This is a genomic window from Rossellomorea arthrocnemi (assembly GCF_904424705.1).
In the GTDB taxonomy this organism is placed as follows: Bacteria; Bacillota; Bacilli; order Bacillales; family Bacillaceae_B; genus Rossellomorea; species Rossellomorea arthrocnemi.
Window position 1 is genome coordinate 346,030 of record NZ_CAJGBF010000003.1, and the last position, 52,389, is coordinate 398,418.

The following is a 52,389-nucleotide window of genomic DNA, read 5'->3' on the forward strand; positions in this document are numbered from 1 at the left end:
GAAAATTTTTATTGTAATGATCACCTTTTTTCTGTAAAATAAATGAAAATTCTAAATCAAACATGTCATGATAGGACTCAGTAGTGACTTATCTCCCTGTCTTAGAGAACTGATGCTTGGTGAAAATCAGTACACAGATAAGTGTGAATTACCTCCTTGAACATTCTTTGTGAACTAAAAAAGTAGCAGAGAACGGCCGGCCCGTTATCCGAATCGAGTGGAAGAGAGATCTTCAATGAGGGTGGTACCGCGTAAACCACGTCCCTTTATTTAGGGGCGTGGTTTTTTGTTTTAATTTTACCCAGTCGGAGAAGGGATGAGGCTAGATCATGTCATTAATAGTATATTAACTGAAACCTGAGAGGTTTTATTTTTTATTATCAACAGTAAGGAGGAAAAATCATGGATCACCAATGGGAATCATTATCAAAAATTCAGAAGCTCGAAGTAGAAAGGCAGCTCACACTATATAAAAATGGAGTGCATGAGATCATTCCGGAAGCAGAATTGAAACATAAATTGGTGAAATCAATATCGACTGGACGTCCTTTGAAAATCAAGCTGGGGCTGGATCCAACTGCTCCTGATGTTCATATTGGACATACAGTGGTACTGAATAAATTAAAACAGTTTCAGGAAAATGGTCATATCGTACAGCTCATTATTGGGGATTTCACGGGTAAAATCGGTGATCCCACAGGTAAATCTGTTGCTAGAAAACAATTGTCGGAGGAAGAAGTGAAAAGAAATGCCCAAACATATTTTGACCAATTTGGAAAGGTACTGGACAAAGAAAAAGTTGAGCTTCATTACAATTCAAGCTGGCTGTCATCCTTGAATCTTAAAGATGTGATGCGCTTATCTTCAAAGATCACAGTCGCAAGGTTGATTGAACGAAATGATTTCTCCAACCGACTTTTGGAGAAAAAGCCGGTTTCTCTTCACGAGCTGTTCTACCCTTTAATGCAGGGATATGATTCCGTCGCTCTTGAAAGCGACGTGGAGCTTGGGGGCACGGACCAGCAATTCAATGTCCTGATGGGAAGACATCTCCAGGAACATTACAACCAGGAAAAACAAGTGGTCATATTACTTCCATTACTTGAAGGTCTGGACGGCGTTGATAAAATGTCAAAATCGAAGCATAATTACATCGGAATAGATGAAGACCCTAATCAAATGTTTGGGAAGACGATGTCGATACCCGATGAGCTGATAATAAAATACTTCAATTTGATAACCGATTTAACTTTAGAAGAAAAGGAGAAGTTAGCCGTTGATTTGAAGGATGGTTCCCTGCATCCGAGAGATGCCAAACTTCTATTAGGAAAAAGGATCGTCAGGATGTATCACGGTAGAGATGCAGCGGAACAAGCAGAAAACCAATTCAAGGAGGTCTTTCAAAAAGGGGCCATGCTTGAAGATATTCCAGAGGAAGAATGGAAGGGAGAAGAGAAAATATCGGTAGTCGATCTCTTAGTAGCCCTACACATGCAAAGTTCTAAGAGTGAAGCACGCCGGATGATTCAAAATGGTGGCATCAGGATCAATTCAAAAAAGGTTTTGGATGTGAAAACTGAATTGAATATAGTAGATGGAATGATCGTGCAGGTAGGGAAAAGAAAGTTTATCAGGTTAAGATTAAAAAACGAAAGGTCTGATGAACGTTAGAATCAGATCCAGCTGGATCCAGGACCATAGGCAGTCAGGGTGTTAGAGTCTTCATGACCATTTTTTTATGCTATAATTTACCATAAAGACAAATGATAGAGTGGGTGTTTATGATGAAGGAATTACACAACAAGATAAAGATACATGCCGAAAAAGAGCATTTTTCCGGAATGGTTATGGTAAAGAGAGATGATGAGAGCCTCTTTGAATCGGGATTTGGGTATGCCGACCGCAGTGAAGGAAGAGAAAACACGCCAGGTACACGATTTGGTATCGCATCCGGATGTAAGTTGTTCACTGCTGTAGCCATCTGCCAACTGATAGAAAGGGGAATGATGTCTTTTCATACACCATTAAAAGAATGTATAGGAATCCCGTTCCCTCATTTTGATGAGAATGTAACGATCCATCATTTACTTACTCACACCTCTGGAATTCCGGATTATTTTGATGAAGAATTGATGGATGATTTTGAAGATTTATGGAAGGATACACCGATGTATTTAATGAGCAAAGGGGAAGATTTCCTTCCGTTCTTTCAAGATGCCCATATGAAATTTTCTCCTGGTGAGAGGTTTCATTATAACAATGCCGGATACATCATTCTAGGGTTGATGATTGAGAATCTTTCGGAGATGACAGTGCAAGATTACATCCAGAAGCATATTTTCGCCCCTGCGGATATGGACGCTTCGGGGTATTTTCGTCTGGATTGTTTACCTGAGAATACGGCTTACGGATACATTGATGAAGCGGACCACTCATGGAGAACAAATATGTATTCCATTCCTATACAGGGCGGGGCAGACGGCGGGGCTTATGTCACGGGTCCTGATATGCTTTCATTTTGGGAAGCACTTTTGACAAATAAGCTTCTTAATGAAGATAGTACCAAGCTCATTTCAGAACCTCATGTAAGAGTCAAAGATGGGGTAAACTATGGGTACGGAATGTGGTTAAATCTACCTTATAAACATCACATAATGGGGTATGATCCGGGGGTAAGCTTTCATTCTGCATATTATCCCAAAGAAAACATAAAGACAGTCATTCTATCAAACAAGAGTTCTGGAGCTTTCGGTGTGTCGAAACTGATAGAAAGTTATTTCAGTAAGTGAAAAAGGGAACCACAATAAGTACGTTTATAATTGAAAAGACACTTACAATGGAAGGCACTCTAAACCGGAATGAAAATCAATATCATACCAGGGGACGAATTTTATTAAGGCATACGAATCTGTTCAGGTGAATAGGTGAAATAGAACTGCATAGACACTTCTGTCAGCCATCCTAAATCCTTATGAAATGACCACCTGCTTAGGTGGTAGAGATCAACGTACCAGCCATGACTTATCTAAAGGTTTCACATAAGAAAAGAGATGATATTGAGCATACATTCCACCGAATCTATCAATTGTAAAAGAAGTAGAGTACAAACCATATCGTGATCCCAATGATGAATATGTCGATGATCTTCCCATCAAGCATGAAAGGTACCCCCACAATCGGGACCGGGATGATCCTCACTTTGATATTTTGATACCCATAGTGAAGTAGAAGAGATAGATGAGTCACTCATCTATCTCTTCTTTGTGCTTATTTGAAAATCCCGAATGGTTGTCCAACCGGGAGCGTTTCTTTCCCGAAGTGTGTATTCAATACACTTGCAGCTGAACCGTAAAAGCTGAAAAGTGCGATGAACAATTCAGAGACTGCTGCTAATTTGTGCATGGCTTCGGGAGCAATTCCCAAAGTAGACAGGGACAGCCCGATAAATAAGAAATCAATCAGGACAAAAATGATGAATAATACCTTATGGGTCTCCATAGCGCCTATGGTCATGAAGATACTGAATATTAGATAGCCGATATAGGCAATCCCCAGCTGATTGGGATCAATTGCAGCAGCTGCTGTTTCTCCGAACACCCCGAATGAAATCAACCAGGATGTACCTACCCCCAGCCAGAATAATCCGAAAGCACCGAAAGCTGTCATTCCAAATGTATTATTGTGCTTAGCATCTCCAAAGCTTGCCATCAATTGAGCAATGCCTCCAAGGAAAATCGCCCAAGGTAAGACGAACGACACGCCGTCAGTCCATCCGAGTTTTGCAGAAGAAGCTACAAGGGTGACCATAGCCAGCCCGAAAAGACCAAGGGAAGAGGGGTCAGCTGTCGTTATCTGAACCCGTTGAGTGGTTTGTGTGTGATTCATGATGATACCTCCTATTGAACATACTTGACTAATTTACATAAAAAAGTGTGTGTATGCAATAGAAAATATGATGTAAGCGAAACTTTCATAACTATTGCCCGAAATACGACTGAATCAAACCTCTTTGCCCATTCTATTGGAAATTCCTACGATAAATGGAACCCCAAGGCACATCCCTATTCAAACAAAAATCCCGGATAATCTCTAAAAGATCATCCGGGATTGCGATCCCCCTACCAGAACATCCAATTCACAACAAAAAAACGCATGAAATGAGTCAATCTTACATAGATATCAAATGGGGACAAATTTTTCTCAGAAGGAGGTAATCATGATGGAGGAATACTTCATTTTCATGCTCATGTTCCAAGCCGGCAGTTTCATCATTTCATTATTGAACCACATCGATAAGTAGAAAAATTGAAGGACGTTTTCCGGACTATGACTGGTCTCATAGTGCGGATTTTTTTCTGTTTCCTTATATCTTATGTCGCTCATTCCGTTAATATACGTTTCTATTAAAATAGTAATCCTTTCATGATGTTTCTAATTCTCCAATTTGTTGTTATCATTAGAATGTTCAACGCAACTAATCAGTCATTACTATATATATTCATGGAAGGAACCAGATCCTTGAAGTCTATACACCAAAAACTCATAAAAGATCGTTGCGGTACTGTTTCTTTCAGAAGAGGAGAGGCGTATTACCGGGCGAATAAAGTGAAATTATCCGAATATACCAGACAATATTGTCAAGGGATTGTTATGGGGGAAGAAGATTTCCTTGTTACCATTCAAGAGGATTCAAAGGGTGAAATTGAAGCCCGGTGCAGCTGTCCGAAGCTGGCTTCATTTAATAAGGATTGTCAGCATATTGCTGCTGTCCTATTAGCGATACAAAATGATCAGAGAAATGTACAAAGCTATGAAGAAGGAATTACAGGAGAATTCTTCACACTGTTCCAAGAAGAATCCTATCGTTCCCCGGCTAAACTTCGGCACTTTGAGAATAGGAAGATACTCCAGAATGAATTTTTGATTAAACCAGTATCCACAAAAAGCGGGAGAGAAAGGCTTGGAATTGAATTCACGATCCAAGGTGAAAAGGTACCCCGTTTTTATTCCTTTCTGGAAAGCATTCTGGAGGCAAAGCCGTTCCATCTGTCAGACTCCTTTATCTTCAATCCGGAGTTTCATTGCTTTGAAGAAAATACAGCTGTTGTGCTTCAACACCTTATAAAATTATTAACGGATTCCGATAAGGAAAAGAACGATGGTAGTTGTTTGCTAATTCCTCCGTCATTATGGGAGAAGTTGTCTCCAGCACTGATAATTTCCGAAAACGTGATCGTACAGCAAAACGAATCGGTGTTTGAAGGGATGGAACAAAGAAAATTACCTCTTCCAATAAATTTCCATTTTAGTCAGGCGGACCAAGGGGGTTACAGGTTATACATTACCGAATTAAAGGATATGGCTGTCTTGGAAGAGTATCAAACCGTCATTCACGATGGTACATTTACAACACTTGAACGTATGGATTGCAAACGGCTTTCTGAATTAAACAGGCTTCTTGCCCATTCAGGGTCCGATTTCATTCCGATTCCCCAAGACCAGATCGGCTTTTTCCTTGAAAGAGTGGCAGTTGGATTAAAAAGATTAGGGGAAGTGAACATTTCAGAAGACATTGCCCGGAGAGTGGAATCTGCTCCACTTGTTGCAAAGCTTTATCTGGATCGAGTGAAAAATCGCTTATTAGCCGGTCTTGAATTTCATTATGAGCAAGTAGTCATTCATCCACTGGAAAATAGGGAGCCTCCTTCAGGATCTATATTGATTCGTAATGTAGAGAAAGAGGATACCATTTTGGAATGGATGGAGGAGTTTTCTTTCGGGAAAACCGAAGGAGGATACTACTTACACAATGAAGACTTGGAGTATGAGTTTTTAACCTATGGTGTGACGAAGCTTCAAAGGGAGGTTCAAATTTATGCCACTACGGCAGTGAGAAACAGAATTTCCAAGGAAAGTCATCCACCAAAAATCCGGGTCAAAGTGAAAAAAGAAAGAATGAACTGGCTGGAGTTTACATTTGATATGGATGGTATACCCGAACGACAGGTTATGGAAATCCTGGAGTCACTCGAAGAAAAGCGAAAGTATTATCGGATGAGAAACGGTTCACTGCTGTCACTTGAATCAAAAGAATTTCAAGATATCCAGCGTTTCCTCCACACCTCTCAAGCAGAGATGAATGACCTGGTAAAGGGACTTGTGCTTCCATTGCATCAAAGTCTGGACCTTCTAGATTCAGTTGATGGCGGACAGATGTTCATACTCGAGGATTCTTTTAAAGAATTCTTCCAGCAAATCATGGATCCCGACAGCTTGGAGGTTTCAGTTCCATCTAGTTTGGACTCTCTGTTGCGGGATTATCAAAAGACCGGCTTCCGTTGGATGAAGACACTTTCCCATTATGGAATGGGAGGAATCTTGGCTGATGATATGGGGTTGGGAAAAACGATACAGAGTATAACATTCCTTGTGTCGGAACTTGAAGCGATCAGGTCCGGGAAGCTACCAGCTCTGATTGTTTGCCCTTCATCCCTCACATATAATTGGCAAAGCGAATTTGGGAAGTTCTCTCCCGACATAAAGACACTCATCATAGATGGAAGCAAAGCAGAACGAAGGAAGAAACAAAAAAAAATGAAAGATGTAGATGTAATCATTACATCCTACCCTTTACTTCGCAGCGACAGTAAATGGTATGAAATCCAAGAATTTCATTCGGTCTTTTATGATGAGGCACAGGCATTTAAAAACCCACTCACCCAAACGGCAAGATGTGTCAAGAAGATACAGGCACCGATTCGATTTGCATTGACCGGAACGCCGGTGGAAAATTCTCTTGAAGAGCTTTGGTCCATCTTTCATGTTGTATTTCCTGGCTTATTTAGAGGGCTAAAGGATTACAGTCGTTTGACGAAGAAAGATATCGCGAAAAGAATCAGACCATTTGTTCTCCGAAGATTGAAAGAAGATGTATTGTCTGAGCTTCCCGGAAAAGAGGAAATCATAGACTCAGTAGAACTCCTGCCGCAGCAGAAAGAGTTATATGCAGCCTATCTCGCCAAACTAAGGCATGATACAATGAAGCATTTAGATAAAAACACGTTGAGGAAAAATAAAATTAAAATTCTGGCAGGGTTGACCCGGTTAAGACAGATATGTTGTCATCCAGGATTATTTGTTGACGGGTATCATGGTTCCTCTGCGAAATTCAGACAGCTCATGAATATGTTGGAGGAATCCAGGTTGGCAGGAAGAAAGGTCCTGGTATTTTCTCAATTCACGAAAATGCTTGAAATGATCGGGAGAGAATTGACTGATAAAGGAAAAGCGTATTTCTACTTGAATGGAGCCACTCCATCAGATGAGAGGGTTCGTATGTGCAATCGATTTAATGAAGGAGAACGTAATCTTTTTCTTATTTCATTAAAGGCGGGGGGAACGGGTTTAAATCTAACAAGTGCCGACACGGTCATTATGTACGATACATGGTGGAATCCCGCAGTAGAGGAGCAAGCAGCAGACCGGGCTCACCGGATGGGACAGAAAAATACGGTCCAGGTGATCAGGCTTATTGCCAAAGGAACGATTGAAGAGAAGATGAACGAGCTTCAGGATAAAAAGCGTCACCTGATCCACGAGGTCATGAATCCTGATGAAAAGATGGTACAAACTTTAACCGAGGATGAGTTGAAAGAAATCTTATTATTAGATCAACAAACAGTGAAATAGAGTTAAGTTTACACTTGCTTTTAGGAGATACTATCATGGTGGAGATCTGGACTGAGGTATCTCCCACTTTAAGTAAATTTGAACAGAAACACATCATAAGGAGTACGCACTATGAGTTTAGGCATGATGGAAAACGAAATCACTCTTGCTATTATCCAAAGCTTGAAGGACGGAAGGAAAAACGATTTTATAGAGATTATTGAAGAGCTGCAACCTTATGATATAGCTCAGCAATACCTGCATATTCCTTCTAAGCATCGAAATAAATTTTTATTGTATTTACCTTTAGAACAATTAACGGAATTCATTCAGGAGATTGAAAGAGAAGATCAGTTGATTGTTTTAGAAAAACTAGGGATAGAAAAGTCGACGAAAGTCCTTGACCTTATGGAAAATGACAACCTGGCTACATTATTGACAGATTTGGAGCCTGAAAAGATAGAGGAACTCTTATCTGAAATGAGTCAGGCCGAGTCTCAAGTGGTTCAGAATCTCATGACCTATCAACCGGAAACAGCCGGTCGTATCATGAATAACCGGTATGTCTGGATACCTAAACACTATACAGTCCGTGAAGCGGTGGATAAGCTGAAGCATTTCGCAGAATTAGCAGAGTATCTTAATTATCTATATGTCATTGACGAAGATAAAAAATTGATAGGGGTCATTTCCTATAAAGATTTATTACTTAGTGAGTTATTAGATAAAATAGAAGATATCATGTACAGCCGTGTGGTAAAAGTGGATGTCCATACGGATCAGGAAGACGTCGCAAAGTTGATCAGCCGTTATGATTTCATTACAATCCCTGTCATAGAGGGAGATGGAAAGCTGGTTGGGGTCATTACTGTTGATGATATAATTGATGTTGTGATTCAAGAGGCGAATGAGGATATTGAAAAGCTTTCGGCGTCGGGGAAGTCCATCGACTTTACGACAAAGCCATTCGTCGCAGCTTATCGTCGCTTGCCGTGGCTCATACTTTTATTATTCATTGGTCTTGTATCAGGGAGTATCATTGACAGATTCTCTGCGACACTGGAACAGGTGGTGGCACTTGCTTTCTTTATGCCGATGATTGCGGGCATGACCGGGAACACGGGTACGCAATCCTTAGCCGTCGTGGTCAGAGGACTGGTATCGAATGATTTGGATGTGAAACAAGTCATAAAGCTGGTTTTTCGGGAATTATGGGTAGGTATCATCATCGGTGTGACCTGTGCCGTCATGATTGCCCTCATTGCCTTTGTGTGGCAGGGGAATATGGTTCTTGGGTTGGTGGTGGGAAGTTCCTTACTGATTACCTTAATCATCGGGACATTGGCAGGCACTATCATCCCCCTCATTCTATACAAGTTCAATGTAGACCCTGCCGTGGCTTCCGGCCCATTGATCACAACGATCAATGATATTCTCTCTCTTCTCATTTATTTTGGAATTGCCACAATGTTTATTACGAAATTAATGTAGAGGGATAGACAAAAAATTTTCGTGTAGTAAATATTCAGATATCACAAGAGAGTCAAGGCTCCTGTTGATACATTGTATTAGCAGGAGGCTCTTTCATTTAAGAAATAGCATGACTGAGGTGAACATTAATGGTCTATATACTAGTTGGAGCAGCCGGAACGGTGGGGGCTTTACTGCGGTATTATCTTGGAATATTTGCTGGAGGCTGGTGGGATTATACATTTCCTTTGGGTACCTTTCTAGCTAATATGATTGGAAGCTTTACGTTGGGATTGCTCACAACATACATATTTCAAATGAAGAAGATCCATCCAATGGGAGCAACAGCCATCGGGACAGGAATGATTGGATCTTTCACCACTTTTTCCACATTTAGTGTCGAAACTGTAAACCTCCTTACTCATTCTCATCTGTTTATTGCACTTATTTATATATTAGGAAGTGTGTTCGGAGGGTTATTGATGTCATGGGCAGGTTTTGTGATTGGAAATCAGAAAGTTAATCAGTTTAACCGAGAGGGGGCGTAGAGATGATTATGCAAGGCGTAATGGTTGCAATCGGAGGTTTTTTTGGGGCTGTGTCCCGCTTTGGGATCAGCTGTTTATTCAAGAAATATTATACATCTGGTTTTCCATATGCCACCCTATTCGTCAATTTGGTAGGATCATTTCTCCTTGGATATGTAATCGCTTCGGGTATCGGTGAAACAGGTATTCTTCTTCTTGGTACTGGTTTTCTGGGTTCCTTCACCACTTTTTCCACTTTTAAACTTGAAAACATTCAATTTCATGCCGATAAAAAATGGAAGCCCCTGATTTCGTATCTCCTCCTAAGCTATACGTTTGGCATCTTATTTGCGTTTTTAGGAATGGTAATAGGAAGATTGTAAGCCATAAGATTCAGGGAGAAGTTGTACAGCTTTTCATTTAGTTTATATATCAACACTGAATGAAAATCACGAATAGGTTCAGGAACCCCTGAACCTTTTTTCGATATCCGGGGTACATTCATGCAGCCCTGACTGGTGAACCATCATGTCGAAGGAAGAAAGGGGTAAAACCGTCTAGGATTGAAACCCAATTTGTATTTGGATAGGGAACTTTGGAACTGAGACGTTTGTATTTTAAAGGTGGTTCCATCTTAAAAAGGACTGTTTCACTAAGAAACAGATCCTTTTGAATGCGTTTATAATGTTGATTTCAACTCTTGGATCTGTTCTAGATGTCTTTTCTCATGATAACCAATAAAGGGTACCCACTCATCTAAACGGATATGACCGAAGATCGGGTGAGGATACGCTTTTTTCTGTAAAGCTTCCTTGCTTGTTGTATTAAGGAAGGTAAGGAGATCTTTTCTTGAAGCTTCCAATTTTGCTTTCATTTGTTGAAGGGACTGTTTTTCTTCTGTAGGTACCACAAATGGAGGAGCGACTACCTTGGTAGATCGATCTACAGTAAAGTGGATCGGTTTAGACTCCACATCCTTTTCTTCCCCCTTTTCCAACGTCAATTGGAGTGTCTTTGTCAAGGATCGTTCCATTAAATAAAGATGTTCCAAAACTTGCATGATCGTCCAACGACCTTCTTCTGACTCTGTGTTTAATTGATCTGTTGATAAATCTTCAACACTATTCAGTATTTCGGAACGGATATCTTCAATGATAGTAATCTCTTTTTCCATACTATATCCTCCTCGTTTTTGCTTTCAACCCCATTTTACTCTTGAGAAAGAGGGACGTACAGTAATAGCTCTTAAGGGGGGACAGGCAATTTAAAAAGAACGAAAAGCTCTAGTCGGTCTTGAGCTTTTCGTTCTTTTTAGAATGGTTGAATCAATTTTCAGTTCCTTCTGTATCAAAATCGGGAGCAATCGCTTTGCGAATAAATAAAGAAATAAGAAACGCGACTACTGCCAATGCCAGCGCAAACCAATAAGCATGATGAACACCATAGGTCATGGCGTTATGAAGGATTCCTTCAGTTAGTGCGCCAGATTCCTCTTCAATGTATCCTGCCTGACTTTGAGTCATGATGCTGACAAAGATGGATACTCCAAGTGCACCTGCAACGGGCTGTAAAGTATTGGCAATGGCCGTTCCGTGTGGATAGAGGTGCTTTGGAAGCTCATTCAATCCATTCGTCTGTGCAGGCATCATGATGGCTGAAATGGAAAGCATCAAAACCATGTAGACAATCACAAATAGCCAAATGGGTGTAGTTGGATTGATCGTACTAAAGAAAATCATGACTCCAACCAATATTAAAGTACCAGGAATGATAAGTTTTCTTGGTCCGTATTTATCAAATAGTGAGCCCATGGTGGGAGACATCAGGCCATTCAGGAGTGCTCCAGGAAGTAACAAAAGACCAGCCGTTTTAGCAGTATATCCGAGAGGCCCCTGCAAGTACATCGGCATGACAATTTCAGAAGCGAACATAGCCATAATAACGATGACGAAGATTGTAACGCCTCTTGTATAACTCTTGAAGCGAAAGACCCTGACGTCAAGCAACGGTTCTTCCAGCCTTAATTGACGCAGAACAAAGAGAACGATACTAATCACTGATATGGCTAGAATGGCAATGATTTTGACCGAAGTGAAACCAGCTTCTTCTTCACCTGCGGCACTGAACCCGTATACGATCCCGCCGATTCCGATGGAAGAGAGAATGATTGAGAATATATCAACAGCAGGTCGGGAAATCTCACCAACATTTTGTAGGTATTTCACAGCAAACAGGATGGAAAATACAGCAAATGGAATGACAGTTATAAACAACCATCTCCAACCAAGAAAGTCGACGATCACTCCAGACAGTGTCGGTCCGATGGCTGGTGCGAACATGATAACCAATCCGAATGTACCCATGATTTTACCACGGACTTCCGGTCTGTAAATCAATAACAGGGCATTCATAATGACAGGGATCAATAATCCCGTTCCAACTGCCTGAATCATCCGACCGGCCAGTAGCATGGGGAAGTTCACGGCGCATGCTGCAATGATAGTTCCGAGAAGGAATATGCTCATGACCCCGATGAACATCTGTCTGGTAGTGAACCACTGAATCAGAAGGGCGGAAATGGGCATCAGGACACCCATAACGAGCATGAACCCTGTTGCAAGCCACTGAACAGTAGGAGCATCTACATGAAAGACCTCCATTAATTCTGTCAGGGCAATATTTAATAAAGTTTCATTCAATATGGCAAAAAAAGCACCGATCATGAAGGTAATGAGGATGGCTTTGGAATTGATTTTAGTAGTCATGTAGTTCCTCCAAAAATAATAAAATGTAACACTTATCTATAATGCTTGATGCAGGCAAATATCTCAAGGGTAAAATTCAATTCATAAAAAAACCGGCTTTTCGCCAGATTCTTCTCAACTCATCACGCCCTCATATGTAGTATGTTCCATTCGGGGTGGTGATATTTCAAATGATCAAATAAATGAGGGGAGACAACGTCTCCCCTCAGGATATGTCAATTTTCTGCTTTAAGTTTTCTCCTTCTGAAGCGGTTAAAGACCAGGTACATCATCGGTACGATGATTAGTGTTAATACAGCTGAGAACATAATACCAGATATGATTGTAACAGCTAAAGGAGTGAATAAAGCATCACCGCTTACTGCGACTGGAATCAGTGCCACAATCGAGGTAAGGGCGGTGAGAAGGATCGGTCGAAGTCGTGTACGGCCAGATTCAACGACTGCATCTTTCACACTCATTCCACTTTTAAGCCCTTGTTCAATAAATTCAATTAACACGACCGAATTACGCACAACGATTCCGGTTAGAGAAACCATCCCCATTACTGCAAGGAAGCTGATCGGTGTTTGAGTGACGAACAATCCGAGAATCGCACCGGCAATCGCCAGGTACACAGCAACCAGGACCAGGAATGGCAGAGATAAAGAATTGAACTGAATGGCAATTAATAAATACACAAGGAAAATCACGATGGTAAACAAAATGGTGATCTCCGCAAAGAAATCATTTTGGGCTTCATTTTCCCCACCTAATGTAATGGAGTAGTTATTGTCACCAAGCGCTTCCTGTGCTTCTTTCACGATTTCCTGTACATTTTCTTTATAGTTCTCCTCGTCACCAGGGAAAGCACGTATTGTAATGGCACGTTCTCCATCCTTATGAGGTATGAGTTGAAGTTCTTCCTTCTTCTCAGGAGTCACCAGCTCATCAAGTGAAATCAGCTTAGGCGGTCCGGCAGGGTTTACCGCTTCAGCCGGAACTTCCAGGGAAGCAAGGTCGACTTCCTCATCAAAACCTTCTAAAAGGAGAGTCATATCACGTTTTGTGACACCATTATCGAATGCTTTCATTGGAATGCCTTCAGTAGCTATCCGAAGTTGTTGGCTAACATCATTAATGGTGATACCATTTTCTTCGAGTTTCTCACGATTCGGCTCGTATACGACCGAAGGTTCCATTTCACCTATATTGTCAACGACCAAATCGGTATTCAACGTATTTATTTCAGTTGTAATATTATCTCGAAGCTCAATTAATTTATTCATTTCAGGACCTGAAACGGTTACGGTTACAGGTGCTCCTGCGGGAGGACCTTGCTGTATGGTCTCCATGAAGATCTTTGCTTCAGGGTATTCTTTTCGTAATTTATCTGTCCATTCTTCGATCAACCCTTGGGCGGTCTGATTTTCACGATCGACTCTTGCCACTAATTGACCTGTATTTTGACCTGAGTTGGAAAGAGAACTATTGAATAGATTCGGTAGTCCTGTACCGGCAAAAACAGAAGTTTCATAGACTCCTTTATCTGATTTTAAACGTTGCTCTATTTCTTCGAGTGTGTTAGATGTTTCTTCAATCGGTGTACCAATTGGAAGCGTAACATCGACTGTAACTTCTTCACGATCGGCAGAAGGGAAGAATTCGAAAGGTGTCAGAGCAATCAAACCAAAAATAGCGGTCGTAAACACGAGACCAATGGCAGAAACGACGAACGGCCTCTTCGAAAACTTCTTCAAGAGAGTATCGGCATAAAAATCAGCAATCTTATTTAATGGCCTCCCTAACAGCCCTGGAGCATCGGAAACTTTTTTCTTCGTCTTACTATAAAGAAAGTATCTCATGATGGGGACGAAGATCAGAGCAACCAGTGTGGAAGCAATAATGGTTGTAATTAATACTGTCGGTAAAGCCCTGATGAACGCTCCATTTCCACCAGATAAGAATACTAGCGGAAGGAATGTGAACACAATAGCAAGAGAGGAAGTCACAATTGACACCCAAATCTCTTTCACACCTGTGATGGCACCAATAAGCGCACCGTCCCCTAGTTTATACCTGCGTTGGATATTGTCGTTCACAACGATAGAATCATCCACCAGAATACCGAGAGCGATGATGGCACCAATGACGGAAATCTGATTAAGGTCAACACTGGCAAATGGTAATGGAATCAGCCCCATTAACACTGAAATCGGTACAGCAAGTGCTACAACGAAAGCTCCGGAAACCGTCAGTCCAAGGGCGGTGGTAAGGATAACAGCAACTACTGAAATAGCAAGTGACTTAAATAACCCATCGAAAATGTTTGTTACGGTTGTTGCTTGAGAATAGTAAGGGACCAGTTCTACATCCGATGGAAGGGAGTCTGAAAGTTCATCGACTTTGTCACTCACTCTTTCATCGACCGTTGGGATGTCTTCACCGGGCTGTACAAAAGCAGTAAATGATATAGAAGGTTTCCCGTCGAATGTAACAATATCTTTGACTTCCTTTGGTGAAACATTCACATTTGCGATATCTCCAAGTAAAATCGTTTCCCCTTTTGGATTCTTGCCGACAAAGAGTTTCTTCATTTCATCCAGGCTGGAGAAATGATCCACGGATAGTTGTACAACCTCTTGGTCCACTTCCTGTTTTCCAAGAGGAGTGGGATAATATTCGTCATTTATGGCACCCAATACCGAGGAGGGATTGAGTCCCGAAGCTTTGAGTTCTTCCTTTTGTAATTCAACGATAATTTCTTCTTCAGGAAGACCTTTAACTGTCACACCTGAAATCCCGGATAAATCTTCGACTTCTTCCTTCCACCTGTTCACTTCGTCATCCATCTCAAGAAGTGATTCCTTTTTATCACTGATTAAGTGGTAAGATACGATAGGCATTTTTACGGTAGACTCTTTGACTTCAGGATCGAATACCTCTTCAGGGAAAGATGTTGATGCATCTGAAACAGCTTGCCGTACATCTCCGAACACTTCTTTTTTGTCTTCCCCGTCTTCAACCTCTACAATGATAGTAGAGAATCCTGATGCTGAAGAGGAATTGATCTCTTTTATACCACTAATTGACTGAAGGGAAGATTCAATGGGATTGGTAATAGTCCTTTCAACGGAATCAACAGTAGCACCGGGATATACAGTTGTAACCGTCCCGATATTGACACTGGTTTCCGGTATTTCCCTTTGGGGTAATTGTAGAAAGGTGAAAATTCCGATAATCACAAATAATAAAATGAATATCAGGACGATTTTCGAGCGATTTAAAATAGCTTTTAACATGAATGATTCCTCCTTTAATAACGTTTGACTTCCGGGTCAGGATTTCGTTTTTGTAAGTATTTAAACATTGATATAACAGTATATTTATTAGTTGACTCAATAGTCATTTTACCTAAAAAAATGATGTAGTCAAGAAATGATGTTCTTCTCTTTTTTACTGAGTATGGTTAAAATGAAGAAGAAATGTTTTTCTCCGGATATAGAGGTGTAGAAAATGGACAAACGAATCGCAATTCTCGAATCAGCAGTGGAACTTTTTGGAGCGCATGGTTTCAATCAAACGTCCATGCAGCAAATTGCCGAAAGTGTCGGTATATCAAAAGGGTCCCTTTACTCATTTTTTCAATCAAAGGAAGATTTGATCATATCGATTTATGAACACTATCAACAGCTCGTGTTTGAACGGGCATTCGTTGTAGGCTTGGAAGGAAACCTCCCTCCTATGGATCGGTTTGCCAAACAGTTTCAAGTACAATTTGAAGGGATATTGGAGTATAAATCCTATATGAAGATGCATATGAGAGGTGAGTCCGCTAAGAATAGCGAAAAGCTTTCGGCAATGGAGCACCGGATGAGAGGAAGGCTGTTCAGCTGGCTCGAACATAATCTGCTGGAGGTGTATGGTGATGAAATCAACCCATACAAATGGGATCTGATGTGGATGACCCAATCTATCTATTCATCATATATGATGTTGATGATTACACAGGATGACTCCCTCGAACCTGCAAGACTGGGAAAGCATTTAGTCAGGCAGATTTCTCTCCTGGCACATGATTTTCTAAGTGGAAATAGTTCTCCTTTATTGAATGATGACATGATGAAGCCGTTTGCTGTCAATATGGACAAGGAAGGAGCATTCATTTCATTTGAAAAAAGGGAGTATGCATGGAAGTCTCTGTATGAAAAGATCAACGACCTTGGTAAAGCTCAGGTGACGTATTTCATGAACATAGCGAATCGGATTTCAGAGGAATGCCGGAAATCAGATCCGGACGAGTTGGTCATCAAAGGATTATTCCGGTTGTTAATGGAGAATGAGGATGTAAGATTAGAAGCTGAAGAGTTAGAAAAGCAGCTCCTTCCTGGATAATTAGGGAAGGGGTTTTTGATGACATCCACCACCATGAAGGGGAATTTCTATTAATAAAATTTACCATTTCAGTAGTTTACTAGACGTTTGGTAAGACAAAATTCCTATCCTGTAAATAACATGATAAAGAAAATATCATTTAAAGGAGGGTTTTTTGTGGCATTTCCCAGTAATGCACAGTATACCCCAATGTTAGTAGGTGGAACACCATTATTCGATGTCTTAGGAGATGAGAGCCCCGTATCGACAGACATTGTAGGGAATTCTTCCTTTCCTGCAGGATTCTTCGCATACGACGGGACAAACGTTTATTTCCGCTTAAGGCTTAATGGGGACCCCCGGAATAATCAATTAACCGGATTCAGAAATTTCACATGGGGGGTTTTGATCAACACAACAGGCGTAGCAGGAACATACGACTGGTTGTTTAATGTGGATGGGTTAAATAATAGGGTGAACCTGATTCAAAACACGGTGAAATTTGTCAATTCGTGGAATGACCCTGCAGAAGGAACTGGAGGGGGGAACCCAAACTTCTCCCAGCCAATCACCAATTTCAACTTTGCCAGGGTAACGCCAGCAGATTCAAGCATCGGTGGAAATCAAAATTTCTTCCTTGATTGGTTTTTACCAGCAAGTACTGTTTTTTCTTTCTTAGGTATCAATGCCTCAACCGCTATTCGTGCAATATACTTTACTTCTGCCAATGCCAATAACTATAACAAAGATTCATTGAGGACGAGTGAGGGGTTTTCATTCTCCAACGCATTCACGGATCCCATCACTCCAAATCAGGCTGATATCAGGGCAAAACTCGCAACGAATAAAGTATTGAACTCAGGACCCCAAAGCGTTGTCCTCGGTCAGCAGGCGACTTGGACTGGTACTGTCTCTGTGACAAATACCGGCCTCTCCCAAGCCACCTCGGTATTTCTCGATGACATCATTGGGCCGGATCAAGTGAACTCGTTTGTAGTGAATACTACCTCGCAAGGTTTAACCACGTACAATCCAGCAGCTAAATTACTTACCTGGAACATCGGGAATCTGAATCCAGGTGCCGCCGCGACTTTAACATTCACTTTAAACGGTGCTTTTACGACTAGTGGTTCACGTAATTTAGACAGAGTACAGGCCACAGGGTTTGATTCTTCGTCAGGTAATGCCATTCAGTCTAATACGTCCGTCGTCAGCATTACCGTCCAACAGACAGCCACTATCAATGGAACCATAACCGATCAATCAACGGGACTTGTACTCCCGAATACAACAGTGTCTCTCCTTCAAGGGATGAGTACGATTGCAACTACACAATCGAACGCAAGTGGATTTTATACGTTTACGAGTGTAGTACCCGGGAACTATACCGTACAGGCTGCCAGAACGAACTATGTAACAGGAACAGCTAATGTATCAGCCACAGCAGGTACATCAATAAGCGCGAATATTGCTCTCGCTCCTCAACCTAGTACAATATCTGGCAATGTATCGAGTGGCGGCCCCATAAATAATGCAACCGTCCAGCTTTTGAATAATTCTGGTACTTTAGTTGATTCCACAGTCACAAACGCAGGAGGGAATTATTCCTTTTTCAATGTGATACCAGGTATATATAATGTGTCAGTCATGGCTTCAGGTTTCCAATCACAATTAAAATCTGTAACGACAGAACCAAATCAGGCATCCGTCGTTAATTTCACTCTGGTGGCAAACCCAGGCTCTATATCAGGTACTGTGCGTGATACAACCGATAACACCCCTATCCCTATTGCAAATGTAGAGTTGTTGGATACCAATGGCATACCCATCGCCAACACAACGACGAATGGAAGCGGCCAATATTCCTTTGATAATTTAGCCCCTGGAAATTATCAAGTGAGGTCATTTGCCACGAATTATAGTACAACGACGGTATCTGCAGCGGTCACTGCGGGGAATAATACGGTTACGAACATTTTCCTTGAACCTAATCCCGGCTTAATTCAAGGTACGGTAGTTGACGGTGCCACTTTGGGAGCCATAGCGGGAGCTTCAGTTCAAGCAGTAAATAGTCAAAATGTTATTGTGGCAAATACAACGACAAATGGAAGCGGTCAATATTCCTTCGATAGCCTTTTACCTGGATCATATTCGCTTATTTTCACAGCTGATGGGTATGGGACCCAAAACCTCGGTGCATTAGTCGTATCAAATACTACGACAACCGTCAATGTGTTCTTGTCGAGGCTTGCCGGGGCTCTGGTGGGTACTGTTCAGGATCTAAATGCTGTCCCGATTGCTGGTGCAACGGTTACAGTCTTCCAGAACAATATTCAAATTGGTTCAGTCATTACCGATGCTAATGGAAACTACATGGTGTCTGGATTGCCTTCTGGAAGCTATACCGTTGTCGTAAGTGCACCAAATTACACAACCGAAACCGTTGCGGCAGTTATTGAGATTGGTCAAACAACGACCGTTAATGTAACACTAAATGAAAACCCAGGTACCTTGACTGGATTTGTCAGGGACACAAACAATGACCCGATAGCAGGGGGAAGTGTAACGGTACAAATCAGTACAGGAGCTGGAATCATTGTAGCTACAACTGTAACAGCACCTGATGGTTCCTATACGGTACCAAATCTTGCACCGGGGAATTATACCGTAGTCGCAGCGGCTTCTAATTTTCAAGCAGCCGCCCAAGGTGTGACCATTGTATCCAACACAACGTCCATTGTGAACTTTAACCTCGCTGCTGACCCGGGTTCGATTTCAGGAATCGTCACCAATGCACAAACCGGGACACCGATCATCGGTGCAAACGTCCAGGTCAGAATTGTGGATTCAAGTGGCGCCGTCATTGCTACAGTTCTATCTAACGAGAATGGTCAATACGTAGTGAACGGGTTGGCTCCCGGAATCTACACCGTAGTGGTGTCTGCCCCGAATTATCAGACCAATGCGGCTACTGTTCAAGTTTCGTCAAATCAAACAATAGATGGCAGCATCGCTCTTCAACCTGATCCAGGGCAGATTACCGGAACGGTATTGGACAGCGCAGGAAGCAATCCAATCCCAGGGGCAAGTGTCAGTATTGTAAACAGTTCCGGTAACTTAATTACGACGGTGCTTACTGATTCCAACGGAGTCTTTATGGTGGTGGGGCTTGCACCGGATAACTATACAGTGAATGTATTTGCGAATAATTTTCAAAACGGGACGGTCGGGGCTCTTGTGACTTCCGGGCAGACCACACCTGTATCTGTTTCGTTGGATCCGAATCCAGGGTTCATCACAGGGACGGTCAGTCCAATCGTTCCAAATACGATTATCCAATTAAGGGATGTTAACAATGTATTGATCGATTCAGTTGTCTCCAATCAGGACGGTACGTTCTCCTTTAACAATTTGACACCAGGAACCTACACGATTTTAGCTGCAGCCCCGAACTATTCAACAGCGCAGGCAGGGGTTTCGGTCCTCGCAAACCAGACGTCAACAGTAGTACTGACTCTTGTTCCTAATCCTGGTACTGTATCAGGGATTGTAACTGATAATATCGGAAATCCGATTGTAAACGCAATCGTACAGATATTTGATCAAAATAATATTTTGATTGGATCCGGATTCACTGATTCATCTGGCCAATATATTGTCGGGAATCTTCCGAGTGGCTCATTCAATGTGGTCGTTAACTCTCCCGGCTTTGGTCAGGTGATCGCCGGAATAAACATCGGTGTCGGGCAAGATTTAACCGGTGTAAATATAATACTGATCCCTAACCCGGGCATCATCAATGGACAGATTATCAACCTCACAACAGGGGATCCTATTACCGGTGCAACCGTTGTTATTATTGATGGCGTCTCACAAATCCCTGTCGCAACCACGACGACTTCTACCTTTGGAAACTATTCGGTAAGTGGTTTAGCACCGGGTTCCTATATCGTTTCCGCTTCAAAACTAAATTTTACTACCGAGCAAACCGGAGCCATCGTCTTAAGTGACTCAGCTACGAGGGCTGACCTGGCACTGGGTGAGAATCCGGGTAACATTTCAGGGAATGTGGAAGATACAAATGGCAATCCAATTACGGGAAATGGAATCCAAATCTCCGTCTTTAATGAAAATAATGTGATAGTTGTAAGCTTCTTAGCGAATTCAGATGGAACATATACGGTTCCTTCACTTGCCCCAGGAACATACTTTGTTTCGGGGAATGCTCCTGGTTTCTCATCTTCTACTGTATCTGCTATTGTACTATCCAATCAAACTACCAACGTAACAAACGTTCTGGCTGCAAATCCCGTAATGTTAACGGTCCAAGTCCTGATTCAGAATACTGCAACTCCGATTGGCGGATCAACCGTCACGATCCGCCACCCAAATAACATTCCAATTGCAACAGGAATTACAGATGAAAACGGGTATGTAACCTTCTTCTCATTGCCGACAGGGACTCTTAATATCACAGCGGATGCCGAATCGTTTGGAACAGATACCAAATCGATTATTGGTGGACCCGGAGATATCCTTTTTGCTGAATTAAGCCTTGTTCCAAATCCTGGACAGATTCAGGGATTCATTTCAAATCTTGCAAATGGAGAAGCTATTTCAAATGCAGTCATCCAACTCTATGATTTAACAAATGTACTCGTACAAACCACAGTTTCCAATCAAAATGGGGAATATGCTTTTTCCGGTATTACAGAGGGAGTCTATACTGTTATTGCCAATGCAACTGATTTTGGTCCCGAGTCAGCGGGTGCCATCGTCACTTCCAACCAAACGAGCTTCCTTAGTTTTGCATTAAGTCCGAACCCGGGAATCGTCCAAGGTTTTGTAAGAAACTCAGTTACGCTGGATCCTATAGAAGGAGCCACTGTGGTAGTTAGGGAACTTTCAGGGTCGGGTCCGGTCATTTTTACTACCATTACAGATTCAGCTGGATTCTTTCAAACGACTACACTGTCCCCGCGAGTATATGTGTTAGTTGGAAGCAGCCCTGATTTTGGTTCGAACTCTGTTTCGGCAGAAGTAACGAATGGAGGAGTAACCAATGTCGAAATCCTCCTTACCCCAAATCCCGGTTCTCTGACAGGGACGGTAAGGGATGCACAGTCTATGCAACCATTAACTGACACTCTAGTCAGGGTCATCGATAACCAGGGAACAGTTGTTGCTTCAGTTCAAACAACAGTTGATGGAACATACCTTATCCAGGGTTTGGCTGAAGGGACCTATTCCGTTTCAGCCATTAACACAGGGTATCAGTCCCTTATTCAACAGGTAAATATTCTGCCAAATAGCACCACTTTGCTGGATTTCAATCTTCTCGCCAATCCCGCCACTCTCAGTGGAACTGTCATCGACGCAGTTTATCAGTCGCCCTTAACAGGTGTCATTGTCGAGGTGTATCTCGCTGGGACTGATATTCTGGTGAGGCGTGTCCTGACCGATGAAAATGGAGATTACTTGATCGAGGGATTACCTCAGGGAACGTTTGATGTAAAGGCTCAGCTTCAAAATTACGCAATCAGTGTCAATACAGTGTTTTTATCACCAGGGGAAAGTGAAGAGTTGAATATTGCACTTATTCCATTCCCAGCGACTGTTCAAGGGACGATAAGGGATGCTGTTACTCAGGGACCGGTTAGCGGTGCTCTTATAAAAGTGGTTATACCAAATACAGACATTGTCGTTGGAAGCATTATTACATCGAGTGACGGAACATATTCGATTGGTAATTTGCCAGCGGGAAGCTATAATGTGGTGATTTCAGCAGACGGTTATGCAACCGTAGTAATACCTGTCATCCTGGTGCCGAATGGGACAGAAACAGTTAACGCTGATCTTGTTTCAAATCCTGCCGGGATTTCTGGTTCCGTCTTTAATGCTCAGACAGCAGTAGGCATTCCGATGGCATTAGTGAGAGTTTTTAACTCTGACGGAGTGTTTATTACCAGTACCCTGACCGATGATAATGGGTTTTATGTGATTTCAGGTTTGGCTCAAGGTCAATACACCGTACTCGCAAGTGCAGACGGATTCGGAGATCAGATTGGAATAGTAACGTTATCACCAGGTGAAACGGCAAATCTTGATTTCAGCTTATCAAATCAAACGGCCACGCTAAGAGGAACTGTGCGTGATGATGGCAATAATCAGCCGATTCAATCAGCTCTTGTCCAAGTCTTTAGAATCGGAACAACTATCCCAATCGCTTCAGTTCTTACAAATGGTTTGGGTGAGTATGTATTGGAAGGTTTGGATCCGAGGGAGTACAGGGTTGTCTTCTCGGCAGATGGATATACGAGTGAAGTATTTAGAATATTCCTAATGAATGGTGAAATCCGGACGTTGAATGTTGATCTCGGTCGTCAACCGGCCACCATTAGGGGAAGGGTGACTGATGCGAATACAGGAGAACCCATTCAAAGTGCCGGCGTCATAACGGTCATTAGTGGGAGCGGTATTGTGGTTGCGTCAACACTTACAGATCAGGAAGGGAATTATATCTTAACGGGGCTTGCCCCTGGTGATTATAACGTAATCTTCTCTGCGGATGGTTACGTCAGACAGACCGTCATGATCACATTACGGCCAAATGAAACGGTTATTCTCAATGCGGCATTAGAATCAGATCCGGCTTCCCTGACGGGAAATGTGCGAGATGCTGATACCCTGTCTGCAATTGAGAATGCACTCATCCAGGTTTTCACGGCTGATGGAACACTTTTAGCAACAACACTTACAGACATGAACGGAAACTATACGATAACAGGCTTACCGGGAGGGAGTGTTGTTGTCATAGCCAGAGCAATAGGATACCAAAGTCAGTTACGGACGGTCACGGTTACTAGGGGAACCGCGACAACTCTCAACTTCATATTAGAAGACAATCCAGCAAGTGTCAGGGGAACCGTGACAGACATTCAAACAGGGCAACCCATTTCGCAAGTTCTTATACAAATCTTTCCTATCGGTTCAGAAGTGCCTATCCGTTCAACGCTATCAGATCCATTTGGATTCTATATCTTGACTGGCTTACCTCCGGGAACTTACGTCCTCAGATTCACCGCTTCAGGATATCCTGTTAAAGAGGTAACCATCGTTTTGCAGGAAGGAGAGATCCGCCAGTTGAATGTTCAATTGGGGGAAATCGCGCCTCCGCCGCCAGTGAAGCTGAGACCTGAATGTATAGCGGTTGAAAAAGTATATGATTGGGTCATCGCTACCCATAATGTAACACAGGGAGTCGGCTTAACTGCCGGCTGCAGAGAACTGGTGGATGAACTTCTTGCTAGAGGAGAGGGAATAAGTGTTCAGTGTCACCTCAAGCCTACTGTTGATCCAGGTTGTTCTCTCATTTCATTCGAAAGTGGGAACCCGGGCTTTGTTGAAATCCGTGGGGAAGCGACACTGCTTGTTACCATTCAATCACGAGTGAATGATGAAGCATGCACGATGGAAGTCCCGGTCTTTTTTGATAAAAGGGTTGCGATTTGCTTACCAGAAGGAATGGATGAGGGAAATGTAAACTGTTCAATCGTGGACATTAAATGTCGTGAGAAGGAAGGAAGTCTCACACGAGAGCAAGTACATGTCCAATTCAGTGCATGTGTGGAGATAGAGATACTTCACCCTGTTATTCTTGAAGTACTAGGAACATTTTGTACCCCAAGAACAGTTGTAAAACGGGCAGAAGAGGAAGACGATATGTGTTACTAATAAGTATGAGGTGTTCTCCCATGGAGAGCATCTCTCTTTAGTTGGAATACTTGGATTGAAAATATCACCTCGTTAATAAAAAAAGCGCTGTCATGCTCGAACTCAAAAGAATGTTTCGCTAATAATATAAAATGACCGCAGAAGTCCTGATATTAGGAAGACATACCCCCTAAGGAGTTCCAAATTGCCACCATCCTTGCATCTACATCCAATTCAAAGTTTAAGATGACATAATGTTTCAAAATGCGACAATAAGGGTATAAGAATGTTGGCGCATTTATACGGTAATACTAACTCCGTGGGTCGTCAGGATTATTCTAGATCCTGGACGGCTTTTGTTTTGACCAAAAATAATGAGATAAAGGAGGATATACCTTTGGAGAAATGGATGAAATTCCTCGAAGTCAATGCACCCCGGATTCTTGACCTCACGATAGAGCATGCAGTGCTCGTGGGACTTGCCATTATTGTAGCACTATTAATTGGGGTACCTTTGGGGATTTATTTAACGACTAATGATTATTTGGCGGAGACGGTTTTACAAATTGCCTCTGTCATGCTGACGATTCCGAGTATTGCCCTTTTTGGAGTGATGATTCCGATCTTTTCTATCATTAATCAGGGAATTGGATTTGTGCCAGCATTTGTAGCGTTGGTTCTCTATTCCCAACTTCCAATCATACGGAATACATATACAGCGATCCGGAATGTGAGTCCCCAAATGCGCGATGCAGCGAAGGGGGTTGGGATGAAGACCCATCAACGCCTTTTAAGAGTTGAGATCCCAAATGCCTTTCCGGTTATTATGGCGGGCATACGCACTGCTGTAGTCATGAATATAGGAATTGGAGTAATAGCGGCATACATAGGTGCTGGTGGACTTGGTGTTCTGATCACTCAGGGGATTTCCCGAGGCGACAACTACTTGATCATCAGTGGATCTGTTGCAGTGGCGATTCTGGCCATGATTGCCGACGCCATATTACTATGGATCCAAAAACGCTATACCCCGAAAAGCATTGCATAAAGTGAATGAGGTGAAGAAATGATTACGTTTGATCAAACTACTAAAACATACGAAGGTGGTGTGACGGCGGTTAAAGGTGTCGACTTTACCGTGGAAGAAGGTCACATCGTCGTATTACTTGGACCATCGGGTTGTGGAAAGACCACTTTATTACGGATGGTGAATCGACTGGAGTCGATAACTGATGGGAAAATCATTATCGATGGTCAGGATTCAATGGAATTAGATCAGATTGAACTGCGCAGGAAAATCGGCTACGTCATTCAAAGTAACGGTCTGTTTCCAAATATGACGATAGAAGAGAACGTCATGATTGTCCCTGACATGTTAGGTTGGGGGAAGAAGGAAAAGAAAGAGCGATTCAATAAGCTTATGGATATGATTGGACTAAGCGGGGATGACTTCGGTAAAAGATATCCTCACGAATTATCCGGTGGACAGCAGCAACGGATTGGTGTCATTCGTGCATTGGCCGCCGATCCTCCCGTTATGTTGATGGATGAGCCGTTTGGCGCATTGGATCCGATTATTCGTGAAAAAATTCAGGATGAATTCCTGCAGATTCAACGTGAAGTGAAGAAAACCATCTTGTTTGTAAGCCATGATATCGATGAGGCGATTAAGATGGCTGACAAGATTGTATTATTACGGGGAGGAGAAATCATGCAGTATGATACTCCCTCAGAGATGCTTGTCCGTCCTAAGAGTGACTTTGTGTATGAGTTCTTCGGGAAAGACCGAGCGATTAAGAGTCTCAGTCTGCATACGATATCCGATTTGGAGAATATCATAGGATTAGAAAATGTCGATGAAACGATTCTTGATACAAAAACAATCAATGTCCGCCATGATCTCAGAAATACATTGTCGATGCTTTTGAACCAGGAAGCTGATCAAGTGATTGTGACGGATGATCAAGGAAATAAATTAGGTGCGATAACCATCGATCTTGTTCAGAAGTATCTTCATTATGAAATCAAAGGAAAATCGAACTCGGTTCAGGAAGGATGATTAGGTGAATACCAAAAAGGTTGTCAGCAATATTGTTCGATTTGTGGTGTATGCATTGGTCATCCTGTTTTTTGCCTGGGCGATTAAAAATCAATATTTTGACTATATGTTCAGTCAATCCAAGACATTTCTCCATTTATTGAAACAGCATCTTCAGCTGGTATTAGTGTCATCTTTATTAGCCCTTGTCGTTGCGGTTCCTACAGGGATATTGATTACTCGAAAAAAGTTCAGGAGAGCAGAGTGGATTGTGTCGAATACAGTCAATTTTGGTCAAACCATTCCGAGTTTAGCCGTTCTTGCCCTGATGATCAGTATATTGGGTATCGGTTTCAAAACAGCTATATTCGCACTGTTTATTTATTCTCTTTTACCGATTTACCGAAATACGGTTGCAGGGATTGACTCGATTGATGAGAACCTGATAGATGCAGCGAGAGGAATGGGAATGAAGCCATATCAAATCCTTTTCCGCATTGAATTGCCAAATGCAGCATACTCGATCCTGGCAGGTATAAGAACAGCTGTGGTATTGAATATTGGAACAGCTGCTCTTGCTTATGTCGTGGGAGGGGGAGGATTGGGTGTCTGGATTTTTACAGGTATTCAATTGTTTGATAATGGTTACTTAATATCAGGAGCCATTCCGGTCACCATCCTTGCCATCCTTGTAGATTTACTTTTGAGACTGGTAGAACGGCTCGTCGTTCCTAAAGGGACCAAACAAACATTGGAAATGTAACAGCAGGAGGTGAGATTTATGAAACAAAAGCTAAAATGGGTTGGGATCATAACCCTTATACTAATGCTTTCCGCTTGTTCGAACGTGGGGATAGGCGGCAAGCAAATATCCGTTGGGGGCAAGAACTTTACCGAGCAATACTTGCTTTCCGAGATGACGGCATTTCTTCTTAAAGATAAGGGTTTTAAAGTCAAGCAAATGAACAATCTTGGAAGTACTGTCGTGAGGAAGGCGTTGGAAAACGAGCAAGTGGATATGATGTGGGAATATACGGGAACAGCCTTGATCACCTATATGGGGAAAGATCCGATGTCAGATCCACAGAAAACCTTTGAAAAAGTAAAAGAGCTGGATGCAAAAAGGGGAATTCATTGGATGAATATGTCCAATGTGAATAACACTTACGCACTTGCCATGAATAAGGATCAGGCAAAGGAACTGGGAATTGAAACAATCAGTGATTTGGCTGAATATGTCAATAGTCATCCCGGTGAATTAATGATGGCATCTGATGCTGAATTTGCCAATCGAGCTGATGGACTTCCGGGAGTGGAGGAAACGTATGGGTTCGAATTCGGTTCCGGACAGATCAAACAGATGGATCTTGGTCTGACTCAAAGGGCGTTAAATAATCGTCAGGTGGATGTATCGGTTGCCTTTGAGACGGATGCTACCATAGTGGACTATGACCTTATTACATTGAAGGATGACAAGAGTTTCTTCCCTCCTTACCGGGCAGCTGTCAGCATAAACAAAGAGGTATATAAAAAGTATCCTGAAATAAAGAAAATCACTGCAAAATTATCTGAAAAGCTTAATAGTGATATAATGCGCGAACTGAATTACAAAGTGGATATCGAAGGAAATAGCGTATCCGTTGTTGCGCATGATTGGCTGGTGGAAAACGACTTAATAAAAGAATAACCTGTTATGCGGGAGGACTAAATCATATTATGGTTTAGTCCTTTATCTATTTGAAATGACTTATTATAGCTCATTCGTCTAAGCAGAAAATGGGGAAATGAATAATCTGTAATAAACATGTCCTGTTCAAGGCTGCATTGGAGGAATGAATAAATGAAACCGACTGTATCTATCGTAATCCCTTTTTATAATTGTCCATATGTCGATCAGGCGATTCGAAGTGCATTGAATCAAACGTATTCTCGTATCGAGGTCATTGTTGTGGATGATGGTTCAACAGAAGAGCTTGGAAAATTAACTCGTTTCATGGATCGGATTACGTATATCAGGAAAGAGAACGGTGGGACAGCAACTGCTTTAAATGAAGGAATCAAACGATCGAGTGGAGAATACATTGCATGGCTAAGTTCAGATGATCATTTTGATGAGCGAAAGGTAGAAGAGCAATTGGATTTTATGCTAAGGAGAGGAGCCAAGGCGAGTTTTCATAATTATGATTATGTTAATAAGGATAATGAAGTATTACTTCCATTCGTTGGGAAAAGGATTACTAGTGCAGAAGAAATTTACCTGACAATAATGAACGTTAATCCTATCAACGGGTGTTCGGTCATGATTCATAAGGATGTGTTCAAAGATGTAGGTTATTTCAGTCCAAATCTAAAATTCACTCAAGATTATGAAATGTGGTGCCGCATGCTCATTAATGGCTACGTCATGTATTATTTGGATGAAGTATTATTGAAATATCGATCACATTCTGAATCCGGAACGAGTAAGCACCCTGACAAAATGAAAAAGGAAGTCTTCGTCATAAAGCATCACTATCATTCTAAGATTCATCAATATGCACTCCAACATTCAGCTCTGTTAAAAAGCATCAAATTCTAAATTATAGCAGTATCATAAGTATATGATTTGTTTCCAAAATCCCTTAAATTACTTTGTTAAGTTTCTTAAGTAACCGATCATACAATCGTATTATTTGACATATGACACCGTGTCACATAAAGTGGACAATGTTCCATGTGACGCGGTGTCACTTTTTTTGTGAGGGAGGAATGGAAACAAGTGCCGAAGCCTACATTCTTTAATTTAAAGGAAGAAAAAAGAAACGTATTGGTGGAAGCAGCCAAAAAAGAGTTCTCCAGGGTATCTTTGTATGATGCATCTATCACAAATATCCTGAAGACTGCTGGAATTCCCAGGGGCAGCTTTTATCAATACTTTGAAAATAAAGAGGATGCCTTTTTCTACCTTGTTGGTGAACATGCCCGCAAGCGGTTTGAAACGTTCATTACTTTGTTGAAAACCCATGAGGGTGATTTATTCGAAGCCACAAGAGTCATGTTCCAAACTATGCTGGAATTTTCATATGAAAATGGGCAAAATAACTTTATTCGGAATGTTTTGTTGAATATGAACTACAAAATAGAGAAAACTTTCACTCAGAATTTAACTAAGGAGACGATCGATCAGCGGTATGGGGAAATTTTACGGTTGGTGAATAGAAAACAATTCAATATTGAAAATAAAATGGATTTGTATCATGTACTGCAAATCCTGTCTGCCGTTACATTTCATAATCTTGTTCAGAGCATCGCCGAAGAATTGACGCTTGAAGAAGCAATGAAAAAATACATGAAAGAAGTCAATATGATTAAAAGAGGATTGTGTAAATCCTGGTCATAATCCGATAGAAAGAAGGGAGAACATGAAAAACAGAAATGCAGATACTCAATCTGATACCTTTAATAAAACACCACTACTCATTGTTTTGATTTCAGGTGCTTTCGCAGCCATCTTAAACCAAACATTATTAGGGACAGCTCTCCCTCATATCATGACCGATCTGGACCTTGATGCGAGTACCGCCCAATGGTTGACGTCCATCTTTATGCTTGTGAACGGTGTCATGATACCGATTACGGCATTCTTGATCGAACGATTCACGACAAGGGCATTGTTTCTTAGCGCCATGGGCTTGTTTGCAGGAGGGACTCTCATATGTGCTATCGCACCCGGCTTCGGTTTCTTAATGGTTGGGAGAATCATTCAGGCTTCTGGAGCAGGAATCATCATGCCTCTTATGCAAACCATTCTATTTCTCATTTATCCCGTGGAAAAGAGGGGGGCTGCCATGGGAATGTTCGGACTTGTCATTTCTTTCGCACCGGCAATCGGACCGACTCTTTCCGGTTGGCTGGTTGAACAATTCCCGTGGAGAAGCTTATTCTATGTGATTTTACCTATCGTCATTATCGATTTTATTGTCGCTTATTTCATATTAAAAAACGTAACCAAACAAACGTATCCGAAACTCGATATTCTCTCCATTATTCTTTCTTCCCTAGGATTTGGAGGATTATTATATGGGTTCAGTATTGCAGGAAGTCAAGGATGGGGAAGTTTTCAAGTTGTGATATCCATGATCATCGGAAGCGTGTCATTGTTCTTGTTCATCAACAGACAATTCAAGCTGAAGCAGCCGATTCTCGAATTCCGCGTTTTTCGAAACAAGATTTTCACGTTAACGACCATACTGGGAATGGTTGTGTTTATTGCTATGATCGGAGCGGCTACGGTTCTTCCTCTTCTGATGCAGAACATGTTGGGATTTTCAGCCTTTGAGTCAGGGCTTATGCTCCTGCCCGGGGCGCTCCTGATGGGATTAATGAACCCAATTACAGGAAGGATTTTTGATAAGTTCGGAGCCCGCTGGCTGGCTATCATCGGACTTTCTATTCTTACGGTCACGACGTTTATGTTCACTAATTTATCGTCTGATACGACGTTTATGTATCTCGCAATTGTCAATGCCATCAGGATGTTCGGAGTGGCTATGGTGATGATGCCTGTAACAACTGCTGGTCTGAATCAGCTGGATAGAAGCCTGATACCGCATGGTACTGCCATGAACAACACGATGAGACAAGTCTCTGGTGCCGTTGGAACAGCACTTCTTGTAACGGTGATGACAACCAGTGCGGATCCTGCCAGAGGGTTGGAAGGAATGATTCACGGAGTCAATGTCTCATTTATTGTTGCCGGTTTAACGGCAATAGCAGGACTCGTCCTCTCTTTTTTCATAAGAAGCGGACGACCGGAAAAGATTAGAAGTAATGCGTAATATAAAGAAATTAATGAGGGACGGACCTATGCTGCAAAGGTCCGTCCCTCATTTTATTTTTCTTCTTGTAAATAGTCTGCATTTTTCCAATCTGTTACAAACATACAACCCGGTGAATGGGTTAACATGAATGGTATTTTTGCATGGAGTGCAACGGCTTGAGGTGTCACGCCGCACGCCCAAAACATTGGAGTTTCTCCGTCTCTGATGCCTACATAGTCACCGTAATCGGGTTTGGTCACATCGGTGATCCCTATTTCCGCCGGATCGCCGATATGGACTGGAGATCCGTGCATCTTAGGGAATAACGAGGTAATGTCCGCTGCTTTTTGTACCAGGTGATCGGGAACCGGTCTCATGGAAACGACCATTGGACCTCCAAAAACACCCGCTTTTTCTGTCGGAATGTTGGTTATATACATGGCTACATTTTTATTTTCGGCTATATGACGCAATGGAATGTTCCCCTTAATAAGCTGACTCTCAAATGTGAAACTGCATCCGATGAGAAAGGTAACAAAGTCATCCCTCCAAAGCTCGTCAATCTGCTGTTTCTTTTCAATTAAGTGACCATGCTCATATACATGGTACAAAGGAATATCAGTACGAATATCGGAGCCTTTGCCATATTTGGATTGAAATTGTCCTGGTTCCAACACTTCGACGATAGGGCAGGATTTCGGATTCCTTGTGGTGAATAGTAAAAAGTCAAAGGCATACTCTTTAGGAAGGACTACCAGGTTGGCTTGTACATAATCCTGACAGACCCCGGATGTGTGTATCAGGTGGTTCCCGTTCCTGATTGTGGTTCTTAGTTCTGAAGGTAACATGAAATGAGGCTCTCCTTTTGATATATTTTAAATAGTCTGAAGAATCGTATCTATTTTATCATATAATTCAATTGGAAATTTGTCGTACGTTTAAGTAATCATTCATTTCACTTTAGGAGGCGTCAAACATGTCAAAGAATACTTATCTGCTTGATCCGAAATTACTTTCGGATTTACAAGAAGCAAAGGAAACGTTCTGGGCGAATCCTTTCATGAAATCCGGCCGTTTATCAGGAGAGGGTTTAAAGGATATCGTCGAAGCGGAGGAGCGCCTCGTCCGATTTGCTCCTCTTCTAAAAAAGTTATTTCCGGAAACGGAAAATGGAATCATCGAGTCACCCATTAAGCATCTGGAAAACATGCAAACGGTACTTCAGGATTATTATGAGTCGACTGTACAAGGTCGGTTAATCATGAAATGTGACAATGAGCTTCCAATTGCAGGGTCGATCAAAGCGAGGGGAGGCATTTACGAAGTTTTGAAAATCGCAGAATCGATCGCCTTGGAACAAAATTGGATCCAAAAAACAGACGACTATTCGGTATTGTCGACTAGCCGGTCCAAGAAATTCTTTGCCCGGTATTCCATCGCTGTCGGTTCCACGGGAAACCTGGGGTTGAGTATTGGTATAATGGGGGCATCCCTTGGTTTCCATGTAACCGTTCATATGTCCCGTGATGCAAAGCAATGGAAGAAGGAGCTCCTGAGGGGGAAAGGGGTGCAAGTGGTAGAACATGAACAAGATTTCTCCCACGCAGTCTCTGAAGGCAGAGAGATCTGTAAGGAGGATCCAACCTGTTTCTTTATCGATGATGAGAATTCAAAGGACCTATTCATGGGCTATTCGGTTGCTGCCCTGAGGCTCAAGAAACAATTTGAAAAAGAAGGGATAACGGTAAATCAGCATCATCCGTTGATTGTTTACTTACCATGCGGTGTAGGTGGTGGACCAGGTGGGGTGACCTATGGATTAAAGCATGTATTTGGAGAACATGTGTACTGTTACTTTGCTGAACCTGTAAACTCCCCTTGCATGCTCTTAGGGCTTGCAACCGGCAAAAATGAAGCTGTATCTGTTAAGGATATTGGATTAAGCAATCGTACAGAAGCGGATGGACTGGCAGTTGGCAGACCTTCTGCCCTTGCAGGGAAGATGATTAAAGAGATGCTAAGCGGGGTATATACAGTCAGCGATCAGAATCTATTCAAAATGCTTGCCATATTACATAGATCAGAGTCCATCCCTCTCGAGCCCTCTGCATTGGCCGGCATGATGGGTCCTGTCATGCCCCGAATACAGGAGCACCTTACATCCCTTGAAATCAAATTAACCAATGCCACTCATTTAGTATGGGCCACAGGAGGAAACCTTGTACCCGTCTCCATCATGAATGAGTATGTGGAAAAAGGAAAAAGTTATTTGGGGTGATGCACTTGAACGTTCAGCGTTTCACTTCTTTGATTAGGCATCAGCACACCTTCTGAATTCACGCATATGATATCGTGGTAAAAATCAGAAGGGAATGATCAGTGTGTACAATATGTCGAAGTGGTATTCATATCAAGCCCCAAACTATCCATCAGCCATAACAGAGCCTGAGGCAAACTCAGGGCAATTGGTTAACACCCTGCTTAATGGAATCATAAAAAAAGCATCGACCGTGGATTTCTATCAACGTCTGGCTGATATGGCACGGAATCAAGAAGATCGACAACAACTTATGCGCATGATGGAAGATGAAAAGAGGCATTGGTGGGAGTTAACGAATGTGTATACCTCACTAACGGACACACATCCTGTTTATCAAGTTGAAAGTATTCCTTTTCTATCTTATCGGGATGGACTCAACAGAGGGTATGAATTAGAACTTGCAGATTATGAGCAGTTCCGGCTCTGCAGCATGCAGGCACAGCATTCAATCGTGTACGAGATACTCGTGAACACATGCAGGGATGAATGGGAGCATGCGAGAACTTTAAGTGAGTTAGGAGCTGTTGAAGCCACTCGGATGATCTCAAAAGATTATGGTCCTACACCTTATGTGGTAAATATCGATGAAGCCACCGTAATGAACGATACGTTCCGAACGGCCATATGGACTGGAGAACACTTACAGGTAACATTGATGAGCATCAATCCTGGAGAAGATATCGGGCTTGAGATTCATCCGAATCTTGATCAATTCCTGCGCCTTGAAGAAGGGGAAGGGGTTGTACGGATGGGTGATCGTCAGGATAACTTAACTTTTGAAAAAGAAGTGAAGCAGGATTTTGCGATTATGATCCCGGCAGGAACATGGCATAATCTTATCAATACCGGTAATGGCCCTATCAAACTGTACTCGATTTATGCTCCTACACAGCATCCAAAGGGTACGGTTCATATAACCAAGGCTGATGCGATTGCTGCTGAGGAAGGTCACAGGGACTGTTAATACATTTTATATCCTAAAAGAATGCGGAATAGGTCCGATTCAGCATTCTTTTTTAGTTTTAAGCCACTCAAAGGATACAAGGAAGCTCCTAAAATAATGATGAAGAGACAAAAAACCAGGAAATTTATGTTAAAATATAGGTGGGTTATCATAAGGGTGAAGGTTTTCCGAGAGAGGATGAATCATAAGATGAGTAACGGAAGAAAGGTTTTGGGTTGGATACAACCATTGATTATAGGAATCTTGTTAGCATTTATTATACGCTCTTTTATCGTAGTTCCCATTGTGGTTGAAGGGGCTTCGATGAATACAACTCTACTGGATCAGGACAGGATGATTGTAAATAAGATGGATGAACCAGAGCGATTTGATATTATCGTATTCCATGCAACCGAGACGGAAGATTATATTAAACGTGTAATCGGCTTGCCGGGGGACAAAATTGAATATAAAAACGATACGTTATACATAAATGGTAAAGTTTATGAGGAGCCATACCTTGAAAAGCAAAAGCAAGTAGCAAAATGGCCGCTAACTCCTGACTTTACATTAATGGATACCCCTGTAAGACAACTGACGGTTCCGGAGGGGGAATTATTCGTCATGGGAGACAACAGGCAATACAGTAAGGACAGTCGCCGAATCGGCTCTATTCCAATAGAGGATGTAGTAGGAACAACAAATATTGTCTATTGGCCAGTTAGTGAGATGAAGATCATTAAGCCATTAAAATAATATTTCTTGAATAAAGTACAGCTTGCTCATATGGAGAAATAAAAAGGGCTAAGGAGGAATCACAAATGGACAGCATTATTTTCGATCTAGATGGTACACTATGGGATCCAATCGAGTCAGTACTTGAAGCATGGAATAAGGCGATTACAAAGAATAGCAAGGGTGCGGAAGGTCTTACGAGAACAAATTTGGAAGGTACCATGGGGCTGCAAATGAAGGAAATAGGAGAAAAGTTGTTCCCGGGATTGAGGGAAGAAGATCGGGAGCAATTATTGAAAGAGCTTTCCCGCCATGAGATCCCCCACTTACGTAACCATGGTGGCAGTTTATATGAGCATGTTGATGCCGTTGTGGAGGAATTGTCGAAGAAGTATAAATTATTCATCGTCAGTAACTGTCAAGATGGATACATTGAGGCTTTCTATGATTATCATGGTCTGGATAAGTATTTTACCGATTTTGAAAATCCAGGAAGGACAGGTCTTTCAAAAGGAGAAAACATCCGTCTCATCATCGAACGGAATAACCTAAGAAAACCAGTATATGTGGGAGATACTGAAGTTGATCAAAAAGCAGCAAAAGAAGCGGGAATCCCATTTGTTTATGCATCCTACGGTTTTGGAAAAACGGATTCATATGAATATTTGATCGAGTCATTTGATGAGTTGTTGAACATATTTCAAACCAAGTAAAGGTCCGTCCTCATCGAGGGACGGACCTTTGTTTTAAGTAGAATAAACGAATATATATAAAGAAAAATAAATCAAATATGCTTCATCCAACCTTCTTTTTCTGTTCTTTAAATGATAAGCTAAAGGTTTAGTAGTGTGAATAATCTCAGGAGGCTTAAAGATGAATATTAATAATAATGATATCTTAATTCGATTGCGTTATGCTCTTGATATTAAAAATACAGAGATGGTGGAGATCTTCAAGCTTGGCGGTATTGAATTATCAAAAGAAGAAGTGTTGAAGGTTCTTACGAAGTCATTGAATCATGATGATGTCGAAGAAGGAATTGAAGAAGATGAACATCACATCCCTTGTGATGATGAGATGTTCGAGTCCTTTTTAAATGGCTTTATAACGTTCAAGAGAGGAAGGCGGGAACCAAGTCATGGACAGTCAGAAAGGCCTGTCTTAACTTATGAACATGTAAATAATCTTCTTCTTAAGAAAGTGAAAATAGCACTATCCTTAACAAGTGAGGATATGATTGAAATACTGGATTTAGCTGACGTTCATATTACAAAAGGTGAATTAGGTGCAATTTTAAGAAGAGAAGGCCATAAGAATTATCGTGTGTGCGGGGATCGATACGCACGCAATTTCTTAAAAGGATTAGCAATTAAATACAGAGGTTAAGATATGAAACATACACACTCAGGTGAAACAATCCATTTTGATCTGAAAATAAAAAATCGTAAATCCATTGGAATTTATCTGGACAGCTATGGAAACATCGAAGTCCATGCTCCTAAAGGTACACTTAAAGAAACGGTCACCCGGTTGCTGGAGGATAATTGGGATACGATCCATTCGAAATCTGAAGCAGTAAAGGAGAGGTTAAATGGACCTCAGATGAAGACCTTTCAGAATGGCGAACCATTCCTATTTCTCGGTAGAAGCTTCCCAATCGAGCTTCACCACAATTATGAAATCACGCATGACCATGTGACTTTTAACAGAGATAGACTGAATATCCATGTGAAAGAGCTGGAAGATGAAAGAATTAAACAAGCGTTAATACGTTTTTACTACAAAAAGTGTAAGTCAATCGTTGAGAAGAGCATCTCTATTCATCAGTCACATTTTAAAACCAAGCCCCGGTCGGTTCGCATTTCGGATAGCCAGACGACCTGGGGAACCTGTGATGGAAGTAGACAGCTGACCTTTAATTGGAAATTGGCTATGGCTCCCCAGGATGTGATCGATTATGTTGTGGTCCATGAAATGTGTCATATGAGCCACCTCAACCACGATCGTTCCTTCTGGCGGCTAGTGGGGAAGATCGTGCCGGATTATAAAAAGAAAGAGCAATGGCTGGCAAGGACAAGTTGGAAAATGACGGTATAGTGAACATTGACATGAGTGGGTTTGGAGGTAAATTTATGACTATCGCTAGTTTTCTTATTATCGCCTGGATCCTAAGTTGGTTTAAATTTGAACAACTATTTATTCAAGCATTTAAAGAGCTTTTCAACAAAGAAGTAACGAAGGCAACCTATTATTTCATCTTTTTTTGTATTGGGACGATAGGGGACATTACATTATTTTTTAATGGGACCTTTTATAATGTACTTTCGGGAAAATGATAGCTTGCCTGGAAAATGACTGATAGCTGATCCGGATTTCATTTATAATAAGAGTAAGATAGTGAAAGGATGATGAGATTGCCAAAAACATTAGGAATGTCCAAGAAAGAAACAGCTGTAGCATTTCTGGAACAGGTAGCCTCGGGAGATGTCAGGAAAGCATTTAATGATTACACAGAAAATGGGTTTTACCACCATAATCCCTTTTTTCGTGGGGATGCAGAATCGCTCATGCTCGCTATGGAAGAAAATGCGGTAAAGAATCCCGGTAAGATCTTTGAGGTGAAACGAGCAATGGAAGATGGAGAGGAAGTGGCGGTTCATTCCCATGTAAGACAAAGCACGGATGATCTGGGAGCGGTTGTCGTTCACATTTTCAGATTCAAAAATGATAGAATCGTTGAATTATGGGACATAGGTCAACCGATTCCGGAAGATACGTTGAATGAGAATGGTGTTTTTTAAGTCAATTATCGGGAGTGGAGCATCGCTTCAGTTATAACCTATTGCATATGGCACAAGCTAAGGTACCTGAAATACAAGGGGCCAAATGTTTAAATTGTCAAAATAAAAAACCTGCACCTCTATGATGGATAAAGAGGGGCAGGTTTTAATTTGTTATTGATTATGTCTGGTGAATATGATAAATTAATACAGAAACACTTTTTAAAATTAAATATACACACAATACCTCAATAATAATTATACAACATAACCTCTTCGTTAGTCAACCCTGAATTTTATAGTTGAAGGAGTGCTTAAATGAAACCTGAAATTAGTAATGAGCAAAAACGAGTGAACCTTGTTATTAAAAACATAATGGATCAAATCGACGCCTTGGAAACAGAAACAGGAAGACGCCAGAAGGAAGTGCTGGAGACCCGGAAACATTTCTGGGATGAAGTAAAGGTTAACACAGATACCTTTGATGATTTTCTGGAAACCGTTATTGCCTTAAGGCAGCAAGCTCAATCGTTGACCGTTTCCGAGAGTACTCACAGACAGGCCATAAAAAAATTATCGGCCTTGCACAGAATGAAAAGGAAACCATATTTCGGTCGTATTGATTTTACTGAAGAAGGAGCTCCGACTGAAAAGGTTTATATCGGTATTTCAACTCTGACTGATCAAAGCGGGGATGATTTTCTTATATATGATTGGCGTGCTCCAATTTCCAGTGTTTATTATGATTATCCACCCGGGCCGGCAGAATACACTACCCCGGGTGGCGTAATCCATGGAGTTGTGGAAAATAAATGGCAATATCTCATCCGGGGTGGTGTGATTGAGTCTATGTTCGATACGAGTCTTACGATTGGAGACGAAGTTTTACAGGAAGTACTCGGTAAACGGACTGACAACTATATGCACAGCATCGTCGCCACGATTCAAAAGAAGCAGAATCAGATTATCAGGCATGACAGTGGCAGGCTGCTCATTGTTCAAGGGGCAGCTGGAAGTGGAAAAACATCAGCTGCTTTGCAGCGGATCGCTTACCTGCTTTATAAGTATAGGGATACGTTGAAAGCTGACCAAATCGTGCTGTTCTCGCCTAATTCCATGTTCAACAGTTATGTTTCTCAAGTTCTCCCTGAATTAGGGGAAGAAAACATGGAGCAGGTCACGTTCCAGGAATATTTGGACCACCGGTTAACCAAGGAGTTTCAGGTGGAAGGTCCCTATGAACAACTGGAGTACATTTTGAGAAATGAGGATAATCGCCATATGTATGAGACGCGTACGGCCAGTATCCAATTCAAGGCATCGACTGATTTCTTTGAAGCGATTAAATCATATAGAAAATCCCTCGAGCGTTCCGGAATGAAATTCAAAGGAATCAAGTTCAGGGGAAAGGCGATCGTCACGGCAGAAGAGATCGCCGAACGATTTTATACAAGTGATGGTTCGCTTCGCTTCCATAACAGGCTTGAAAAGCTGACCGAATGGCTGAACAGTCAAATCGATCAAGCCGAGAAACGTGAACGGATGGAATCGTGGGTGGAAGAAGCAATCGAGTTGATGAGCAATGAGGAATATCATAAAGCACGGAAACATTTCAGAAAGAAAAACATTTCCGATGACTATGAAGTGGAGTATGAAGCACTGAGAAGATTAATGGTGCGGAAGAGATTCAAGAGGCTGCGTAAACGGATCAATTCCCTGCAATACGTGGATGTAAAAAGGATTTATCAGCAGCTCTTTGCAGACCCATTGGAAATAAGCTCATTAATGAAAGAGGAAATACCTGAAAGGTGGGAGGACATTTGCCTGTCTACTGTAAACATGCTGGATGAGGGGAAACTGAATTACGAGGATGCAACTCCTTTTTTACTATTAAAAGAGTTGATTCTCGGTTTCCAGACCAATACATCTATTAAGCATATACTCATCGACGAAGCTCAGGATTATTCACCGTTTCAATTTGAATTCATTAAGAGGCTGTTTCCTTCAGCAAAGATGACCGTCCTTGGAGATTTCAATCAGGCCATCTTTGCTCATGCTCATAATCATGTTGACTTCAGTAAACTGACTGAGTTATATGGTCCCGATGAAACGGAACTGATTAACCTGACTCAGAGCTACCGGTCCACTAAGCCAATTATCGAATTCACCCGACGGATTGTGCCTGCTGGTGACCAAATCTCCGCTTTTGAACGGGAAGGGGAAAAACCTGCACTTAAGATGGTGACTGACAGCAATGAACTTCATTCCCATATCTCCGAAAAAATAGAGAAATGGCGGGTTAAGGGCTATCATTCTATCGCAGTAATTTGCAAAACAGCTGCAGAAAGTGAACAGGTATATGATTCCTTAAATAACGTTGAAAAAATAAAACTTATGAAAAGCGTATCTCTGGAATATGAACAGGGAGTTGTGGTTATACCCGCGTATTTAGCCAAAGGAATCGAATTCGATGCTGTCATACTATATGACGCCTCGGCAAAGACATATGAAGACGAAAGTCTCCGAAGACTATTCTACACAGCCTGCACAAGAGCCATGCACGAACTCCAACTATACAGCATAGGCAAACCAAGCCCCTTCATAAAAAACATAGAATAACCATTCTCGAGGGACGGACCTCTACTATTTAGAAAGAATCCCAATATGAAGGGATTCCCCTTTAAAATAGCAGGTCCGTCCCTCGCTATTCAAAAATATGGAAAAGTGGTAGTGTGTAAGTGGAGTGTTTGTCTTGTCTTATAATAAGGAGTGAAGAAATTGGAGCATCAAATGAATATATTGAGGAGAATTGCTTCTAATCATGAAAACCGGAGATATATCCTAGGAGTTGACGGTTTAAGCCGCTCAGGAAAAACCACTTGTGTCAAACAATTAAGCCACATCCTGAATAATGAAGGTCACCAATATCATATTTTTCATCTCGATGATCTTATTGTTGAACGGAAACGCAGATATGACACAGGATTTGAAGAATGGCATGAGTACTTTCATTTGCAATGGGATGTAGAATGGATGGCGGAACATTTCTTCCGTAAACTGAAGGATAGCGAACAGCTAACTCTCCCTTATTACCTCGACAGCAGTGATACTCATGAAAACAGGGTCATTCAGTTACCTCAGGAAGGGTTGATCATCATAGAGGGGGTATTCCTTCAACGAAAAGAATGGAAGCATTTCTTTGATAAAATCGTCTATCTAGATTGTCCACGGAACATTAGATTTAACCGTGAATCAGTAGAAACAAAACAGAACATTTCAAAATTCGAGAATAGATACTGGAAAGCAGAGGAACATTATATCAATCATTATTATCCAGTTGAAAATGCTGATATTGTTTTTACTTCTTAAAGTATGAAACTCAATAACCTCAAAAAGAATCCCGGTATCAATACTATCCACAGGATTAGTCATCGATAAAAACATAATATATCAGAACTTAAAGGAACTGAGTAGATAAAAAAGAGTGGCTGCGAAATGAGAAGCAACACTTTCTACATCGATCGGCGCCTTGAATGGTTGCAGGGATAAAAAGGTGCCCTACCTGAGGTTGGCACCTTTTTATATAGGAAATGATTGTGTTTCAAGAAAAAATTTGGAATAATTGGAATATAGATGGTGTTAGTATCCATGCATAAATTTTAAATGTTATAGGATAGGGGCATGAGAATGGGATTATCATATTGCCTTTTGTCATTTGGATGCTTGGAGTGTATCTGAATACTGTTGGTCTTTGGGAAGTGAGGCTAGGTATCGAGAGAAAAAAATACTCAATCTATATGTTCACCGGACTGGTCATAATTGCTTTACTGGCTATAGGTTAGCTGATGAATAATATAGATATAACAATCAAACTATTAATCTTATTCCCACCCATAATGGCTAAAATGCATACAACACAGAATCATATTACTATAAAATGAAAAATTGATAAGTGAGCAAAGCGGAAAGGAGTCATAATGAAAACCAATAAAAAAATAAATGAAATCATGAATCCCACAGGAAATACTCCCGACACATTTGAAGATATCCTGAATCTTTCAACCAAGTGTAAATTTTCGAACTGCACCCACAATTCCGAGGCGAACTGCGCTGTGAAAGAAGCCATCATGGAAGGTGCGCTTCCAGAAGAAAGGCTAACCACCTATCTTAGGGAGAATAACGAAGCGGTCTATGTAGCCAAACAAAAAAACAAGACGAAAGCAATCGACTATATGAAGCAGCGTAAATTGTATCGTAAGTAGTGCTTAGAGAAAAAAGGGGATGAACCATGAAATTTTATATTGCGTCAAGCTTCAAGAATAAGGATCTCGTTCGTTACGTAAGTGAGAGGTTAAAACAGAGTAGCTTTACCCATACATATGATTGGACCAAAAATGAACGTGCATCGACAGTTGAAGAACTGCAGCACATCGGACAAAACGAAAAGGATGCCATCATCGATTCAAATATGGTTATCATCATATTACCGGGTGGCAAAGGGAGTCATGTCGAACTGGGGATTGCTCTGGCGCTTAGGAAGCGGGTCATTCTGTATTCTCCCAATGATGAAGTACATGACTTTGCTAACACAACTACTTTTTACCACTTGCCTGAAGTGGAAAAGTACTCTGGCAGTATCGACAGTTTACTAGAATATGTTTTAAAGACCCCGCCAACCAGCCCCACTGATTAATGAATATTTGACTTTATAACCATATCGTTAGGAAGGAGACCCCCATTGAAGAAAGTTAAAAAATTCAGTTTACCGAGTCAAGGAAGGATTATTGTGATCTCGGATATCCACGGCGAATTGGATCTTTTTATCAGTCTGCTGAAAAAAGTGAATTTCCGTTCGGAGGATTATTTAATCATTAATGGTGATCTTTGTGAAAAAGGAAGTAACAGTAAAGGTGTGGTCCGGTATGTCATGGATTTAACAGAGAGTAATTCTAATGTCCATGTAACGGAAGGGAATTGCGACACCATCGTCGAGGATCTTCTTCAAGAGAATCAAAAGTTGATGAACTATATAGGCACAAGAAAACACTCTATTCTAAACGAGTGGCTTGATGAAGTTGGATTTGAGATCAAAAAAAGTACGACTGTTCGGGACGTAAAAGATATTTTGACGCTTCATTTTTCCGATGAAATCAATTGGCTGCTGGAATTGCCTACAGCGATCGAAACCGATGAGTATATTTTTGTTCATGCTGGTATAGATGATAAGGAAAATTGGATTGATACAGAACGGATATCTGCGATCACGATGCCTTCATTTCTTGAGAAACACCAACGTTCAGGGAAGTATGTCATTGTCGGGCACTGGCCGGTCGTCAACTATTCTACGAACATTCCTTCCAATAATCCGATTGTGGATAATGATAAAAAGATGATTGCCATTGATGGAGGAAACGTCATCAAATCGACAGGTCAGTTGAATGCTTTTATCATACATAGAGAAACAAGTGGAGACACTTTTTCCCATACCTATACAGATCATCATATTTCCTGTGAAGTAATGAAAGAATTTATCTCAGAACCAATGAAAGGAGCCATTTCTTACCCAAACTATGAATTGATACCCCTTCAACCATTTGAGCACTTCACAAAGTGTAAATTGGTTGAAACCAATGAACAATTATACGTTAAAAATGAGTACATACACCACAGCGAAAAAGGAACTTTCTCGGCAAAATCGGATCTTTCTTGTGCGCAGATAAGCGTGAAGAAGGGAGAAATCATCTCTGTTGTAGACAATAGTTGTACAGGATATGACTTAATCAAGAAAAACGGGGAAGAGGGCTGGGTACTGAAAGATGTCCTTCAGCCAATGAAAAAACGAGGATTGTTACCGCTTGGTTAAAGAATATGACAGATGAGTAGCCATAGTAATCTAACCATTATTTCATCAGGTTTCATGTATTGGAGGATGAAATTAATCATAGTGGCTAATTCCGGCTGATTAGAAGAATTCTCTCCGGTTGGAATCATGCTTTATGGGCTTATGAATGTATGTATGTCCAATTTTGATAATGGAATGGTGATTCAATATCAACAGTGTAATAGTCATTAAAAACCAAAAACTTGAAATACTCCAGAAGGGTCAATCCGGCCCATTCATCGTCATTCTTACGGGAATGGGCTGCTCCTTTGATGAATGGTATGAAGTCACTGAGGAGTTAAGAAAAACAACCCAAATACTGATGATTCATAGACCTGGTCTTGGTGAAAGCGATCTTGGGGATGAAATCAGGAATACGTATGCCACAGTCCAGGATCTGTACTGCCTGCTAAAACTCCTGGGAATGAACAAGCCGTTATACTTAGTGGGACATTCCTATGGTGGATTATGCGCACAACACTTTGCCAGAGTGCACCCCGAATGGGTAGGTGGAATGGTCCTCGTGGATTCTACGTCGGTAAACTTGAAAAGACTGGATGAGCTGGAGCTGCCCACTTTGAATAAAGAGTCTGATGAAAAATGGGTAGAAAAGTGCTTGAATTATGCTTTAAAAGAGAAGGCGGAGTTAACAATGATCATCAAACCTTCACTATTAGATAAACACAAACAATTTCCTGTTTCCGTACAGCAAAGATTATTGGACTTCCAAACGAATCCCTCCCTTTATAAAGCAATGGCCTCCGAGATTCAGAACTGGAAGAAGGATGCGGAAAACATCAAGGGTCTGGGTGGATTTCCAGATGTTCCATTGGTGGTGATCGGTCGGGATAAAGAATACACCATCCTATTGGACATGGATACTGGGATTCCAGAGTGGGAGTTAAGAAGATTTGAAGAGAAGTGGGAAGAGTTAATCAGAGAACAGGTAAAACTATCAAAAAAAGGTGAATTACGGTTTGCGAAGAGGTCTGGGCATGCCGTTTTTCTTGACCGCCCGGATGTTTTGATTGATTCAATTCTTAAAATGGTAGATGATCCTTCTTTCAGGAGTGATGCCCGATGAATAGTATTGAAATTGGCAGACCAAGAACAGACGACTATAAGGAACTGACCGAATTTTTCAGTACAGTCATAAAAGATACCTTTGCCAAAGAGGGATTGTCTTCTCTTCATGATGATCTAAAGAATGAAATAGTAACCAAGAGCACTTATTTACATTCTGACTATGATAGCAACGGCGCAGACAGATATTTTTTGATAGCAAAAAAGGGTGAAAAGATTGTGGGGACAATAGAATACGGTCATTCCAGTGATCTGATCTATCGCACGACAGATGGTGCCTTAAAGGACGTTTATGAGATCGGAACAGTATTCGTCCATCCACGGTACCAAAGTCGTGGAATCGGTTCGCTCCTTTTGAACATCATGGTCCTTACTTTGATGAATCGGGGTATTGAAGAGTTTTGCATAGATAGTGGATATGCTAACGCTCAAAGGGTATGGACAAGAAAATTCGGAAGTCCCGATTATTGGTTGAAGGATTATTGGGGGAAAGGTTACGATCAAATGATTTGGAGGAGGAATGTAAGAGATGTTCCCATAAAATTCAGGAGCAACCTGAATGGAGATATATCATAGGGGGTACTATGAAACCGCAAACTATCAATATCCAAAAGCAAATGGAAGATGATCAAATTGCAGGAGTCAGCATGGTAATCATCAAGGGCTCTACCATAAGTAAAGTCGACTGCTTTGGTTCCCTTGAGTTAAGAACGAATAGACGGGTGAAACGGGATTCAATTTTTAATGCAAGTTCGATCAGTAAGTTTTTCACCTCTATATTAGTGATGACCCTATCGGAACAGGGCATTCTCGATATAGATGAGAATATTAACAAGTATCTGTCATCTTGGAAGATCCCGATGAATCCATTTAGTAGTTTCATCACTTTGAGACATTTACTCAGCCACCACTCAGGGATTGTAGATCCAGAAGGCGGCTTTCCTGAAATCATGCCCATGTTCGATGCTCCTTCAATGGTCGAGATACTGGAGGGGAAAACAGCCTATTGTGAAACCCCTATTGAAGTAAAGTATGAGCCCGGAAGTGAATTTCTTTATTCGGATGCTGGTTTTTGTATCATTCAGCTTGTGGTTGAGGGAGCATTGGGAAATTCCTTTGAAGAGGTAATGAAAGAATATTTATTTTTGCCACTTCAATTAAATAATAGTACTTTTCGTCTGCCACAATCCAAAGATCAGTTCTCTTGTGGTCACACTAAAAATGGAGAATTGGTAAATGGTAAATACACCATTTATCCCTATCCTGCTGCTTCCGGGTTATGGACCACCCCAACAGATGTGGCTCTCTTGGTAGTGGAGTTAATGAAGGCCCTTAAAGGAAAAAGTAATCATCTCTCATCCATCAATGCCAAAGAGATGATAAAACCCCAAGGTGGAAAAGAATGGAGTGGGCTTGGTGTTTTTCTTGATAGTCATGAAAAGGGGATTGAAATTAGTTCACTCGGTTGGGGAGTCGGCTTTCAGTGTATGATGGTGGCATTTCCTCTTGAAGAGGCTGGTCTGGTGATTATGACGAATACAGACACGGGTGTTCATCAGCTGAAAGGGCTTATTGGTGAAGTATACAGAGCGTATTATTGAGGGTTCCAAGAAGACAATATCTGATTTTTCGTATTGATAGGGGGAAAGTGGAGATGTATCAGTATTTCAACGGCTTAATCATTAGAGAAGGAACTAATGGAGTACCCGCTCATTATGTTGAAGCCTTATTTGAAGATGCCGGCTGGGTTAAAAATACACCGACATGGCAGAAAGAAAAGTTTTCGTTGATATTCACCAACTCCACCTGGGCATTCACTGTTTGGGATCATGACAAGATGATTGGCATGGTGAGGGTTATTTCAGATAAAATCATGGCTGCTACTATCATGGATCTCGTGGTTTTATCCGAATATCAAGGCAAGGGGATCGGAAAGAAACTTGTTGAACTTTGTGTAAGTCAATTACCCCATGGAGATTGGTTCGCCCATACCTCTGCAAACAATTTCAAATTCTATGAATCGTGTGGATTCGAAGTGAAAGATTTAACTGAAAATGGCACATGTGCCTATTATGGTTACATTCAGGCACGTAGGGATGGTCATCGATGAACACCATGAAAAAGGATCTATCTGTTTACTAACAGAGGGTCCCCTTCGCATTCGGTCCTCACTTTCCAGTCGCTACACTTTTGGTAACTGCTATTACCATTGGTCCATTTGAAAAAGAGAAGAATCCATGGACTTTTATAGTGGGAATAGTTATGTCGTTCCCAGGTTTATAGTAGCTGGAGTGGTTCATGACTTGAAACTAAAGTATGGAAAATTATAGATGTAAAAATCCTATTTAGGGGAGAATCTTATGTTCATTGTAAATGTTGAAGGAGCCATTCACAGAAATGGCAAATGGTTATTGATTAGACGAAGTCATAAAGAAGAACATGCTGGCGGAATGCTTTCCCTTGTGGGAGGGAAGTGCGAACTAGAAGGAAACTCAATAGATATCCTGGAGAGAACGCTTCAACGGGAGGTATTTGAAGAGGTGGGCTTGGAAGTCAAAGAGCTAACTTATGTAAATAGTTCTTCCTTTGTGACTGATTCAGGAGTGAATGTCATTGATGTCGTGTTTTTTTGTCACCAGGCATCAGGGGAAGCGTATGCTAAAAGTTCGGATGAAGTCGATGAAGTTCTTTGGTTGTCTACCTCTGAAATCCTGTCACACCAAGGAATACCTGAATATTTAAAGGTAAATATTACACTCGCTCATCAAACAATAGACAACTCCATGAATTTGAAAGGAGGCTGCAAATGACCAGATTACTCATCATGACAGTGGGTAAGACCCACAGCGGAAAAACAACCTTCGCTAACATGCTGGAGAAGGAACTGAAAAATTCAGTTGTGATCGATCAGGATAACCATGCGGAATTCATCAACACCTGTTACAAGAGCTTAGTTCCACAGCAAGGACCGAATACACTAAAATATGCAATCAGTCAAACAATTGTTGACTATTCACTTGAAGAGAGTTCTTTCCACCTCATAGTATGTAATTCTAACCTGAGTAAGAGCGGCAGGATGCAAAGGATAAAGCAATATAAGGAAAAGGGGTTAAACAGTATCCTTGTCCATTTTGATATCCCCGATTGCATCCTTCAATCCCGTGTAAAGCATAGTGATCGTAGTACAGCAATCTTCCGAATCGCCACCACCTTTGAGGAAGTATTGGAACGTCAACAGAGGGAAGCTTTTAAAGAAGACGATTCGATTCCAGATGAGGGGGAAGCAGACCATTTGTTTGGTATACGGGATTCAGAAGAAATACAATGTGTTATTAAAGAAATTGTAGGCATATCCCAGAGTAAATAATGTAGTCGAACGGACATTTATGTTATTCATTTATTGCAGGAACGAGGGGATGAAAAGAGTATGTACTTAATTGAAAAAAGTACACAAGACCTGGTTGAAGCCAAGGATATAAAAGATGTCTTCTTAATTGAAGCCGGTGTGGAAAAAAAGGTTGGAGAGACAACAGAGGAAATAAAATATTACAAGTGGATGGTAAGTCGGCCATTTACAGAGAGCAACTGCTACACTCAGGAGTTTTAGGTAACAGAAAAGGAATACTAGTAGTCGAAAAGGATACTTTTAAACCGATTTCCTTTACAGACTATTCAGAAGAAACCCTGAATGTAAGAGCGGAATATAGGAGTGGAGAGGTAGAAGTCATTACCAATACCGGGGCGAAGAACATAAAGCTTGAAAGCGATTTTTGCCTTGATGTATTTTCAATTGAAATGATTTTAAGAATAATACCATTAAAAATCGGGTATTCCATCCAGTGTCAAGCTTTTAATGCAATCCTTGAATCGAAAGTTGATATATATTGAAGTGTTAGAAAAAGAAGCAGTACAGAATGGCTCAGGCAACTACTCTGTTGCGTGGAAGGTGAAGGTGAGGTTTGGAGATACTGTTCAATTATATTGGATTGACACAGATCAGAAGGAGTTACTAAAGCAGTCCTCACAAATAGGAGAAGGTAAACAACTGGAATTCAGAAGATCATAAGATGATAATCAAAACGACAGTGTAAAAAAGGCTCAGTGCACTCTGAACCTTTTCTGACAATGTCATTTAAATGTAGGTTCTAGAAATTTCTATTTTTTTTCGCTTTTTTTCTAAAGTAACTGATCGTTATTCCAATAATGACCGCTATTATTAATAGAGGAATAAATATATACAACACACCACCGGATGCTCCAATCATAGAATGTTCCTCCTTTCGGTTCAGTCATAAGCATATTCCCCGCAATTTATTTCCTGAAACGTATGAATGTGTTTTGTGAATGAGAAAAAATTAAGGGAAACGGGCTTTATTTTGACAAACTGAGTAAGATTAAAATAGCGATCAAAAAAGCCGGTATGTACAATCAATAGTGATCGATTTAAATTTTGAAATCCAAGGAGGATGGGGAATGAGGGAGAATCTTACTTTCGCATGGATCGCTTCATGGTTTGCCCTTTTGGGTCAACTATTGTTTTTTATCTGTGTGGCCTTATACACCAGTCAATGGATGTATGTAATGTGGAGTTTCATGGTGAGTATGTCGGTGGGTATACCAAGTTTGATCCGTACCTGGCAGGCTCATAAAAAGAGGCACCAGGAACAAACATGAAAGGAAGGGTAAACACGATATGAGCAATATCGATAAACGAAACCGCCTGGATGAATCACCTTTTCGATACCGAGTCAATAAAGATGAAAACGTATTTATTGAATATGAGGGCAAGCAGGTGAAAATCTTAAGAGGGAGGGAAGCGGAAAAATTTTTAAAAAAGATAAAGAGCGCTAGTGATGAAAAAAGTATCCAGTTGATCATGGCGAAGGTGACGGGGAATTTCAAGAGGGGAAATGAACGTAAGAATTGAAATTAATTTATCTGGCATCAATGAATAGTAGGATTTCCTAAGTGAATGGAAATAAGTCTAGATAAGAATGAATAGAAGTACAAGGAGCCAATCCAAGGATTGAGCTTCTTTTATAAAAAATAAGAAATATTGGATAATTATGTTAAAATAAAGTCATTACGTTCTTGCGTATTATGCTGAATCTAATAGTGTTAAGTAGGTTGGTAGAGAATTATTTTTAACAGAAAGACTCTAAAAATATATCAATTTGGACATGGGGATGAACCAATGAAAGGATTATTAATCAAATTCCCTTGGGTTAATTTCATACTCGAGGGGAGAAAGACGTGGGAGATCCGTGGTTCCAACACTCACATCAGGGGAAGAGTAGGAATAATTCAAAGCGGTACGGGTACAGTTGTGGGAACCGTTAATATAGTTGACTGTATTGAATTGACAATGGAGGATTACCAGCAGAACTCAGTGCGGCATTACGTAACTAGTGAGAGAAGCCTTCAACTCCCTTATAAAAAGACGTACGCGTGGGTACTTGAAGATCCCATTATTCTTGAAACACCACTTCCATACAAACATCCAAGAGGGGCTGTCATTTGGGTCGATTTGGAAAAAGCCACTATGGGGGAACATGCGGAAATAATAGAGACAGAAAGTGAGGGATTTTCAGGTGAAAATCAGACTAAAAAACCATAATGTTATTGAGGTCAGAACCTATAGAAAAGAAGATTTTATCCATATACATAAGCTAAACGCCGAAGAAGAATGGAATAACTTAGTGGAGAAAAAGGAAAGAACCAAAAATGCCTGGTATAACTCCGATCTCGCCTATGTAGCGGAGCATCATGGAGAAATCATTGCCTATATCAGAGGACTGACAGATCAGTCGATCACCCTTTTTGTTTGTGAATTATTAGTCAAGAGGAGGTTCCGGGGCATGGGCATAGGAGATGCTTTGCTTCAATATGTACATGGTCTATATCCGGAAACCAGAATCGAGATGCTGACAAACACTTCTTCTCATACGTATTATGAACAAAAAGGATACCGACCATTTTATGGTTTCAGAAAGACTTTTCAGGAAAATTAATGAGAAACGAATCCTTTGTACTATTAAAAAAGGAGGTAGGTTAATATAGAAAAAATATATGTTACACGGTTTTATGGGTACGACACAATCACCTTTCTCTAATCAAATTTCATATTTGGAAGGTCGCTACGAGCTTATAAAAATGGATTTACCTGGACATGGGGATTCTACAATCGAACCCTCGGAAAACTATATTGAGGATACACTTGAATATCTCTACACTCGAATGAAGGAAGAAGGAGAAAGTTATATTTTGGGTTTGTCACTGGGAGCTTCCCTTGCCATACATATTACCTTACGAAAACCAGAACTTGTGAAAGGAATAGTTCTAACTGGATATTCGCCTTTTATTCCGGAAGAGTTGAAAGATATTATGGAGAAACAGAATGAATATTTTCTGAATATCGAAAAAACGATGCAGAAATCGCTCATCATTTTCATCAACTACACGGAGAAAAATGGAAGGAAACCATTAGAAAAGTACTCCATACGATGACCTTCGATTATCCTGCTGTTACCATGAAGGATTTACAAAGTCTCAAGACCTCTGTTTTCATCCTTAATGGAAGTCATGATGTGCATGAAGTCGAATCCGTTGCGTATATCAAAAAAACAAATCCAGATATTGAGATAGGTTTGATCCCTAATGCGGGGCATACAGCAAATATTGATGAACCGGAACTCTTCAATTCTACACTACAGAAGTTTTTGGATAGAATAAGGTAGTTATGTAACTCCCCATCAAAGTAGAAAAAGGATTATTGGGTTTCTTGAAGATGTTCGGAAAATAAATGGATGTGAAATCATAAAAGTGTAAACACAACTATCTAGCGTGTTGTTGTAGAAGTAAAAATAAATGTCCGTGTTCTGTAAACGTTTCGCAACTATTTGTGAGACGTTTTTTTATGCTTGTAGTTATTGGGGGATTTGGAATAATTATAATATATGGGTAAGGCTTTATCTAGAATTTCATTTGATTTCAACTTACAGCATACGATACATAAAAGGGGTGTTCCAGATGATGTGGTTTGTTGTTTTAATTGCAGGAACCTTATTGTTTGCCTTGGCCATTGATATCAGACGTAAGAGGAGAGGAAACGATCGGCATACCCCGGGGATAGATCCTGGTGCCAAACAAGGAGAAGACCGTAATTACACAATGGGTGGCGGCCGGGACGGTACACACACTCAGCTGGGATGGGAGTACGATTTCCCGCTCCATCCTCATAGAAATACTGACTCTGACTGAATCCCATATTTTGTGTAGAAGTTTGATAGATTCCATACCGTTCAATATCAGTTC

Annotated in this window: 49 protein-coding genes and 1 other annotated feature (1 of these 50 only partly in view); of the genes, 42 read left to right on the forward strand and 7 right to left on the reverse strand. The window is 41.1% G+C overall.

From position 1 onward, the window contains the following. The 3 genes from BAA9072_RS07235 to BAA9072_RS07245 all read left to right on the forward strand — a co-directional run. Window positions 1-2, forward strand: a 2-nt sliver of a protein-coding gene (locus BAA9072_RS07235; RefSeq protein WP_230980786.1) for an O-methyltransferase. Its footprint begins 697 nt before the window's first position; a 2-nt sliver of its 699-nt coding sequence is all that appears in the window; the start codon falls outside the window, past its left edge; the stop codon is cut by the window's left edge — 2 of its three bases fall inside, at window positions 1-2. A 56-nt stretch (window positions 3-58) separates the two neighbouring features. After that, window positions 59-269, forward strand: a binding site (T-box leader). 133 nt (window positions 270-402) lie between these two features. Next, on the forward strand, window positions 403-1,671 hold the full coding sequence (gene tyrS / locus BAA9072_RS07240; RefSeq protein WP_201713998.1) for a tyrosine--tRNA ligase: 1,269 nt from the start codon (window positions 403-405) through the stop codon (window positions 1,669-1,671). A 92-nt stretch (window positions 1,672-1,763) separates the two neighbouring features. Beyond that, window positions 1,764-2,789 (forward strand): serine hydrolase domain-containing protein, encoded by a 1,026-nt coding sequence (locus BAA9072_RS07245; protein WP_408015212.1) that lies wholly within the window; start codon window positions 1,764-1,766, stop codon window positions 2,787-2,789. Window positions 2,790-3,081: 292 nt separating this feature from the next. On the opposite strand, the gene BAA9072_RS07250 is transcribed toward BAA9072_RS07245, so the two are convergent. Both BAA9072_RS07250 and BAA9072_RS07255 read right to left on the reverse strand, forming a co-directional pair. Further along, window positions 3,082-3,246, reverse strand: a complete 165-nt coding sequence (locus BAA9072_RS07250; RefSeq protein ID WP_201714000.1) for a hypothetical protein — start codon at window positions 3,244-3,246, stop codon at window positions 3,082-3,084. 21 nt (window positions 3,247-3,267) lie between these two features. Continuing rightward, window positions 3,268-3,885 carry an acetate uptake transporter gene (locus BAA9072_RS07255; protein ID WP_201714001.1) on the reverse strand — a complete coding sequence of 206 codons (618 nt, stop codon included), beginning with the start codon at window positions 3,883-3,885 and terminating at the stop codon, window positions 3,268-3,270. A gap of 334 nt (window positions 3,886-4,219) precedes the next feature. Here BAA9072_RS07255 and BAA9072_RS24660 point away from each other — a divergent pair, with 334 nt between their 5' ends. From BAA9072_RS24660 to crcB (BAA9072_RS07275), 5 genes are all read left to right on the forward strand, one after another. Continuing rightward, window positions 4,220-4,300: a putative holin-like toxin gene (locus BAA9072_RS24660; protein WP_408015217.1), complete on the forward strand. Its 81-nt coding sequence runs from the start codon at window positions 4,220-4,222 to the stop codon at window positions 4,298-4,300. 218 nt (window positions 4,301-4,518) lie between these two features. Further along, window positions 4,519-7,689, forward strand: a complete 3,171-nt coding sequence (locus tag BAA9072_RS07260; RefSeq protein WP_330999272.1) for a DEAD/DEAH box helicase — start codon at window positions 4,519-4,521, stop codon at window positions 7,687-7,689. Window positions 7,690-7,800: 111 nt separating this feature from the next. Beyond that, window positions 7,801-9,159, forward strand: a complete 1,359-nt coding sequence (gene mgtE, locus BAA9072_RS07265; RefSeq protein WP_201714002.1) for a magnesium transporter — start codon at window positions 7,801-7,803, stop codon at window positions 9,157-9,159. 128 nt (window positions 9,160-9,287) lie between these two features. Continuing rightward, window positions 9,288-9,686: a fluoride efflux transporter CrcB gene (gene crcB, locus BAA9072_RS07270; RefSeq protein ID WP_201714003.1), complete on the forward strand. Its 399-nt coding sequence runs from the start codon at window positions 9,288-9,290 to the stop codon at window positions 9,684-9,686. A gap of 5 nt (window positions 9,687-9,691) precedes the next feature. Beyond that, window positions 9,692-10,048 carry a fluoride efflux transporter CrcB gene (gene crcB, locus BAA9072_RS07275; RefSeq protein WP_201714061.1) on the forward strand — a complete coding sequence of 119 codons (357 nt, stop codon included), beginning with the start codon at window positions 9,692-9,694 and terminating at the stop codon, window positions 10,046-10,048. Between the two features lie 296 nt (window positions 10,049-10,344). On the opposite strand, the gene BAA9072_RS07280 is transcribed toward crcB (BAA9072_RS07275), so the two are convergent. From BAA9072_RS07280 to BAA9072_RS07290, 3 genes are all read right to left on the reverse strand, one after another. Further along, window positions 10,345-10,839, reverse strand: coding sequence for a DinB family protein (locus BAA9072_RS07280; RefSeq protein ID WP_201714004.1), 495 nt, complete (start codon window positions 10,837-10,839; stop codon window positions 10,345-10,347). A gap of 151 nt (window positions 10,840-10,990) precedes the next feature. Beyond that, window positions 10,991-12,430, reverse strand: coding sequence for an MDR family MFS transporter (locus BAA9072_RS07285; RefSeq protein ID WP_201714005.1), 1,440 nt, complete (start codon window positions 12,428-12,430; stop codon window positions 10,991-10,993). A gap of 215 nt (window positions 12,431-12,645) precedes the next feature. After that, window positions 12,646-15,711 (reverse strand): efflux RND transporter permease subunit, encoded by a 3,066-nt coding sequence (locus BAA9072_RS07290; RefSeq protein ID WP_201714006.1) that lies wholly within the window; start codon window positions 15,709-15,711, stop codon window positions 12,646-12,648. Window positions 15,712-15,925: 214 nt separating this feature from the next. Between BAA9072_RS07290 and BAA9072_RS07295 the strand changes: the two genes are divergently transcribed. From BAA9072_RS07295 to BAA9072_RS07335, 9 genes are all read left to right on the forward strand, one after another. Then, window positions 15,926-16,804 (forward strand): TetR/AcrR family transcriptional regulator, encoded by an 879-nt coding sequence (locus tag BAA9072_RS07295; protein ID WP_201714007.1) that lies wholly within the window; start codon window positions 15,926-15,928, stop codon window positions 16,802-16,804. 156 nt (window positions 16,805-16,960) lie between these two features. Beyond that, entirely contained in the window at window positions 16,961-24,517 is a 7,557-nt protein-coding gene (locus tag BAA9072_RS07300; RefSeq protein WP_201714008.1) for a carboxypeptidase regulatory-like domain-containing protein, read from the forward strand. A 376-nt stretch (window positions 24,518-24,893) separates the two neighbouring features. After that, complete coding sequence (locus BAA9072_RS07305) at window positions 24,894-25,544, forward strand: ABC transporter permease (RefSeq protein WP_330999273.1); 651 nt, start codon at window positions 24,894-24,896, stop codon at window positions 25,542-25,544. 18 nt (window positions 25,545-25,562) lie between these two features. Next, window positions 25,563-26,555 (forward strand): ABC transporter ATP-binding protein, encoded by a 993-nt coding sequence (locus BAA9072_RS07310; RefSeq protein ID WP_201714009.1) that lies wholly within the window; start codon window positions 25,563-25,565, stop codon window positions 26,553-26,555. A gap of 4 nt (window positions 26,556-26,559) precedes the next feature. Further along, entirely contained in the window at window positions 26,560-27,297 is a 738-nt protein-coding gene (locus BAA9072_RS07315; protein WP_201714010.1) for an ABC transporter permease, read from the forward strand. Window positions 27,298-27,315: 18 nt separating this feature from the next. Next, complete coding sequence (locus BAA9072_RS07320; RefSeq protein WP_201714011.1) at window positions 27,316-28,221, forward strand: glycine betaine ABC transporter substrate-binding protein; 906 nt, start codon at window positions 27,316-27,318, stop codon at window positions 28,219-28,221. A gap of 153 nt (window positions 28,222-28,374) precedes the next feature. Continuing rightward, entirely contained in the window at window positions 28,375-29,112 is a 738-nt protein-coding gene (locus BAA9072_RS07325; RefSeq protein ID WP_201714012.1) for a glycosyltransferase family 2 protein, read from the forward strand. Window positions 29,113-29,292: 180 nt separating this feature from the next. After that, the gene (locus BAA9072_RS07330; protein ID WP_201714013.1) at window positions 29,293-29,913 is read left to right on the forward strand and encodes a TetR/AcrR family transcriptional regulator; all 621 of its coding nucleotides are present in this window, start codon (window positions 29,293-29,295) and stop codon (window positions 29,911-29,913) included. A 22-nt stretch (window positions 29,914-29,935) separates the two neighbouring features. Beyond that, window positions 29,936-31,351: an MDR family MFS transporter gene (locus tag BAA9072_RS07335; protein WP_201714014.1), complete on the forward strand. Its 1,416-nt coding sequence runs from the start codon at window positions 29,936-29,938 to the stop codon at window positions 31,349-31,351. A gap of 53 nt (window positions 31,352-31,404) precedes the next feature. On the opposite strand, the gene BAA9072_RS07340 is transcribed toward BAA9072_RS07335, so the two are convergent. Then, complete coding sequence (locus BAA9072_RS07340) at window positions 31,405-32,181, reverse strand: putative hydro-lyase (RefSeq protein WP_201714015.1); 777 nt, start codon at window positions 32,179-32,181, stop codon at window positions 31,405-31,407. A 128-nt stretch (window positions 32,182-32,309) separates the two neighbouring features. On the opposite strand from BAA9072_RS07340, the gene BAA9072_RS07345 reads away from it, so the two are divergent. The 25 genes from BAA9072_RS07345 (at window position 32,310) to BAA9072_RS07465 (ending at window position 51,582) form a co-directional block, all read left to right on the forward strand. Further along, window positions 32,310-33,611 (forward strand): D-serine ammonia-lyase, encoded by a 1,302-nt coding sequence (locus BAA9072_RS07345; RefSeq protein ID WP_201714016.1) that lies wholly within the window; start codon window positions 32,310-32,312, stop codon window positions 33,609-33,611. Window positions 33,612-33,705: 94 nt separating this feature from the next. Then, window positions 33,706-34,617, forward strand: a complete 912-nt coding sequence (locus tag BAA9072_RS07350; RefSeq protein ID WP_230980787.1) for a cupin domain-containing protein — start codon at window positions 33,706-33,708, stop codon at window positions 34,615-34,617. Between the two features lie 177 nt (window positions 34,618-34,794). Then, a complete protein-coding gene (gene lepB, locus BAA9072_RS07355) occupies window positions 34,795-35,352 on the forward strand; it encodes a signal peptidase I (protein ID WP_408015213.1) in 558 nt (185 codons plus the stop codon). Between the two features lie 65 nt (window positions 35,353-35,417). Then, window positions 35,418-36,044, forward strand: a complete 627-nt coding sequence (locus BAA9072_RS07360; RefSeq protein ID WP_201714018.1) for an HAD family hydrolase — start codon at window positions 35,418-35,420, stop codon at window positions 36,042-36,044. A gap of 160 nt (window positions 36,045-36,204) precedes the next feature. Further along, window positions 36,205-36,717, forward strand: coding sequence for a YehS family protein (locus tag BAA9072_RS07365; protein ID WP_201714019.1), 513 nt, complete (start codon window positions 36,205-36,207; stop codon window positions 36,715-36,717). Between the two features lie 3 nt (window positions 36,718-36,720). Then, the gene (locus tag BAA9072_RS07370) at window positions 36,721-37,428 is read left to right on the forward strand and encodes a M48 family metallopeptidase (protein ID WP_201714020.1); all 708 of its coding nucleotides are present in this window, start codon (window positions 36,721-36,723) and stop codon (window positions 37,426-37,428) included. A gap of 35 nt (window positions 37,429-37,463) precedes the next feature. Continuing rightward, entirely contained in the window at window positions 37,464-37,667 is a 204-nt protein-coding gene (locus BAA9072_RS07375) for a hypothetical protein (RefSeq protein WP_201714021.1), read from the forward strand. A gap of 72 nt (window positions 37,668-37,739) precedes the next feature. After that, complete coding sequence (locus BAA9072_RS07380) at window positions 37,740-38,132, forward strand: nuclear transport factor 2 family protein (RefSeq protein WP_408015218.1); 393 nt, start codon at window positions 37,740-37,742, stop codon at window positions 38,130-38,132. A gap of 297 nt (window positions 38,133-38,429) precedes the next feature. Then, window positions 38,430-40,730: an RNA polymerase recycling motor HelD gene (gene helD, locus BAA9072_RS07385; protein ID WP_201714022.1), complete on the forward strand. Its 2,301-nt coding sequence runs from the start codon at window positions 38,430-38,432 to the stop codon at window positions 40,728-40,730. 171 nt (window positions 40,731-40,901) lie between these two features. Beyond that, on the forward strand, window positions 40,902-41,480 hold the full coding sequence (locus tag BAA9072_RS07390; RefSeq protein WP_201714065.1) for a kinase: 579 nt from the start codon (window positions 40,902-40,904) through the stop codon (window positions 41,478-41,480). A gap of 608 nt (window positions 41,481-42,088) precedes the next feature. After that, window positions 42,089-42,373, forward strand: a complete 285-nt coding sequence (locus BAA9072_RS07395; RefSeq protein ID WP_201714023.1) for a P-loop NTPase family protein — start codon at window positions 42,089-42,091, stop codon at window positions 42,371-42,373. A 26-nt stretch (window positions 42,374-42,399) separates the two neighbouring features. Beyond that, the gene (locus BAA9072_RS07400) at window positions 42,400-42,804 is read left to right on the forward strand and encodes a nucleoside 2-deoxyribosyltransferase (protein WP_201714024.1); all 405 of its coding nucleotides are present in this window, start codon (window positions 42,400-42,402) and stop codon (window positions 42,802-42,804) included. Window positions 42,805-42,849: 45 nt separating this feature from the next. Continuing rightward, complete coding sequence (locus tag BAA9072_RS07405) at window positions 42,850-43,974, forward strand: metallophosphoesterase (protein ID WP_201714025.1); 1,125 nt, start codon at window positions 42,850-42,852, stop codon at window positions 43,972-43,974. A 262-nt stretch (window positions 43,975-44,236) separates the two neighbouring features. Then, complete coding sequence (locus BAA9072_RS07410) at window positions 44,237-45,076, forward strand: alpha/beta fold hydrolase (RefSeq protein ID WP_269139926.1); 840 nt, start codon at window positions 44,237-44,239, stop codon at window positions 45,074-45,076. Next, window positions 45,073-45,651, forward strand: coding sequence for a GNAT family N-acetyltransferase (locus BAA9072_RS07415; protein WP_201714026.1), 579 nt, complete (start codon window positions 45,073-45,075; stop codon window positions 45,649-45,651). Before BAA9072_RS07410 ends, BAA9072_RS07415 begins: the two co-directional genes overlap by 4 nt. 8 nt (window positions 45,652-45,659) lie before the next feature. Further along, window positions 45,660-46,676, forward strand: a complete 1,017-nt coding sequence (locus BAA9072_RS07420) for a serine hydrolase domain-containing protein (RefSeq protein WP_201714027.1) — start codon at window positions 45,660-45,662, stop codon at window positions 46,674-46,676. A gap of 53 nt (window positions 46,677-46,729) precedes the next feature. After that, window positions 46,730-47,185 (forward strand): GNAT family N-acetyltransferase, encoded by a 456-nt coding sequence (locus BAA9072_RS07425; protein WP_201714028.1) that lies wholly within the window; start codon window positions 46,730-46,732, stop codon window positions 47,183-47,185. A 250-nt stretch (window positions 47,186-47,435) separates the two neighbouring features. Then, a complete protein-coding gene (locus tag BAA9072_RS07430) occupies window positions 47,436-47,885 on the forward strand; it encodes an NUDIX hydrolase (protein WP_201714029.1) in 450 nt (149 codons plus the stop codon). Next, window positions 47,882-48,442, forward strand: coding sequence for an ATP-binding protein (locus BAA9072_RS07435; protein ID WP_201714030.1), 561 nt, complete (start codon window positions 47,882-47,884; stop codon window positions 48,440-48,442). Before BAA9072_RS07430 ends, BAA9072_RS07435 begins: the two co-directional genes overlap by 4 nt. Before the next feature lie 60 nt (window positions 48,443-48,502). Beyond that, window positions 48,503-48,682 carry a hypothetical protein gene (locus tag BAA9072_RS07440; protein WP_201714031.1) on the forward strand — a complete coding sequence of 60 codons (180 nt, stop codon included), beginning with the start codon at window positions 48,503-48,505 and terminating at the stop codon, window positions 48,680-48,682. Window positions 48,683-49,548: 866 nt separating this feature from the next. After that, window positions 49,549-49,749 (forward strand): hypothetical protein, encoded by a 201-nt coding sequence (locus tag BAA9072_RS07445; protein ID WP_201714032.1) that lies wholly within the window; start codon window positions 49,549-49,551, stop codon window positions 49,747-49,749. A 19-nt stretch (window positions 49,750-49,768) separates the two neighbouring features. After that, the gene (locus BAA9072_RS07450; RefSeq protein ID WP_201714033.1) at window positions 49,769-50,002 is read left to right on the forward strand and encodes a hypothetical protein; all 234 of its coding nucleotides are present in this window, start codon (window positions 49,769-49,771) and stop codon (window positions 50,000-50,002) included. A gap of 267 nt (window positions 50,003-50,269) precedes the next feature. Beyond that, window positions 50,270-50,692, forward strand: coding sequence for an ASCH domain-containing protein (locus BAA9072_RS07455; RefSeq protein ID WP_201714034.1), 423 nt, complete (start codon window positions 50,270-50,272; stop codon window positions 50,690-50,692). After that, a complete protein-coding gene (locus tag BAA9072_RS07460) occupies window positions 50,667-51,086 on the forward strand; it encodes a GNAT family N-acetyltransferase (protein ID WP_201714035.1) in 420 nt (139 codons plus the stop codon). The genes BAA9072_RS07455 and BAA9072_RS07460 overlap by 26 nt, the downstream gene beginning before the upstream one ends. 58 nt (window positions 51,087-51,144) lie before the next feature. Continuing rightward, window positions 51,145-51,582 carry an alpha/beta fold hydrolase gene (locus BAA9072_RS07465; RefSeq protein WP_269139923.1) on the forward strand — a complete coding sequence of 146 codons (438 nt, stop codon included), beginning with the start codon at window positions 51,145-51,147 and terminating at the stop codon, window positions 51,580-51,582. Between the two features lie 580 nt (window positions 51,583-52,162). On the opposite strand, the gene BAA9072_RS24665 is transcribed toward BAA9072_RS07465, so the two are convergent. Further along, the gene (locus BAA9072_RS24665; RefSeq protein WP_408015219.1) at window positions 52,163-52,342 is read right to left on the reverse strand and encodes a hypothetical protein; all 180 of its coding nucleotides are present in this window, start codon (window positions 52,340-52,342) and stop codon (window positions 52,163-52,165) included. Window positions 52,343-52,389 lie beyond the last annotated feature (47 nt).

Excerpts from the sequence above, each read along its gene's own strand:
- BAA9072_RS07285 (WP_201714005.1), bottom strand. The coding sequence starts at position 12,430 with ATGACTACTAAAATCAATTCCAAAGCCATCCTCATTACCTTCATGATC.
- BAA9072_RS07280 (WP_201714004.1), bottom strand. The coding sequence starts at position 10,839 with ATGGAAAAAGAGATTACTATCATTGAAGATATCCGTTCCGAAATACTG.
- BAA9072_RS07430 (WP_201714029.1), top strand. The coding sequence starts at position 47,436 with ATGTTCATTGTAAATGTTGAAGGAGCCATTCACAGAAATGGCAAATGG.
- BAA9072_RS07445 (WP_201714032.1), top strand. The coding sequence starts at position 49,549 with ATGAGGGAGAATCTTACTTTCGCATGGATCGCTTCATGGTTTGCCCTT.
- BAA9072_RS07295 (WP_201714007.1), top strand. The coding sequence starts at position 15,926 with ATGGACAAACGAATCGCAATTCTCGAATCAGCAGTGGAACTTTTTGGA.
- crcB (WP_201714003.1), top strand. The coding sequence starts at position 9,288 with ATGGTCTATATACTAGTTGGAGCAGCCGGAACGGTGGGGGCTTTACTG.
- BAA9072_RS07365 (WP_201714019.1), top strand. The coding sequence starts at position 36,205 with ATGAATATTAATAATAATGATATCTTAATTCGATTGCGTTATGCTCTT.
- BAA9072_RS07335 (WP_201714014.1), top strand. The coding sequence starts at position 29,936 with ATGAAAAACAGAAATGCAGATACTCAATCTGATACCTTTAATAAAACA.
- lepB (WP_408015213.1), top strand. The coding sequence starts at position 34,795 with ATGAATCATAAGATGAGTAACGGAAGAAAGGTTTTGGGTTGGATACAA.
- BAA9072_RS07245 (WP_408015212.1), top strand. The coding sequence starts at position 1,764 with ATGATAGAGTGGGTGTTTATGATGAAGGAATTACACAACAAGATAAAG.
- helD (WP_201714022.1), top strand. The coding sequence starts at position 38,430 with ATGAAACCTGAAATTAGTAATGAGCAAAAACGAGTGAACCTTGTTATT.
- BAA9072_RS07320 (WP_201714011.1), top strand. The coding sequence starts at position 27,316 with ATGAAACAAAAGCTAAAATGGGTTGGGATCATAACCCTTATACTAATG.
- BAA9072_RS07425 (WP_201714028.1), top strand. The coding sequence starts at position 46,730 with ATGTATCAGTATTTCAACGGCTTAATCATTAGAGAAGGAACTAATGGA.
- BAA9072_RS07345 (WP_201714016.1), top strand. The coding sequence starts at position 32,310 with ATGTCAAAGAATACTTATCTGCTTGATCCGAAATTACTTTCGGATTTA.
- BAA9072_RS07395 (WP_201714023.1), top strand. The coding sequence starts at position 42,089 with ATGAAAACCAATAAAAAAATAAATGAAATCATGAATCCCACAGGAAAT.
- BAA9072_RS24660 (WP_408015217.1), top strand. The coding sequence starts at position 4,220 with ATGGAGGAATACTTCATTTTCATGCTCATGTTCCAAGCCGGCAGTTTC.
- BAA9072_RS07310 (WP_201714009.1), top strand. The coding sequence starts at position 25,563 with ATGATTACGTTTGATCAAACTACTAAAACATACGAAGGTGGTGTGACG.
- BAA9072_RS07375 (WP_201714021.1), top strand. The coding sequence starts at position 37,464 with ATGACTATCGCTAGTTTTCTTATTATCGCCTGGATCCTAAGTTGGTTT.
- BAA9072_RS07290 (WP_201714006.1), bottom strand. The coding sequence starts at position 15,711 with ATGTTAAAAGCTATTTTAAATCGCTCGAAAATCGTCCTGATATTCATT.
- BAA9072_RS07340 (WP_201714015.1), bottom strand. The coding sequence starts at position 32,181 with ATGTTACCTTCAGAACTAAGAACCACAATCAGGAACGGGAACCACCTG.
- BAA9072_RS07325 (WP_201714012.1), top strand. The coding sequence starts at position 28,375 with ATGAAACCGACTGTATCTATCGTAATCCCTTTTTATAATTGTCCATAT.
- BAA9072_RS07350 (WP_230980787.1), top strand. The coding sequence starts at position 33,706 with ATGATCAGTGTGTACAATATGTCGAAGTGGTATTCATATCAAGCCCCA.
- BAA9072_RS07400 (WP_201714024.1), top strand. The coding sequence starts at position 42,400 with ATGAAATTTTATATTGCGTCAAGCTTCAAGAATAAGGATCTCGTTCGT.
- tyrS (WP_201713998.1), top strand. The coding sequence starts at position 403 with ATGGATCACCAATGGGAATCATTATCAAAAATTCAGAAGCTCGAAGTA.
- BAA9072_RS07370 (WP_201714020.1), top strand. The coding sequence starts at position 36,721 with ATGAAACATACACACTCAGGTGAAACAATCCATTTTGATCTGAAAATA.
- BAA9072_RS07390 (WP_201714065.1), top strand. The coding sequence starts at position 40,902 with ATGAATATATTGAGGAGAATTGCTTCTAATCATGAAAACCGGAGATAT.
- BAA9072_RS07255 (WP_201714001.1), bottom strand. The coding sequence starts at position 3,885 with ATGAATCACACACAAACCACTCAACGGGTTCAGATAACGACAGCTGAC.
- BAA9072_RS07465 (WP_269139923.1), top strand. The coding sequence starts at position 51,145 with ATGTTACACGGTTTTATGGGTACGACACAATCACCTTTCTCTAATCAA.
- BAA9072_RS07450 (WP_201714033.1), top strand. The coding sequence starts at position 49,769 with ATGAGCAATATCGATAAACGAAACCGCCTGGATGAATCACCTTTTCGA.
- BAA9072_RS07415 (WP_201714026.1), top strand. The coding sequence starts at position 45,073 with ATGAATAGTATTGAAATTGGCAGACCAAGAACAGACGACTATAAGGAA.
- BAA9072_RS07455 (WP_201714034.1), top strand. The coding sequence starts at position 50,270 with ATGAAAGGATTATTAATCAAATTCCCTTGGGTTAATTTCATACTCGAG.
- BAA9072_RS24665 (WP_408015219.1), bottom strand. The coding sequence starts at position 52,342 with ATGGGATTCAGTCAGAGTCAGTATTTCTATGAGGATGGAGCGGGAAAT.
- BAA9072_RS07360 (WP_201714018.1), top strand. The coding sequence starts at position 35,418 with ATGGACAGCATTATTTTCGATCTAGATGGTACACTATGGGATCCAATC.
- BAA9072_RS07435 (WP_201714030.1), top strand. The coding sequence starts at position 47,882 with ATGACCAGATTACTCATCATGACAGTGGGTAAGACCCACAGCGGAAAA.
- BAA9072_RS07380 (WP_408015218.1), top strand. The coding sequence starts at position 37,740 with ATGAGATTGCCAAAAACATTAGGAATGTCCAAGAAAGAAACAGCTGTA.
- BAA9072_RS07420 (WP_201714027.1), top strand. The coding sequence starts at position 45,660 with ATGAAACCGCAAACTATCAATATCCAAAAGCAAATGGAAGATGATCAA.
- BAA9072_RS07440 (WP_201714031.1), top strand. The coding sequence starts at position 48,503 with ATGTACTTAATTGAAAAAAGTACACAAGACCTGGTTGAAGCCAAGGAT.
- mgtE (WP_201714002.1), top strand. The coding sequence starts at position 7,801 with ATGAGTTTAGGCATGATGGAAAACGAAATCACTCTTGCTATTATCCAA.